The following is a 56,734-nucleotide window of genomic DNA, read 5'->3' on the forward strand; positions in this document are numbered from 1 at the left end:
CCGCACCGCCGCACCGCCGCACCGCCGCACCGCCGCACCGCCGCACCGCCGCACCGCCGCACCGCCGCACCGCCGGAGGATGCCGCAGCCCGAACACTGCCCGCGGGCGGCAAGGCGACTCCGGGTCTCGACCGGCACAGGGGGGCGCGTCCCCCTGCTGAGAGCAGAACGGATGTTGCGTATGACGACTGCGTCGAAGACGTCCAAGGCGTCGAAGAGGCGACGGCCGAGAACCGTACGGCGGCGGGCGAGCGCCGCCGCCCTCGCCGTGGCAGCCACCACGACCCTGACGGGCGCCGACTTACCGTCAGCGGGTGGTGCGCACGGCCTGCGCCTCCCGACCGTCTCCGCGGGGAGCGCCCGCTTCGAGATCCTCTCGCCCACGCTGATCCGCACCGAATACGCGGGGGACCGGAAGTTCACCGACGACCCGACGTTCAACGCCATCGGCCGCGAGGGGTTCGAGCCGACCGCGTACAGCGCCACGACGTCCGACGGCTGGCTCACCATCAGGACGAGCGCGATGAGCCTGCGCTACAAAGTCGACTCGGGCCCCTTCAGCGCCCAGAACTTCTCCCTGCGGTCTACGGCGGGCGACACTCCGGTGACCGCCGCTCCCTGGCAGCGGCTGACCTGCGGGCCCGGCGCGCTCTGCGAGGCGGAGAACCTGAGTCTCGACGGGCTTTCCGTCGCCGCCGACCACGCCGGCCACACCGGGAGCGGATTCGCCGCGGGATTCGAGGGCACGGGCAGTTCGGCATCCGCTGACATCGATGTCAAAGACGCCGGGACGTACCAGTTCGCCCTGCGCTACGCCAACTCCCTTGGCGGGGACGGCCAGACCCGTACCCGCACGCTGACGCTCACCGTGGACGGCGGCGCGCAGCAGACGGTGTCCCTGCCGGTCACGGCGAACTGGGACACCTGGAACGTCACTTCGGCGAGCGTCCGGCTCGGCGCGGGTCACCACACCGTCGCCCTGACCCGGACCGCCTCGGACTCCGGCGACGTCAACGTCGACAGCGTCGCCCTCGTCCGGCCCGGCGACGCCTACCCGCCCGTCTCCAGCACCGCGATCACGGACTGCGCGTACGGCGCGAGCTGCGAGGCGGAGGCCGGACGCATCGGGGGCACGGCGTTCGCCGCCACCGATCACAAGGGATACGCCGGCAACGGCTTCGTCGGTGACCTCCACCAGGGAACGAGTCTGACGACCCGGGTGACCGGCGTGCCCGCCGACGGCGTCTACACCCTCCGGGTGCGGTACGCCAACGGAGTCGGCGGCGACGGCCTCCACCAGCAGCGCACCGCCACCGTCTCCGCCGGGGGCACCACCGGCACCCTGTCGTTCCCCGCGACGACGAACTGGGACGACTGGCAGACGGCCTCACTGCCCGTCACCCTGACCGCGGGCACGAACGACGTCACCCTCGGCTGTCCCGACACGGCGAGCTGCCACATCAACGCGGACACCGTCTCGGCGGCCGCCCCCGGCACGGCCGCGCCCCCGCCCCACCTCGCGCTCGGCGGCTACCGCCGCGGCCTCGACGGGGTGACCGGCAACGAGAGCTCGGTCCCCACCACGCCCGGCCTGCTCAACCGGGACGGCTGGTACCTCCTCGACGACACGTCGTCAGCGGTGTACGACGCCACGGCCCACAGGGCGACCCCCCGCCCCGGCCACGGCGGCGCGCCCTACCAGGACGGCTACGTCTTCGGCTACGGGCACGACTACAAGCGCGGGCTGACCGATCTCGCCACTCTGACCGGCCCGCCCGCCCTGCTGCCGCAATGGGCCTACGGCGTCTGGTACTCGGAGTACATCGACCGTACGGCGGCGGACTACCAGAACACGATCCTCCCCGCGTTCCGTTCCGAAGGCGTCCCGCTGGACGTCCTGGTGACCGACACGGACTTCAAGGCCGTGAACACCTGGAGCGGCTGGGAGATGGACCCGGCGAAATTCCCCGACCCCCAGGGCTTCTTCGACTGGTCCGCCGCGCAGGGACTGCACAACACGCTCAACGTGCACCCCGGCATCCTCGCCTCTGACCCCCAGTTCGCCCAGGCGCAGGCCACGGCCAAGGGCAAGCTGACCAAGGGCGGTTGCGCGTCCGGGGCCTCCGTCGAGAACAACTGCTACACCTTCGACTTCGGCGACCCGGACCAGCTCAAGGCGTACATGGACCTGCACCGGACCATGGACCGACAGGGCAACGACTTCTGGTGGCTCGACTGGTGCTGCGACGCGTCGCAGTCGTCGCTGCGGGGCGTCACGCCCGACGCCTGGATCAACCAGCAGTACGCCACGGCCGGTTCCTCGAACCTCGGCGGCCGCGGATTCGTCCTCTCCCGCGCGTACGGCTCGTTGCAGGCGGCCGGGTACAGCGGCCAGCAGGGGCTGCCGACCGGGCCGTGGGCCGACAAGCGCAGCACCGTCCACTTCACCGGTGACACCTCCTCGACCTGGGGCGCGTTGAAGTACGAGGTCGGCTACAGCCCCGGGGAGTCCGCCGCGACCGGGATGGCCGCCATCACCCATGACATCGGCGGCCACAACGACACGACGGGGTTGGCCGGTTCGGAGAAGTACACCGAGGGCGGGCAGAGCCGCACCACACGCAAACTCCCCGACGACCTGTACGCCCGCTGGGTCCAGTTCGGCACGTTCCAGCCCGTCGACCGGCTGCACAGCAACCACAGCGACCGACTGCCCTGGCAGTACGGCCCCGCGGCGCGGCAGTCGGCCGACAAGTTCCTCAACCTCCGCGAGAACCTGGTGCCCTACACCTACACGCTCGCCGAGGAGGCGAACCGCACCGGCGTGCCCATCGTCCGCCCCACCTATCTGGAGTACCCGGACGACCCCCAGGCGTACGCCGTCGCCGGCAGCGAGTACTTCTACGGCTCCGACGTCCTGGTCGCCCCCGTGACCACGCCGGGAACCTCCGCCACCACCTCGGTCTGGCTCCCGCCCGGCCAGTGGACGAACTACTTCACCGGCGAGACCTACACCGGCGGGGGAACCCGGGACGTCACCACCGGCCTGGACTCGCTGCCGGTCTTCGTCAGGGCGGGCGGCATCCTGCCCACCCGCACGCACGACGTGTCCGGCAACGACCGCAACCCCTTGACCGACGTCACACTCACCGTCGCCGCCGGCTGGCCGGGCACGTTCCGTCTCTACGAGGACGACGGCATCACCCAGGGCAAGGGCCGGAGCGCCACGACGACGATCCGGTACCGGCAGAAGGGGCAGCGCCACACGGTGTCGATCGGGCCGGCGCGCGGTTCCTTCGCCGGTCAGGTGAAGACCCGCCGGTGGACGATCGCGCTCATGGGGACCCACGCACCCACCGAGGTCTCGGTGTCCGGAACACGCCTGTCCCCGCAGGCGTACCACTGGGACGACACCTCGAAGGTGCTGACCATCACGCTCCCGCGCCGCAGCGTGCGCGCCCCGGTCACCGTCACCTACGAGTAGGAAGGGACGGACAACCTCCTGGCGCGATCCGGGTCCGGTCGCGGAGCGGTACCCACCGCCCCGCGACCGGACCGACGCCCATGAGGACGAGCACACGGTCCACAGGGGAGACAGCAGCACATGCAGATGCCACCATCACCGCCCGTGCCGTCGCCGTCCGCGGGGACGCGGACCGACGGATCATCCGTCCGGATCGGTGCCCTCGTCCCCCTGAGCCGGCCCGGCTGGGCCGAGGCGGGCCGGCACCTGCTCGCCGGACTCGAACTGGCCGTTCGCGAGGTCGGCGACACCGGCGGGATCGCCGGAAGGCCGCTCGAACTGGTGGTGCGGGACACCGCGGCCGATCCGCGGAAGGCCGTGGCCGCCGTGGACGAACTGGCCCGGCTGGGCGTGGCCGCCCTGGTGGGGGAGTACCACAGCGTCGTCGCCCGCGCCGCCGCGGCCAGGGCCGACGCCCTCGGTGTGCCGTTCCTCTGCTCGTCGGCGGTTCTCGACACGCTCACCGAACAGCCGACGCGGTGGGTCGCGCGTGTCGCCCCGGCGCAGTCCCACGGCTGGAGGATCTACGCGGACTTCCTTCTGGGCGCGGGCCACAGCCGTGTCGCCGTGGCGGCCGATCCGAGTGCCTACTGGGCGTCCGGGGCCGCAGTCCTGAGGGATCACCTCGCCCCGCACGGCGGTTCCGTCGTCGAACTCGACATGCGCGCGCTGACCCCCGCCGCCGTGTGCGACGAACTCGTCGGCCGTCGCGCGACGGCACTCCTCCTCCTGGTCGGGCATCCGGAGCCCGCCGTGTCGATCGTCAGGTCGGTCCGCCGTGACCGGCGCCTCGCCGAGACGATGATCGGGGCCCCGGCCGGACAGCCGGAGTTCGGCGAATGGGCCGCGCTGCTGGGCGGCGAGGGCACCGCCGTCCCGTTCCTGCGCTACCTGCCGGAGCACCTGGGGCCGCTGGGCGCGCGTGTCGGGAAGGCCCTGCGCGAGCGGCTGGGCCGGGCACCCTCCTTCGTCGCCTTCGAGGGCTACGACACCGTCACCGTCCTCGCCGACGTCCTGCGCTCCGGAGCCGGGGACCGGGCGGGTGTCGCCGCGTGCTGGCCGCGCGTCGACGTCGAGGGCACCCGCGGACGGATCAGGTTCTCCCGGGTGCCGGGCACCGGTGTCTGGCAGTGGGCCTGGGCGCCGGTCCAGGTCGTCGACCGGGATCCGGCGGACCCCGAACGCTTTCGGATCCTTCACTCCGGGTGAGAGGTCCCGGATCCGCGGGTGAGCGGGCCCGGGGGCCCGCCGCACCGGCACGACCGCGCCCACCGCGAGCCGGTGCACCCACGTCCCGCGCGAAGCGGACCCGGCCGTCCCCACCCGCCCCGCGACACCGTCGTCCACCCCCTCGCACCGCTCGGGGCCGCGCTGCCGCACGCCGTCCCCCGACCGGACAGGGGCATCCCCACCAGGCCGTACGATCGGCTCGTACCCACCCCCCGAGGAGTTCCGTCCGGTGACCGCAGCCGTTCCGCCGCCCCGCCCCGCCACCGGTCTGATCTCGGTACGGCACCTCACCCGTGTCGAAGACGGTGAGCGGCTGAACGCGTTGCTCTGGCGGGCGGGCGCAGGGTGGCGGATGGTCAGCAGCGCGGTCCTCGGCGGGGGCATCGCGGAACGTGCCTGGGTCCTGAACGCCCAGGTCTCGCACGGCTATCGACGCACCGACCCGGGCGAACACCTCGCCGAACTGGCCCGTACCGCCGGCGCGCGGGGGCCGGGGGTCGGGCTGATGACGGCCGCCGACGTCACCCGGTACGCCGCCGCCCACGACACGGGCGTCGAGGCGGTCGTCACGGCCGGACTGGGGGTACGAGGATGGGCCGCGGCCCCGGCCGAGTCCGTGCCCCGCCCCGTCGTGCCGGGCACGATCAACATCGTCGCCGCGCTTCCGGTGGCACTCGGTGACGCGGCGCTGGTGAACGCGGTCGGCACGGTCACGGAGGCCAAGGTGCAGGCTCTCCTGGAGACCGGGCACGACTGCTCCGGCACGCCTACCGACGCCGTGTGCATCGCCGCGCGCGTCCCGCGTCCCGGGGAAGAGGTGCAGGCCTTCGCCGGGCCCCGCTCCCTGTGGGGTGCCCGCCTCGCCAGGGCCGTGCACGCGGCCGTGCGGGCGGCCGCCGCCGCTTGATCCGGGCCCACGGCGAAAACACGCCACGACAAGTCCCCGGGACTGCAACCATTCGGTCCCCGGACGTGTCTCCACCAGTGAAACAGTGTCCCCTTCAACAGAAAACTCCGGGGGCGTCATGCACCAGCACCCATCCCGCGCAGCCCTGGTCGCCGGCCTCGTTCTCACCGCCGTCGGCGCCACGATCCCCGCATCCGCGGTCACCCAGCCGAAGGCGGCCGCCACACCTACGTCGCCCGCACGTGTCGTCAACGCCCGGTGGGCCGGGCACTGCACCTATGACAGGCTCGTCATCGACGTCCAGGGCGGCACCCCGTCCGTCGGCGTCAGCCGGGTCGGCACACTCCGCTACGACCCCTCCGGGAGGAAGGTCCCGCTCGCGGGCAACTACTTCCTGTCCATCAGGCTGTCTCCCGCGGTCGCCCACAACAACGCGGGCTCGTCGGTCTACAGGGGCCCCCGACTGGCGAACATCCCGCTGTACAAGCTGAAGGGCCTGGCCCTGACCGGGGACTTCGAAGGGGTCGTCACCTTCGGAACCGCGTTCCGGACCAAACCCACGTGGAAGGTCACCAAGCTGCACAGCCCCGAGCGCGTGGTCGTGGACTTCAGCCACGTCAACCGCTGCGGGTGACGCGGGACGGTCACCCCTGAGCACGGCCGAGGCGCCCGGCGGCGTCACACGGGTCGCCACGCCCTTCACCGCCGCGTGGACGCCTCGGCTCCGCTCACCGCGGAAGCCTTCGCGCGTGTCGCCGAAGGCCGTGGTCACCGAGGGGCGCGGGCGTTCCCCGGCCGGGCCACGCGATGTCGTCGACGGCGAGGAACGTTTCGCCGGCCACGGACGCGGGGGTCGTCCCGGCGAAGGCCATGACGTCCCGGTGCAGGTGGGACTGGTCGGCGTAGCCGGTGTCGGCCGCGACCCGGGCCGCGCCCTCACCCGTGACCAGACGGTGGGCCGCGTGGTCGAAGCGGACCAGCCGCACGGCGCGCTTGGGCGGCAGGCCGAGCTGAGACCGGAACCGGGACCACAGCCGCTTACGGCTCCACCCGACCTCGGCCGCGAGCCCCTCGACCCGGATCAGACCACGGTCGGCGACGATCCGGTGCCAGGCCCAGGCCACCTCGGGGTCCACCGGCGGTCCCTCCCCGTGCCGACGGGCGAGCAGCGCGTCCGCCAACGCGAAGCGCTCCTGCCACGACGGGACCTCGCCGAGTCGCTCGCGGATCCGTGACGCCTCCCGGCCCCACAGACCGTCCAGCGGTACGACGGCGCCGTCGAGGTCGGCGGGGGAGGCGCCCAGGATCGCACGGGCGACCACCGGGGACAGGCGCACCTGCACGCACTCGACGTTCTCCCCCCGCGCCCGGACCGCACCCGCGGAGCCGAACCCGGGCCCGGCGACGACGCTTCCCCGCTGCTGCCCCGAGGCACAGTCGACGACGGGCGAACCGGCGCCGAACTCCAGGAGCACCGTCACGGCCGGGTGCGGGACCACCCGGAGCGTGTCCAGGCAGGGGACGCGGAACCCGGCCATGGTGACACCGGCCACCCGGCTGGGCCGCCGCGGGCACTCGACGCCCCACACGGCCGCACCGTGCACGAAGGTCCGCATCGTCCGATGCTACGCGAGCCGGCCACGGGGGAACATTCGTCCAATCCACCGGCGCGTACCGGCGGAGACAGTGGGGCCATGACTGTTTCCGACGGCGGTCCGCACGCGAACGGCGGCCGGCCCACCGAGAGTTCGATCCTGTCGCTGGACGACGGCGACATCCACGTGTGCCAGGACGGCCCCCGCGACGCCCCCGCGCTCCTGCTCATCCACGGGTCCGCGTCCTCCACCCGCTCGTGGGACCCGATGGTTCCGCTGCTGACCGGGCCCCACCACGTCATCCGGATCGACCTGCCCGGACACGGCCGGTCGGCCGCACCGGCCGACCGCGGCTACGCGATCCCGGACCAGGCGCGCCGGGTCGGCACGGCACTCGACCGGCTCGGTGTCGAGCACGTCGTGATCGCCGGTCACTCCAGCGGCGGCGCGGTCGCCACCGCCGTCGCCGAACAGCGGCCCGGCCTGGTGACCGCGCTCGCGCTCGTCAATACCGGCCCCGGCCTGGACGCCTTCATCGCACAGGAGTCCGCCGCGATCGGCGCCTCCCCGTGGCCGCCAACCGACGAGCAGCTCCGGCGGTTCGCGAGCACGGCCTTCAGCCGCGCGGGCTACCAGGTGCCGGAAGAACTCCTGGACGACGTACGCCGCATGACCCACCGCACGCTCACCGCGACGACGGGTGCCACCCGCTCCTACCTGGAACAGCGGCCCCTGCCGGACCGGTTGAGGGTCCTGGGCAAGCCCCTGCTGGTGATCTTCGGTGAGGACGACCGCAGATGGCGGTCCTCGTCCGCCTCCGACTACCGCGTCGTTCCGGGCGCGAGGGTCGAACTGCTGCCGGGTCTCGGTCACTCGCCCCTGCTCGAGGATCCGCAGAGGACCGCCGTCCCCCTGCTGGCCTTCACCACGATCCACGCCGTGCGGGCCGGCCGATGAAGGAGAAGGACACCATGCGGATCCTGATCTCCGGCGCGAGCGTCGCCGGTCCCGTGCTGGCCTACTGGCTCACCAGGCACGGCTTCTCCGTCACCGTCGTCGAGCGCGCGCCGGCCCTGCGCAGGACGGGCGGCCACGCGGTCGACCTGTTCCGGCCCGCGATGGACATCTCGGAGAGGATGGGCGTGCTCCCGCGTGTCGAGGAGCGGGCCACCGGCACGAACCGGATGACCCTCCACAGGGAGGGCTCACGGCGCCCCGTCCGGGCGGACCTCTCCAAGATCTTCGGCGCCGCCTCCGCCCGGCACGCCGAGATCATGCGCGACGACCTGAGCGAGATCTACCACGACGCCACGCGCGACGACGTCGAGTACGTCTTCGGCGACTCGATCACCGAGATCTCGCCCGACGGCGAGGTGCGGTTCGAGAACGCCGCGCCACGCCGTTTCGACCTCGTCGTCGGAGCGGACGGACTGCACTCCAACGTGCGCCGCCTCGTCTTCGGCGAGGAGCCCCGCTCCGACACCTTCATCGGGGCGTACTTCGGGGTGCTGACCCTGCCGAACGTCCTCGGCCTGGACGGCGAACTCCTCATCCACGTCGGCGTCGGCCGCACCGCAGGCATGTACGGCGCGCGGCATCTCGGCGAAGCGCGGGCGTTGTTCCTGTTCCGCAGCGAACGCGAACTCGACTGCCACCACCGCGACGTGCCCCGGCAGAAGGAGCTGCTGCGCGGCGCGTTCGCCGGCATGCACGCCCACGTGGACCGCTGGCTGGACGAGCTCGACCGCACCCCGGCCTTCTACTTCGACTCGATCACCCAGCTCCGCATGGACACCTGGTCACGGGGGAGGGTGACGCTCGTCGGCGACGCGGGCTACAGCCCCGGCCCGGCCGTCGGCGGCAGCACCAGCCTGGCCGTCGTCGGCGCGTACGTCCTCGCCGGAGAGCTGGCACGGGCGGGCGGTGACCACGAGCGAGCCTTCCCCGCCTACGAACGCGTGATGGCGGAGCACGTGCGCGGCAGCCGAGCGGTCGCGCTGAGCGCGGCGAAGACCCTGATCCCCGCGTCCCCCCTCGGCGTGTGGGGACTGGCCCAGGGTGCCCGCCTGATCTCCGCCCTGCCCGTGGTCCCCGGCCGCGCCCTCGTCCGCCTCACCACCAGGAGCGCGCGCTTCCACGACTCCATGACCGTCCCCGACCATCCGCCGGTGCCCGTCGTGTCGGGAGGCAGGAGCGACCTCGGGGGCGGCCCGGGGGCGAAGTGAACCGCTCGCCGCCCCGCGTCCGGCCCGAGCGCTCCCCACGCGTGGAACGGGGCGGGCGGGCGACCGGGACATCCGGCCGCCCGCCCGCCCCGGGACATCCCGCGCGGGGTGGTGACCCCGTCCCTACGGGGCGATCTCGAACTGCGGCGGCCGAAGACCCGTGAGGCAGGACCTGTCCGGGGCCGTCGGCGAGTCGAAGAACGACGTGGTGATCGTCTGCGCGCAGGGCGACTCGGCGAACGCGACGTGGGCGACGTACGGGACGGTCACGGTGGTGGCGCGGCTCAGGGTGCGGGCCACGTAGGGGCCGTTGCTCGGCGCGGTCTGCGCGTCGAACCCGGCCGACATGACGAGCGTGGGGATGTCGCTGCGCGTCACGTCACGGACCGAGCGCGGCAACGCCGGGACGTTCCAGGCACGGCAGTCGGCGTGCAGGAAGGGCAGCTGCGGGGCGTTGGCCAGGACCGAGCGGGGGAACGAGGGGAACACCCGGCGCCCGCCGCGGATCACGTCCGCCTCGGACTCGTACGGGGTCCACTCGCCGCAGAAGACGCCGAACGCGAGTCCGTGGGCGATCCGCCCGATGGCCTGGGGGCTGAGTTTGCCCCCGGCCCACTGCTCGGCGACGCGCTGCGGGTTGCCGTGGGCGAGCTCATCGATGGACCGGGGCACGCCCGCCGCCACATGGGTGGCCGACGTCAGCCAGGTCACCAGGACCCCGCCGTCGATCGTGACCCGCACCGGCCCGGGTTGGCCGGGGACGGTCACGCTGGTGGTCACCGGGTGGGCCTCCAACTTGCGGACGAGGCCCTCGAAGGTCCTCGACAGATGCGGATAGCGCCGGTTGCAGTCGGGCTGCCGGGCGCACGCCGCGAACAGACCGTCGAAGCCCTCGCGCGCCGCCTTCCAGGTCACCGCGCCCCCGGCCAGCGACGGCGGCAGGACACCGTCGATGCCCACGGACCGGACGCCCTCCGGGTGCGTGCGCATGTAGGCGAGGGCCAGGTCGGTGCCGTACGAGATGCCGAAGACGTTCCAGCGCCTGATGCCGAGGGCCACGCGCAGGTCGGCGTAGTCGGCGGCGCTCTCCAGGGTGTTGTAGGCGCCGAGGTCTGCCGTGCGGCGCGTCAGGCTCTCGCGGCACGCCCGAGTCGCCTGCACGTGCAGCCGCCCGGTGGACGGGGCGTTGTAGACGAGCCCGAGGGAGTGGGCGTAGAACTCGTCGATGTTCGGGCAGGTCAGCACCGGGTCGGCCGTGTACGTCCCCCGCTGGGACATGAAGACGACGTCCCGGTCGCGGTTCAGCCCGCCGTCGATCGCCAACTGGGCCTCGGTGAGGGCGTCGTCGCCGGGCCCGCCCGCGAACCACACGATCGGGTCGGGCGCGTGCCGGCGGCCGGCCGCCGCCACGACGGCCACGGAGAGGGTGATCTTCCGGCCCTTCGGGCGGGAGCGGTCCTCGGGCACGGTCAGCGTGCCGCAGCGCGCCCCCTGAAGCGCGGGGATCGGGTCCGGGGTCCGTGGACAAGGGCCCGGTACGAACCGGGAGTGGCCGACGGAACGGGCCTGTGTGCCCGGTGGTGCGGAACCGTCCGGCACGGCATCTGCCGGAGTGGCGATGAGACCGGCGAGCAGCAGGCCGGCCGCGGCCCCGGCCAGCGCGGCGGGGAGCCGTCGCACGGTGCGCCGGTCACGGGGTGGGCGGAGGGACGTCATGGGGTCTCCAGTGCGGGAGTGATCGTGAACGGCTTCGGGGTCAGGCCCGCCACACAGCCGGTGTCGGGCGCGTTCGGCCGGGTGAGGAAGGAGGCCAGGACGCTCTGGGCGCAGGGCGACTGGGGCACCACCCAGTGGCCGATCCCGGGAATCCGTACGGTGGTCGAGCGGGACAGCGTGCGCGCCGCGTACGCGCCCCAGCGCGCCCCCGTCTTGGCGTCGAAGGTTCCCGAGAGCACGAGCGCCGGCACGTCGCTGACCGTCGTCACCCGCTGGACCGGGGTGCGGTCCGGGACGTTCCAGACGCGGCACACGTCGTGCTCGAACGGCAGCTGCGGTGCCTGGGCCAGCACCGAGTCGGGCCAGCCGGGGAAGGCGCGCCGCCCGGCCGCCAGCAGGTCGGACCGCGAAGAGCCCGGCACCCATTCGCTGCACGCCACCGACTGGGTGAGACCGTGCGCGAACGTGCCGATGTCGGGCGTGGCTCCGGCGGCGCGGGCCCGCGCGAAGCGCTCGGGATTCCCGTGGGTGAGTTCGTCGAGGGCCGCGGGGACGTCGACGGCCGGGACGGCGTTGGCGACGAGCAGGTTGACGAGCGCGCCGCCGTCGAGGACGACCTCGACCGGCGTCCCGCCCGACGGGGGCTGTGCCATCACCGTCAGCGGGTGCGCCTCGAGGCGGCGCACCTGCTGTGTCAGGGTGCGCGACAGGTCCGGGTAGCGGTTCCGGCACGCCGGCTGGGCCGCGCAGGCCGCGAAGACGGTGTTGATGCCCTCACGGGCGCTGTCCCAGGTCCAGGGCAGGCTGACGATCTGGGGAGGCACGACGGAGTCGATCGCGACCGAGCGGATCCCCTGGGGGTGACGGCGCAGATAGGTCAGGGCCAGGTCGGTGCCGTACGAGTACCCGTACACGTTCCACCGGCGGATGCCCAGCGTCCGGCGCAGATCGGCGAAGTCCGCGGCGTTCTCGGTCGTGTTGTAGGCGCTCAGCTCGACGCCGCCGGCCGTGAGGCGGTCCCGGCACTGCTCGGCGGCGCGGACGAGGAGCCGTCCGGTCGACGGCGCGTCGTAGCGCAGTCCGACGGCGTCCGCGTAGAAGCGGTCGATCTCCGGACAGGCCAGGTTCGGCCGCGTGTGCAGCGTTCCGCGCTGGCTCATGACGATCAGGTCGCGGTCCTTGTTCACGCCCGAGCCGATCAGGAACGGCATGTCGTCGATCGCGTCGCCGCCGGGGCCGCCGCTCATGAACACCACGGGGTCCGCCGCGGGTTTCGCCGAGACGGCCGGGACGATGACGACGGTCAGCCGGATCGTCCGCCCGCCGCGGTGGGCGCGGTCCTCGGGAACCTCCAGGAACCCGCACCGTTGTCCCGGCACCGGCTCGGGCGTCTCCGGACAGGGGCCGGGCACGAACCGCGCGGGTGCCACCGGCCGCGGCCCGCCCCCGGCGGCCGGCACGGCGTGGCCGGGTGCCGGGGCCAGGGCGCCGAGGAGGGCCACGCCCGTCGCGACGACGGCCGCCCCGGTCCGTGCGTCCCGGGAGCGCCGCCGGGCGGACGGACACGTCGTCCGCCGCGGTCCGGACCCGGGACGGCCGCGGTGGTCCTCACCGTCACGGCGGCCGCCGTCCCCGCCCCTGCCGTCGCCGCCCCTGCCGTTCCGGCCGTCGGCCCCGCTTCCGGCGCTCTCGCCGCCGTTCCCGCGAACGGACGGCGGACCGCCCGTTCCGATGCCCTGTTCCCTCATGCGATCCCGTTTCTCCGACGTTCCCGGCCACGCCGATGTCGCGACGCCTCCGGGAGACTCCGCCCGCCACCACCTGCCGCGGGCGGGCACCACCCGGGTCAGCCTGGGCGCGCGGCCGGACGTCCACCACTCATGGGCTCCACTCGGAGCAGTCCTCGACCGCGGGGCGCGTCCGCACGCGCACGGCCACGACGGGACCGCCGCCCGCCGTCTCCCGGTCCTTCTCGGTGACCCCGGCGGTGGCGGCGAGGGGCGCCGCGGCGGAGAGGCTGCCCCACAGGGCGGCCGGACCGTGGGGCGCGAGCGCGGTGATGACGGCGGGGGAGACCGCGAGACCGAGCCCCGTGGAGAGCCCGAAGCGGACGGCGTCCCAGGACGTGCGCGGGGGCGGGGAGGTGTGGGCCGCGATGCGGCGAGAACCGGCCGAGCGGCTGCGGGAGTCCGACTTCCCCTGGCGTTCCTCGCAGGCCGACTTCCTGCTCCCCGCCCGGCCCGGCCGACCCTCGCCGAGGAACTGGACGACGTGGACCGGATCGACGACGAGCCCTGTGTGACCGCCGCGCTCGTCACCCCCTGCGCCAGCAGCGGGGTCCGCCTCGGCACGCCCTCACCGCTCGCCGACGCGAGCACGCGCGAGCGGGCCCTGGACGTGGCACAGGCCCACGGCGTGCGGCAGGAAGCCTTCGCGGAACGCCTGCTCGCGGATCCGGCCGCGGTACGGCTCCGGCCGCTGCGCACCCTGGCCCGTGGTCCGCACACCACCCGCGAACTGGCCCACGCCCGGGAACTCACACCCCCCGAGGTCTCCCGTCACCTCGCCGTCCTGCGCCGCGCGGGCCTGCTGACCTCCCGACGCCAGGGGCGCCACGTCCGCCACCCCCTCGACCTGCCCGATCCGACGGCCCTGGGAGCCGACCTGCCGGCGGCCGTACCGCGCTGAGCGGCTTCGACGGGCCTGCGCGCGGACGCCGCCCGTCGTCACCCGGGCGATGTCCGGCTCCTCTTGGAGCACCTGACGGAAAGCCCGGTCGTAGCCAGATCCCCTCCCCGGCCGAGTCGGCAGTGCTGCGGGAGGTGATCGGGCCCGAGCCGTACGAGGCCGTACCGGCCGTCCGCCGCGCGGAGGCGGAGCTGTTCGCGATGTTCACCGACGCGGACGCCGTCGAGGCCGTCCGCCGATGGTATCGACTGGCTACTCCTCGGGCTCCCAGGCGATCAGCTGCTCGAAGACCTGCGGGTCGCCCTCGATCTTCAGGTCGCTCAGCGTGAGGCGGCCCCAGACGAAGAGGAGCAGCTGCTCGGCCGTACCCGTGGCCGAAGCGGAGGCGGGCGCGGCGTCGTCCGTGAGGGGTGCGGGCCAGGCGCCGGTGTCGTCCAGCGTGAGGAGCCAGGAGCGGCCCTCGGCGGCGTGGTAGTGGATGGTGGCGGCCTCGTGCGGCCAGGCCGCCGGGGTGGAGTTGCAGGTGTCGAGGAACTCGGCCATGCCGTCGATCGCGACGTCCGTCGGCATCGGCTGCACGGCGCCCGCGGCGAGCTGGGCGTCGTAGGTGTGCACCAGCACCTCGTGCACCCGGCGCCGGGCAACGCCCCGGGCATTCGCCGGCGACACGCCGGCGCTCCACCACGTCCAGCACCCGCGCTCCGGGCCTGCCTCGCGCAGCGCGCTCAGCAGCAGCTCGTTCGACTCGTCGTACCAGGCCAGCAGCGCCTCGAGTTCGCGCGGCACCTCCGCGGCGTCCTTGGCCGGCGGGGCCTCGGCCGGGCCCGCGGTGACGATCGCGGCCCACCAGCGCTGGCCCGTGCCCAGGTGGTGCACCAGATCGAACAACGTCCACTCGGGGCAGGACGGCACCGGCGTGTCAAGGCTGGGCGCGGCGGCAACCGCACTCCGGAACGCGGCCGACCGCTCGTCGATCAGTTGCAGCAGCGCGGAATATTCAAATCTCTCTGTCACGTCGCTTACCTATCACCCAAGCTCAGCCGACCGCACCCTGTTTTCCGGGCCGTCAGCTACGGGAGTTGGAGGACCTGATGGAAAGCCTGGCCGTAGCCGTAGCCGTAGCCGTAGCCGTAGCCCTTCCCGGCCGACTCGTTGAACGAGTCGACGGAGGGGTCCGGCTTCAGCGGATGCGGCCGCCCTCGGTGACCAGCCATTCGCCGGTCTCCCAGGCGGAGGGACCGTCGTCGATCCGGTGACAGAGATCGAACCGGATGTCGAGTCCGGGCCAGGGACCGGCGACGGGGACGACGCGGAAGACCTCTTCGAGTCCGGGCAACGTGAACCCGTCGGGCTCGGGGAACAACCGCTCCAGTTCGGTCCGGGTCAGGTCGGTCCAGAGCGCGAACTGCCACAGGGTCCGGGTCAGCCACGGGTCGTGGACCAGCTCGAACCGGGGCTCACGTCCGACGACGAACTCATCGATGTCCGCGTCGAGTTCGGCCGGCGTCGAGGGGAGGACGAACGGCCAGTCCTCGCCGGTGGGGTAGCGGTACATGGCCGAGGCCGAGGAGAACACGGTCCGGAGGCCGTGCCACTGCGCGGGTGACGTGACACAGGCGGGCACGTTGATCCCGGTGTGGTCGACGCGCCGGACGTGCCCGGCCATGCGGCGGGTCAGGTCCGCCATCGTGACCGAAGGCGGCGGGACCGCCGTGTCATGAGCGACGGCGGCCTCCGACACGCCGATGGAGTGACCGGTGTCGAGGGCGACTTCGGGCGCGTCCACGTCCGCGAGCTCGAACGCCGTCACGGGACGGGCGCCGACGGGCCGCGGTGGCGTGAGGGTCAGGCGCCCACCAGGCCGGCCGGCCGCTCCGGGCGGAGCGGTGAAGCAGGCGTACGCCACTTCGGAGAGCAGTGCGCGAAGCTCGTCCAAGAAGGTCCGCGACGCAGGATCGTCGGGCAGCAGGAACGTGATCTCGCAGAGGCGGTCCATCCCTTGATGCTCGCAGGGAATCCCGGCTTTCGGGCGGGAAGGGAACGCGGTCCTCGGGCAGGAGGTGCCGAGCGCGGGGTTCCCCGCGGCCTCGGGGCGAGAGGCGACCCGCCCGGTTCCGGCTCTCGGTCGGCGCCTTCGTGCCCGGACGCCGTCCGGCCCGATGACCGACTCGTCGGCAGGGTCGAGCGGGCCGGCGCGTCGTGGCCCCGGCTCGGCGACGCCGACGGGGTGCCCGGACGACCGCCCGACAGCGCCACGCGCCCGCGGCGTTCGAGGGGCTCACCGGGCGGATCGACGGTTCGGCTCAGTACCCGCTGATCCGGGCCACGAAGTATCCGGCGACGATCACCGAGCCCACGATGATGAAGCCGAGCCACAGGTACGGGTGTTCCCATATCCCGCCGTCGGGCTGCTCCTGATGCGCTTCGGCGATGGAACCCTCGACGGGCGGGGTCTCGCCTGGGGGTACGAGTGGATGTGTCATATGTCAACGGTCCGTCCGAACGGCGGGCGGCGCATCTTCGTACGTCTCGGTGTGTTCCGCTCCTGGACAGGACTGTCTCCGGGGCGGTGCGCGGCCCTTGTGCGGTGGCGGGTTCCCACGGTGGCCGCGGTCGAAACCGCGGAGGCCGGTGCGCGGCACCGCCGGCCGGGAGCGGGCTCACCGGGCGACGGTGCGCCCCGCGAGCCGGGACAGGACGGACCGAAGGGGCCGCGACGGGCCGCGGCGGGAAGGGCACGAGCCGGGAGCCGAGGGCCCCTTGCGCGAATCGTTGACATGACCCTGTCCTGTAGCTAGCTTCGCGAACAGTTCTCGTCCGCGCCCCCGGGTGCTCGCGGCCCAGGGGTGCCCCGTCCGCGCGTTCGCATCGCCAGGACCCCCATCTCGACGGTGCGACAACGTTGTCGACCCCGACCGCTGCCCAAGTGATGCGCCTCGCCGCGTAGACAACGTTGTCAATCTTCAGCTCCCGCTCCCGAGTAGAGGAGAAAGCCCGTGATGACACGATTGTCGAGACCCCCCGGAACCGCCGCGATCGGATTACTCGCGGCCACGGCGCTGGCCACGGCCGGGCTGTGCGCACCCGCGTGGGCGGTCGGGAAGGCCGCGTTCGTCGCGTCGCCGGCCACCGTGGTCAACCCGTTCATCGGCACGTCGAACGAGGCCAACGACTTCCCCGGGGCCGACGTTCCGTTCGGCATGGTGCAGTGGAGCCCCGACACGACGTCGCGGCCTCCCGGCGGCGGCTACGAGTACAACGACTCCTCCATCACCGGCTTCAGCCTCACCCACATCGCCGGACCGGGCTGCGGCGCGGCCGGCGACATACCCGTGCTGCCCACGGTCGGCGCCGTGAACACCGGTGCGACGGACGCGTTCTCCCACGCCAACGAGTCGGCGTCCGCCGGTTCGTACAAGGTCGCGCTCAACAACCAGGTGACCACCGAACTGACCACCACGACGCGCAGCGGCATGGCGCGCTTCACCTTCCCCTCGAGCACCCAGGCCAACCTGATCTTCAAACTGACCGGCAGTCAGAACGGCGCCACCTCGACGCAGTTCACCAAGGTCTCGAACACCGAGGTGAGCGGTCAGGTCACCAGCGGTCGCTTCTGCGGTGCGGGCAACACGTACACCGTGTACTTCGACATGGTCTTCGACCAGCCGTTCGCCTCGCAGGGCACCTCGGTCGCCAAGACGTCGGCCGCCGCCCCCGTGAAGCCCCGTACGGCCTCCAAGAACGCGGCCGAGAAGCCCAACAAGCCCGTGCTCCACGGCAAGACGCCCACAGCGGCGGCCCCCGGCAAGGCCAAGGGCGGCGCCTCTCCCGAAGCCGCCGCCTCGAACGGCTACGTCACCTTCAACACGACCTCGAACCCGGTGGTGCAGGCCAAGGTCGGCCTCTCCTACGTGTCGGTGGCCAACGCGACGGCCAACCGGGTCGCGGAGAACGCGGGCTGGGACTTCAACGCGACCCGCACCGCCGCGCAGGACGCCTGGAACAGCGCACTCGGCAAGATACAGATCGCCGGTGGCACGGCCGCGCAGCAACAGACCTTCTACACCGCGCTCTACCACTCGCTGCTGCACCCGAACGTCATCAGCGACACCAACGGCCAGTACTACGGCTTCGACGGCAGGACCCACACCGTGGACGCCGGGCACAAGGCGGCTTACGCCAACTACTCCGGCTGGGACATCTACCGTTCGCAGGCCCAGCTTGAAGCCCTGGTCGCCCCCCAGGTCGCCTCGGACACGGCCCAGTCGATGGTCGACGACTACGCCCAGACCGGGATCTTCCCCAAGTGGTCGGAGAACAACGGCGAGTCCTACGTCATGGTGGGCGACCCGGCGGCCGCCATCCTCGCCGACTACTACGCCTTCGGCGCCCGGGACTTCGACTCCAGGACCGCCCTCGCCGACCTGGTCAAGCAGGCCAGTACGGCCAACAACGACCGACCGGGCCTCAACTACCTGAACTCGCCCGGCTACATGCCGCACGACGGAAGCTACGGCTGCTGCAACTTCTACGGCCCCGTGGCCACCACGCTGGAGTACAACACCGCCGACTTCGCCCTCTCCGCGATGGCCGGGGCGCTCGGCGACACCGGCAACCAGAAGACGTACGCCAACCGTGCCCAGGGCTGGCGCAACGTGCTCAACCCGGCCTCCGGCTTCGTCGAGCCGCGCAACGCGAGCGGCTCCTGGACCGGCGGGTTCGATCCCACCAGCGGCACCGACATGGTCGAGGCGGACTCCTGGATCTACACCGGGATGGTCCCGTTCAACATCGGCGGCCTGGCGCGCGCCAAGGGCGGCAACACGGCGATGAGCCACTACCTGGACACCGTGCTGCGCAGCTACACGGGCGACAAGGGGTACGCGTGGGTCGGCAACGAACCCAGCATCGAACTGCCGTGGGAGTACGACTACATCGGGCAGCCCTACAAGACACAGGGCACCGTCCGGGCGATCCAGCAGCAGATCTGGGCGAACACCCCCGGCGGACTGGCCGACGGCAACGACGACCTCGGCGCGATGAGCGCGTGGTACGTGTGGTCCGCGCTCGGCATGTTCCCCGAGACCCCGGGCACCGCCGACCTCGCCCTCGGCTCCCCGGTGTTCACCCAGGCGGTGATCACGCTCCCGTCGGGCAACACACTGACGATCAACGGCAACGGCGCCGCCGACAACGCTCCCTACGTCCAGTCCGCGACGTGGAACGGCTCCGCCTGGAACAACGCGTACGCCCCCACGTCGGCGATCACGGCGGGCGGCACGCTGAGCTACACCCTGGGTACCAGTGCCAACACCTCCTGGGCGACGGCCGCGTCCGCCGCTCCGCCCTCCTACGCGGGTGACACCGCGGCCCCGGCCTCGCCCCGCATCGGCCCCGTCACCTCCGCGGTGGCGTCGAACCTGTGCGTCGACGACGCGAGTTCCTCCACCACCGACGGCAACCACGTCCAGCTCTGGACCTGCAACAGCACCTACGCCCAGGACTGGACCGTCGCCGGTGACGGAACGATCCGCACCCTCGGCAAATGCCTGGACGTCGACCACAGCGGAACCACCAACGGCACCCTGGTCCAGCTGTGGACGTGCAACGGCACCGGCGCCCAGCAGTGGACCGCGGGCTCCAACGGATCGCTGGTCAACCCCCAGTCCAAGCTGTGCCTGGACGACCCCAACTCCACGACGACGACCGGCACCCAGCTCCAGATCTACACCTGCAACGGAACGGCCGCCCAGAACTGGAAACTGCCGAGCTGAGCCACCGGCATCAGCATCAGCACCGGCACGGGCACCGGTCGTCCGGTATGCCTGAGCGGCCCGGTGCGCCGCCCCGTGTGTCCCGGCCCCGGCCGGGACACACGGGGCGTGCCATCGGCGGTGACGAAGCACATCTCCTGTGGCAAAGCGCATCTTCTGTGACGGACGGGTCGGACGGCCGCTTCGAGGAACCCGGTGACCGAGCGGATACCGACGTGAGAGAGGTGACCGCGAGGTCCATCGCGTCGCCGTTCGAGTGCAGGAGAGAGGCGGTCTGCACCCAGCGCTCCACCGTACCGGCTTCGACACCGGGCTCGAGGAACGAGTCGACGCGCACAGGCCAGGCGGTTCCGCCGGTGTAGGGGGTGCGCTCGCCCCAGGGCCGCGCGATCCTGTCCCCCTCGAACTGCATGACTGCCTCCGGAATTCTGCGTACGAGTCGTTCCGTCACAGGGGCGCCCCGTGCTCGTCACCGGAGCTGGTCAGGGCTTGAAAAGGACCTTCACGGCGCCGTCCTGCTTCTTCTGGAAAGTGGCGTAGGCGTCCGGTGCCCGGTCCAGCGGCAGGCGGTGGGTGGCGAAGGACTCGACACCGAGCGGGTCGCCGTCGGTCAGCAGGGGGAGGATGTCGTCCACCCACCGCCAGACGTTGGCCTGTCCCATGCGGAGCTGGATCTGCTTGTCGAACATGGTCAGCAGGGGGAGGGGGTCGGTCATTCCTCCGTAGACGCCGGAGAGCGAGATCGTGCCGCCGCGCCGCACGAGGTCGATGGCCAGGTGGAGGGCGCTGAGACGGTCCACCCCGGCCCGCAGCATCAGCTTGGCGGCGAGCGCGTCGGGCAGCAGCGTGGTCAGCTGCTGGCCGACCTTGGCCGTCGTGGCCCCGTGGGCCTCCATGCCGACCGCGTCGATGACGGAGTCGGGTCCGCGGCCGTCCGTGAGGTCCCGTACCGCCTCCACGATCCCGTCACCGCACTCCTCCAGGTCCAGGGTGTGCGCCCCGCGTGCCCTGACCCTCTCCAGCCGTTCGGGCACCAGGTCGATGCCGATGACCTGCCCGGCGCCCCGGTGGGCGGCGACGCGCGTGCACATGTCCCCGATCGGGCCCAGGCCCAGGACGGCGACCGTTCCGCCAGGGGGGACCGCCGCGTAGTCCACGGCCTGCCAGGCGGTCGGCAGGACGTCGGACAGGTACACGAACCGTTCGTCCGGAGGCCCCGGCGGAACGGCGATGGGGAGGGTGTTGCCGAACGGCACGCGCAGGTACTCGGCCTGCCCGCCGGGGACCTGTCCGTAGAGCTTGGTGTAGCCGAACAGGGAGGCGCCGCTGCCGTACTCCCGGACCTGGGTGGTCTCGCACTGGGACTGCAACCCCTGCCCGCACATGAAGCACGTCCCGCACGAGACGTTGAACGGGATGACGACCCGGTCGCCGGGCCGGACGTTCGTGACCTCGGAGCCCGTCTCCTGGACGACACCCATCGGTTCGTGGCCCAGGACGTCCCCCGCGTCGAGGAAGGGGCCCAGGACCTCGTACAGGTGGAGGTCGGAGCCGCACAGTCCCGTGGTCGTCACCTTGACGATCACATCGGTCGGTTCCCGGATGACGGGGTCGGGCACCGTGTCGATCCGTACGTCGCGTTTGCCGTGCCACGTCAACGCTTTCATGCGTCCTCGCTTCGTAGTCGGGAAACCGTGCCCTGCCGACCGCCGGGCCGGCCGAAACCGTCACTGCCCGAAGGTGCCGGTGACGACGGCCGGGGCCGCGCAAGGGCATACCGTCCGAGTACCCAGACCGCTCGGCTCATGCGGGTGGACGGAGGAACGCCTTCCGGCAGCCCGCGCTTCTCGGGATCCGCCTCACTCCTTCCCGCGGCGGCCGGCCGGCCACGACGCGACGGCGACGCCCGCCGCGGCCAGCAGGAGACCGCGGTTGTCCCGCACCACCTGCGCTCCCAGGAACATCTTCTGCCGCGTCGGCTGAGACACCTCGTCCTCCCGCGTCCGGCAGGCTCGAGCAGCCTTCGCCTTCAACGCGCCCGCCTTGACCGACGCTTGGTCCCTCAGCCTGCCGGCCTTCGACGCGGCCTGCCCGAAACGGCCCGGACCGGGGGCGGACCCGGTACCGCGCGGCTGTGTACCAGACACGGTGGTCACCGTCCGTTCTCTCGCGTTCCCGCGGACCGGATGCGGTCCGGTCGTCCACGGAGCACGCGAGTACCCGGACCGGGCGGGTTCAGCGGTGACTTTCGCTTTCTGGACAGCGGCGGGCCATCCCTTCGTTTTCGGCGCCACCATGCGCGCGCCGTCGGGGCATCGGGATGTCACGGGGAAACCGCTTCTGCAGAAAGAACACCCCATGCCAGAGCAGCAGGACCGGACCGGCCGCGTCGACGCGTTGGAGGAGGAGATCGCGCACCTGCGGCGCGCCGTCGTCTCGCACGCCGTCGTCGATCAGGCGATCGGCGTCGTCCTCGCCTACGGCGGCGTGCGGCCCGAGGCCGCCTGGGAGGTACTGCGGGAGATCTCCCAGCACACGAACACCAAACTGCGCACGGTGGCGGAGCAGATCGTGCGCTGGCCGAGCAGCCTGTGGCTGCCCGCGGAGATCCACCGCTGCCTGGACACCGCCCTGGAGAGCCGCCGTCCCGCTCCGCAGCGGTCCGTGCTGCACACCTCGGCCGTCCGCCTCTCGCGGCCGGCGCCGAGCCGGTCGGAATGACCGCGGTGCGGGCGCGGGCCCCCTCCGGGCCGGTTCGCGCCCTCAGTCGCGCAGGGTGTCGGAGGGATGGCGGCCGTAGGCCGCGCGGTACAGGGCGGCGAAACGGCCGGGATGGGCGAAGCCCCAGCGTGCGGCGACGCGCCCGACGGTGGTGTCGCCGGGCTGCGCGGCCCGCAGCTCGTGGTGCGCGTGTGCGAGCCGGGCCCGGCGCAGATGGGCGAGCGGAGTGGTGTCGAGATGGCGGCGGAAGGCGTACTGGAGGGCTCGGACGGTGACATGGGCGGCGGCCGCGATGTCGGCGACCGTCAGCGGCTCGGCGGCGTGGTCGTCGATGTGGGCGACGGCCCTTCGCAGGGTGGCGGAGTGGGCGTCGCCGCGGTCCTGCGCGGTCGGTTCGGTCCGCGCGGTGTTGGGGAAGGCCGCCAGTACGCTCGCGGCCAGCAGTTGACTGCCCGTCGAGGCGATCAGCGGCTCCTGGGCCACGGCCGGATCGGCGAGCACGTGGTCGCGCAGATGGACGATGGTCTGCGTCAGATGGCGCGCCGCGGAGGGGGAGTGGGGCCGGTGCCCCGTCAGCCGGACGGGCTCGCGCGACGGCCCTTCCCCGGCGGCGACCTGCTCCAGCAGCCCGGGGTCCAGCATGGTGATGTTGTAGCGGGCGGAGCAGATGCGCCCGGCGTACGGCAGGTCGTGGGGCGCGAAGAGCACCACGTCACCGGGGCCGAAGTCGTCCCGGACACCGTGGAAGGCGTGGTCCTGGATCGTGCCCTCGTGCACCACGCACAGGCAGATCCTTCCGAGCGGCGTCACCGCGTAGCTCATGTCGAAGTCGAGGTCGAGTTCGTCGACGCTGACGGCGGGGACGGCGTCACGGCGGATCCGGGCCCGGCCGGAACCGGGGGTGGAGCTGCTGATGCTCATCCGGGCGTAGGCGCGGCTGAGGAAGTCCTCGGTCACGCCGAGGTCGTCGCTGTCGAATTTCAGTGAGTCCATCTGATCACCGCCCTGGATCGGCCGATCGGCAGGCCCGGTCCACGGGGACGGATCCTCGCGGACCGGGCTTCGTCCTCGATGCTGTCCCCGTGCCCCCGAGGTGCGACAAGTACGCCACCTCTCGTACCCCTCCCGCCCGCGCGGGCCCGCGGCCGCCGTTCCTCCGGCGACCGGCGGGGCGCGGACGGAAAGCGGCGGGTCTTCCCGAGGACTTCTCGTGCGGCCGCCGGGGCGGCGGGCGAGAACGGGTCCGGGGCGGCGGAGTCACCGGGCGCCCGCGACCCGGAGGGCGGGGCCGTGCCCGGCGCGCGGACAGGTCCGGGGCCGGGGTCGGTCACCGGCGACGGAACGATGGCGGCGGCCCGGGCCACGGGGGCTGCGGCGTTCCGGGCCGCCGCACCTCCACCGTGGCGTCGAAGAGCGGTTCCCGCCACGCCGGTGCAGCATGTGGGTGAGGAACCCGAAGGCGGCCCGGGCCGGGTCTGCCCGTCGGTCCCCTCCGCGACGGATGGATCCTGCGGCCGGAGGCTGTCCGGCGGGCCGGAGCGGACGGCGTCGCCCGGTACGGCCGAGGCGGGCGAGTCGGAGACGAAAACGTCGACGACCGTGGAACGAACACCGTGCCGGCCACCGCCGGACGAGCGTCGGCACTCGTTGTGTCAGTACGCGATGTGGAGTGAAAGGAGAGGTAGAACGGTCAGGAAGAGGCCGACGTCCAGAGAAGAGGTCGTCATGCCCCACCAGCCCGTAGTCCCGTCGACACCCCGCACGGACCTCCCGTACGGCATGACGCTCACGGTCCGCCCGACGGGCGGCGCGGCCGAGGTCCTGTGCCTGTCCGGCACGCTCGACACCCTCGCCGCCGCCGTGTTCGGCCAGGAGCTGGAGACGCATGTCCGGCACGCCCACGGTGCGGGCCGGCGCCTGATCGTGGACCTGACGGATCTGCGGCTGGTCAGCGCGGCGGCCCTGCACGTCCTGGATCTCGCCACCCACCACCTGGCCGCCAGCCCGGTCCTCCTCGTCATCGGCGTGCCCCACGTCCGCGAGCTGCTCCTGCTCTCCCCTCCGGCCGGCCTGCGTGTCTTCCCCACCCTCGCCACCGCCCTGGCCTCCCTGTCGGCCCTCGACCGGCCCGCCACCGCCGTGCCCGCGGGGGACGGCGGCGTCCTCCCGGACAGGACCGGCACGGGCGAGGCGGATGCCCCGGCGGGGGAGCGGGAGGAACTGCGCCGGGAGGTTCTCGGGCTGCGGGCCAGGAACCGCACCGCCCCCCTCATCGGCACGGCGCAGGGAATCCTGCGGGAACGCTACGACCTGCCGGACGCCGACGCGGCCTTCGCGGCGCTGCGGGACGCTTCCCAGCACCTGAACGTGCCCCTGCGGATCCTCGCGTCCGCCGTCGTCACCGCTCCACGCCCCCGAGCGGACGGGCCGTGGTTCCCCGGCCGTCGGCACACGCCGATGCCCGTTCCGACGCTCCTGGGCGTTCACGATCCCGGGGCCGCCGACCGGCGCACCCTTCTCGGCAGTGCCGTCGACGCCGTGATGACCTACACCGGCGCGGACGCGGCCGAGATCCACCTCACCGACCCGGCCCTGGACAACGCGCTGGTACTCGAAGGCCACGCAGGCCTGGACGCCGCCTACTGCGACCAGGCCGCCCAGCTGACCGGCCCGCCCGCCCCCGCCGCACAGGCACGGGCACGGGGCGAGCCGGTCCTCGTCCTCGACATCGCACTCGACCCCGGCCTCGCCGCCTCGTCCGTGGGCCGGGCCGCCCTCGCGGCCGGAAGCCGCGCCCTCCACGCGGTCCCCGCGCTGACCGACGACGGCACCTGCATGGGTGTGATCACCGTCCACCACGAGCAGCCGGGCTCCTGGATGACCACCGCCCAGCACACCGCCCTGACCACACTCGCCGCCGATCTGGCCGCCTGGCGCTCCTGGTACCGGCGCACCGTCGTCCTCGACGCCCTCGAACACCTCCACACCCACGCCCGGACGTCGCAGCGCACGACGCCGGTCGCGGACAGCCGGCCGGACGAGGGGGCGGCGCTCCCCGCGCGGTCGCGGGCACCGGACGCGAGAAGACTCCGTCCACCCGAAGGGTGAGCGCGGGAGTTCATGTGAGTGATCCCCCTGCTTGTGGGGGTGCGTCTGTTCCGCCGGGCTCGTCAGGGGTGTTGTCCGGCGGTGCCGGGGCACGGCACCGGTCGGGCGCGTCGCGAGGGCGGCGCGCGGGTCCGCGGATTGTTCGGGAGCTGTCGTGGTGTTGTTCGTACCGGGGGAACGGGATCGTCTTACGGGTGAGGCGCCGACGGTGCGGGAGGCGTTCGAGCAGGCACCGGTGCCGTTGTGCGCCTGCTCCGGTCCGGAGCATCGCGTCGTGGCGGTGAACGCCGCCTACCGCGCCGCGGCCGTCCGTCAGGAACTGGTGGGTTCCACGGTGGACGAGCTGTATCCGGAGGCGCGGTTCCAGGAGATCCTCGCCGTCTTCGACCGGGTGTACGCCACCGGCGTGGCCGAGTCGAAGAAGGCCTGGCGGATGCAGCTGACGACCGATGAGGGGTTGCAGGAGTTCTTCTTCGACTTCACGGTCACCCCGTGGTTCGACACCGGCCGGGAGTCCGCCGGGTTCATCTGCTCGATCGACGAGGTCAGCGAGCAGGTGCGTGAGCGGCGCGAGGCGGAGGAGCGGGCGGCCGAGGCCGAGGCCCGTTACGCGCGGGCCCGTTCGACCCTGGCCGCGCTGCAGCAGGCGCTGCTGCCCGCGGATCTGCCGCTGCTGCCGGGTGTGGACCTGGACGCGCGGTACGTGCTGGCCGAGGTGGACACGGCGGCGGGCGGGGACTGGTACGACGCCGTGGTGCTGTCCGAGGGCCGGGTCGCCCTGGTGGCGGGGGACGTCGTCGGCCACGGGGTGAAGGCGTCGGCCGTCATGGGCCAGCTGCGCGCGGTCGTGCAGGAACGGCTGCGCGCGGGCTGCGGCCCGGCCGAGGCCATGAACGCGCTCGACCGGCACGCCCGCCACGTGCCGGGCGCGGAGGCGGCGACGTGCTGCATCGCCGTCCTCGTCCCCGCCACCGGGGCACTGACCTACGCCGGCGCGGGCCACCCCGCCCCGCTGATCATCGACGCCGACGGCACCGCCGAGTACCTGCCCGCCACCGGTCAGGGCCCGCTCGCCACCGGCGCCACCTACACCGACCACACCGGCCGGCTGCCGCCGGGCGCCACCTTGCTCCACTACAGCGACGGCATCGTCGAACGCCCCGGCACCACCCCCGAGTCCGGTCGCAAGGATCTGGCCCGCATCGCCTCGCTCGCCGCCCAGAACCTGCTGATGCCGCGCGACAGCCCCACCTCGACGTCCCGGCGCGTGGTCGAGCAGACCCTGGAGGTCCTGCTGCGCGAGAGCGGCCACAGCGACGACGTCACCGTGCTCGCCGCCCACCGCACCGCCGTACCGCGTGAGCTGGAGGTCGTCCTGCCGGCCGATCCGTCCGGTGCCCGGCAGGTCCAGGCGGAGCTGGGGCAGTGGCTGCTGGGGCTGAACTGCACGGAAGACGACGAGTCGCAGTTGCAGCACGCGGTGGTGGAACTGGTGACCAACGCGGCCGAACACGCCTACGTCCACGTCACCGGCGTGGCCGGCCTCACCGGTCCCGGCCGGGAGGAGAGCGCCGGCGGGCAGGCGCGGGACGTCACGGTCCGCGGGTATCTGGACACCGACGGATCGGTGGTGATCGAGGTCGCCGACCGGGGCCGCTGGCAGGACGTCCCGCATCAGGATCCCTTCCGCGGCCGGGGGCTCGCCATGGCCCGGACGTTCACCGACTCCCTCACCGTCGACCGGGCCGAGAGCGGCACCACCGTCCGCCTGCGCAAGCGGCTCAGCCACCCCGTCACCCTCACCGCGAGCCGGCCGGCCGCGGCCCGGCCCGCGGACCTGACCGTCACCGAAGATCTCGACGTCCCGGGCCTGCTGACCGTCACCGGCCGTCTGGACGCCGTCAGCGCCGAGCGCTTCACCGGCGACCTCACCACCCACACCCGTGGCGGCACCCGGCCGCTGACCGTCGACCTGTCCGGTGTGACCCACCTGGCCAGCGCCGGAGTGCGGGTCCTGCACCGCACGCATGACCTGCTCGTCCGCAACGACCGGACCCTCACCCTGTACGCGCCACCCGGATCGGTGGCCGACAACGTCCTGGACCTGGCCGGCCTGCCCCACACGACCAGGCCGCCGCACCGAACCGGCTGACCCGACCGGGCCCGGAAGCGGGCGGGCCGGCGACCACCCGCTTCAGGCGTGGGCGTGAACGTACTCCAGAGCGTCCAGAACCACTGTCCGCCGGTACCAGGAGCGCCAGCGCGCCAGCTCGTCCGCGAGGGTCCCCAGCGCGGCGCGCTGGACGTCGGTCGGCCAGGGTCCCGGCTGGGCACGGTGGACGGTGACGGTGCCCACGCATTCGCCGTCCTCGGAGAGGGCGGGGACCGCGTACAGGGCGCGGCTGCCCGAGGCCAGTACGGCGCGGCCCTCCTCGGAGGCGGCGAGTTCGGGGTCGGTCAGGACGTCCGCGACGAACACCGGCCGACCGAGCAGCCGGGCCCGTGCGCACACGGCCGGGGGACCGCTGACCTGTGCGACGTGGTCCCGGTAGGCGGCGTCGAGGCCCGAGTGGGACTCCAGGACGAGGGAGTTCTGCAGGGCGAGGTCGACCAGGTGCACCTCGGCGCTGTCCGCGTCGGTGACCGTGACCACCTCGTAGACGAGGGCGCGCAACAGCCGGCGCCGGTCGTACGCCCCTTGGTCCGGGGTGTCGAGCAGGCCCGAGGAAGGCGGGGGCGTGTGCAGACGGCCGGGGAACCACTCGGCCGAGCGCGCGGCCGGGGGAGGGGCGGTCACCAGGGCGGAGGCGAGGATCCGCAGCGGCACGTTGTGGTGCTGGGAGGCTTGGCGCAGCAGGTCGAAGGCGGCCTGGAAGCCGGCCAGCGCGTAGCGCTCGAGCACGATCCCCTGGGCCATCCCGATGAGGGCGCCGGTACGGGCCTTGGCGCGCAGTCCGAGGACTTCGTCCGACTGGTCCCCGGGCGTGTCCGCCGCCTCGTCGGGAGCGGGGAGCGCGGTGTCGGGCAGCGCGGTGTCGGGCAGTGTGGCCAGGGCGGCGTCGAGGGTGGGACAGACGCGCAGACCAGGGGCGGGCGCGATGGTGAAGATCTCCCGCGCGTGCGGAGCGGCGACGATCACCAGGACCGGGTCGTCGGACAGATGACGTGTGTGGGTGTCCAGGACCTGGATGCCCGCCGCGCTCAGCAGGCGCAGGCCCGTCAGATCGAGGATCAGGCGCCGGTGCGAGTGCGTCGTCCGAAGGCGGGTGGCCAGTTCGTGGCCGAGCGCGGTGGCGCCCTCGGTGTCGAGGATGCCGGAGAGGCACAGCACGTCCACGCCGTCCGGCACCCACTGCATCATGAGCGTCGTGTTCAGCTCTCGACGACCGGTGCGCGGGGCGACTGCTTCTTCCTGGGGCATGCGGCCAGTCCTCTCCGAGGCTTTCGGCCGCTCCTGACCGTTCTTCCACCTTCCCCCGTACGGGGAGGAAGGGCAAGGAGCGACACCGTCCCGGCCGGAAACGTTCCTCGCCGGGCTCGCCCTCGGATGTGACCGCCGTCCTGCGAGAGCGGGCGGAGCCCTGGTCGCGGGGGAGGCGTGACCAGGGCTCCGCCCCCGTCGGGCGGTCAGTCGGTGGAGAGTGCCTCGAGGAGGTCGCCGGCCTTGGGGTCGGGGAGCGGGCGGGCGCCCCCGGACGCAGCGAGCCCCGCCCCGCGACTGCCGGGGCGGGGCGGGGCTCGGCGTGTGGTCAGTGCGTGGTGAGCATGCCCGCGCGGAGCTTGGCGAGGATGCGGTTGAGGAGGCGGGAGACGTGCATCTGGGAGACGCCGAGGTGTTCGCCGATCTGCGCCTGGGTGAGTTCGTCGACGAAGCGCATGTGGATGATGCGGCGTTCGCGTTCGTCGAGGGAGGCGATCAGGGGGGCCAGGGCGTGGAAGTCCTCGACGAGTTCGAGCGAGCTGTCGTCGCTGCCGATGAAGTCGGCCAGCGCCGCCTCGCCCTCGTCACCGGAACCGATGGCGGCGTCGAGGGAGGCCGAGTTGTAGCCGTTGGAGGCCAGCCGTGCCTCGTTGACCTCCTCCTCGCTCAGGGACATCAGCTCGGAGAGTTCCTTGACGGTGGGCATACGGCCGAGCCGGCTGCGCAGTTCCTCGGTGGCCCTGGCGAGCTGGACGCGGGCTTCCTGGAGGCGGCGGGGCACGTGGACGGCCCAGGAGGTGTCGCGGAAGAACCGCTTGATCTCACCGGTGATGTAGGGGACGGCGAAGGAGGTGAACTCGACCTCGCGGGACAGCTCGAAACGGTCGATGGCCTTGATGAGCCCGATCGTGCCGACCTGGACGATGTCCTCCATCTCGCCCTGGCTGCGGCTGCGGAAGCGCGCGGCGGCGTAGCGGACGAGGGTGATGTTCATCTCGACGAGGGTGTTGCGCGCGTACTGGTACTCGGGCGTGCCCTCCTCCAGGACGGCGAGCCGGTCGAAGAACAGCCTGGACAGCTGCCGGGCGTCCTTGGGGGCGATCTGCGAGGGGTCGGCGATCTCCGGGAGCGGCGCCGTCCGTGCCTCGGTCGTCATCTCGGTCGTCGTCATCACAAGCCCCTCCCCGGGCAGTCCTCTCCTGTGCCGCCGGCTTTCGGAAGCCGACCAACCCGCGTCTACCCCGGGTCGCGGAACACATGCCAGTTTATTTCGCCGCTTCCGCGCGGGTGCCGCTCCGGGCCGTGAAGCGCGGGTCCGGAGGGCCGGGCCGAGCCGGGAGCGGCCGGTGAAACCGCCGACGACCGGGGGACGGGTGGATGGGGCAGGCCCCGCGACCCCCGGCCGGTGGGGTGCCGCGGGACCTGCCGGCCGGGACGGTGGGCCTGCCGGTCGGGACGGCGGGTCCGCCCGGTCGTCAGAGAGCGGGGTCGAAGCGGTCCCAGGCGCGGTGGCGGCCCAGCAGCTCGGTGATGCCCCGCAGCCCGTCCTCGGCGCTGTCGGCGGTGACGACGCCGGGGGTGCCGGGGGCGATGCCCGCGGCTTCCAGGGCCCGGGCCCCTCCGTTCCACGCCCCGATGGCCTTTCCGTGGCGGTGGGCCTCGGCGAGCAGGAGCACGACGCGCGGGTCGATGCCCGTGGCCCCCTCGCCGCTTTCGTCCGCCTTGGCGTCGCGCGCCGCGAAGGCGTCGGCACCCGGCGCGGGCGCCGACGTCACGAGGAGGGCGTCGAACTCGGTGGACCGGGCGGTGGCGAAGGTGCGCTGCACGGTGACGGGATCGCCGTCGTGGTCGAGCACGCCCCCGGCCGGGGCGATCACCAGGGGCACCATGTCGGCGTCCAGGGCGGCCCGCGCCACGGACCGGACGCCGGACAGGTCCTGACCGTCCGTGGTGATGACCCCGACGGTCCGACCGTCGAGCGGCCAGGTGCTGCCGAGCTGGGAGAGCGCGGGGCTCGGGGCGGGGTCGGCGAGCGTCACGGTCGGCGCGGGGGCCGGCAGGCCGAGCCCCGCGGCGACCTGCGCGCACAGCCCGCCGTCGATGTTCGCGAGCACCTTCAGCGCCCGCTCCTTGATCGCGGTCTCCCAGCACTTGCTCAGCTCGAAGGTGTAGGCGGCGACGATGTGTTCACGCTCGGTGGGCGTCATGCTCAGCCAGAACAGCCGGGGCTGGCTGTAGTGGTCGTCGAAGGAGGCCGCCGCTTCGCGGACCTTGGGGGCCGCGGGCACCCGCTCGGGGACCTCGACGTAGGCGCCGTTGTCCTCGCCGGCGAGGAAGGGGCAGCCGCCGTCCAGCGAGTTGGGCCGGTAGGGGGCCACGCCGCGGTGGACGGCGGTCTGGTGCATGCCGTCGCGCAGCATGTCGTTGACGGCGGCGTGCGGCCGGTTGATGGGCAACTGGCTGAAGTTGGGACCGCCGAGCCGGGTGATCTGGGTATCGAGGTAGGAGAACAGACGGCCCTGGAGCAGGGGGTCGTCGGTGACGTCGATGCCGGGCACGAGGTGGCCCACGTGGAAGGCGACCTGCTCCGTCTCGGCGAAGTAGTTCGACGGGTTGGCGTTCAGGGTGAGCAGGCCGACGGGCTGGACCGGGGCCAGCTCCTCCGGCACCATCTTGGTCGGGTCCAGCAGGTCGATGCCCTCGAAGAGCTGGTCCTCGGTGTCGGGGAAGGTCTGGACCCCGAGTTCCCACTGCGGGAAGGCGCCCGCCTCGATGGCGTCGGCCAGATCACGGCGATGGAAGTCGGGGTCGACGCCCGCGGTGATCTGGGCTTCCTCCCACGCCATGGAGTGAACACCCAGCTTCGGCTTCCAGTGCCACTTCACCAGCGTCGTCGCACCCTCGGCGTTCACCAGCCGGAACGTGTGGACGCCGAAGCCCTCCATCATCCGGTACGAGCGCGGGATGCCGCGGTCGGACATGTTCCACAGCGTGTGGTGCGTGGCCTCGGTGTGCAGGGTGACGAAGTCCCAGAAGGTGTCGTGGGCGCTCTGGGCCTGCGGGATCTCCCGGTCGGGGTGCGGCTTGGCCGCGTGGACGACGTCCGGGAACTTGATCGCGTCCTGGATGAAGAAGACCGGGATGTTGTTGCCGACCAGGTCGAAGACACCCTCGCCGGTGTAGAACTTCGTCGCGAAGCCGCGCGTGTCGCGGACCGTGTCGGCCGATCCGCGCGAGCCCAGCACGGTGGAGAAGCGCACGAAGACCGGCGTCTCCACGTCCTTGCCCAGGAAGGTGGCCTTGCTGATCCGGGTGGCGGTTCCGTACCCCTGGAAGACACCGTGGGCGGCGGCGCCCCGGGCGTGCACCACCCGCTCCGGGATGCGCTCGTGGTCGAAGTGGGTGATCTTCTCGCGCAGATGGTGGTCCTGCAACAGCACCGGACCGCGCGGCCCCGCCTTCAGCGAGTGGTCGGTGTCGTACGGCCGCGTCCCCTGCGCGGTGGTCAGGAACTCACCGCCCTGGGCGACCTCGTCCTGCGGGGTCGAGGTGGCCTGCCCGGTGGGGCTGTAGGTGTCGGGGCCGCGCTGGTCCGGCTTGGGCGGCAGCGGGCCGGTGGGCCGGGTCGGCTCGTCCACCGACGGCGGCACGGGAGCCGGCGCGCCGGGTATGTCGGTGCCGGAGCCGACGGCTTCCTGGACCTTCTCGACGACCTTGTCGGCGGTTGCCGCCACGGGGTTCTTCTTCTTGGCGCTCACGACGTTTCCGATCGATGGGGGAAGGGCGGACACGGCTTCGGTCCGTCACGGGGACGGGGCACTCGACGTGCGAGGAAGGCGGGTACCCGTTTCGGCGACCGCGACGCAGCGGCGGCCACCGCGCATGCGACAGGTGGGCGCGGGTACCCATTCGCGGCACGCCGGTCCGGGGCGGCCCCGAAGAACGCCGCCCTCCTGGGCGCGGGGCCCCGGAGCCGCCGCGCAGCGGCCCGACGGACCTCGACCCCGGAAAGGTGATCCATGTCCGACAACCCGGTCGACAAGCACCCCCGCCCCGACCTTCCGCAGCAGGACCAGGAACATCCCGGGTGGACGGGCCCCATGGACCCTCCGCCCGACCACGGCGAGGACTCCTACGAAGGATGCGGTCTGCTCCAGGACCGCAAGGCGCTGGTGACGGGCGGCGACTCCGGCATCGGGCGCGCGGTGGCGCTCTCCTACGCACGCGAGGGAGCGGACGTCCTGTTCACCCACCTCCCCGAGGAGACGGACGACGCGGCCGAGACCGCCCGGCTGGTCGAGGAGGCGGGACGCAAAGCCGTCGCCGTCGAGTGCGACATACGGGAGGAGGACCAGTGCCGCCGACTGGTGGAACGCGCGGTCGAGGAGTTCGGCCGCATCGACGTCCTCGTCAACAACGCGGCGTACCAGATGTCCCAGCCCGACGGCATCGGTGAGATCTCCACCGAGCAGTTCGACCGCGTCATGCGCACCAACCTGTACGGCATGTTCTGGCTGTGCAAGATGGCCCTGCCGTACATACCGGCGGGGGGCTCGATCATCAACACCACGTCCGTGCAGGCCTACAAGCCCAGTCCGCACCTGCTGGACTACGCGACGTCCAAGGGCGCGATCGTGACCTTCACCCAGGGGCTGGCGCAGATGGTGGCGGACGACGGCATCCGCGTCAACGCCGTGGCACCCGGGCCGGTGTGGACCCCGCTGATCCCGGCCACGATGCCGGACACCACCGAGTTCGGGAAGCAGGCCCCCCTCGGCCGGCCCGCCCAGCCGGCGGAGATGGCGCCCGCCTATGTGTTCCTGGCTTCCTCCCGGGCCGGTTTCATCACCGCGGAGATCCTCAACGCCACCGGAGGAACGCCTCTGCCCTGACGGCTGCGCGCTCCACGGGCCTCGACAGCCCCGGGGAAGGGTGAGCGTCCCGCCCGTCGCACCTCTGACCCGCGCCTCCGGTCCGTCGGCGGATCTTTACCATGGGGAAAGGAAGCTGATCTGGAGGCTGTGAAGAGTGTTCTCGGTGGAGGCCCGACCGACCATGCAGGCCATGGTGCTCTCGTTGCGGGGGGAGCTGGATTTCGACAGCACCGTCCAACTGGACGAAGCGGCCGACCGCCTCCTCTCGGAGGGGGAGGGGCAGCGGATGCTCGTCATCGTGGACTGCACGTCACTGCACTTCTGCGACTCCTCCGGGATCGGCTGCTTCGTCCGGATCTACCAGCGGCTGGCCGCCCGGAGCGGCGAACTGCGCATAGCGGCGGCTCCCGCCCCCGTGACGCGCGCGTTCACCCTGACCGGACTCGACCAGGTCATCGGCGTGTATGAAACGATGCAGGCTGCTCTTGCCTCCGGCAGTGGTGGGCACGGAACGGGCAGCGGGGCGGGCGTGCCCTCGGTGTCCTCGTCGGCTGAGGGGTGACAGGAGCGATGACACGCGTACCGGAGCAGTCGCCCCCGCCTGATCCCCCGGTGGCCCGCCCCGCCGCCGGGGGCGACGCGGAGCCGGACCTGTGGACCGTGTTCGGGCAGTCCAAGGCGGTGTTCGCCGCACTCGCCGGCCCCGCCCACCTGCTGGAGAGCGCGAACCCCGCCTTCGCCGCCGCGATCGGAGGCGAGGGGCGCCTCCGTATCGGCGCGCCGCTGGGACAGCTGATGCCGGAACTGGCGGAACAGGGATTCCTCGAGTTGCTGGACCAGGTCTACCGCAGCGGCAAGCGCCATGTCGGCCGCGACGGCCGTGTCCTGCTGGGCAGCGGCCCCCAGGCGCGCGAGGCGTTCTTCGACTTCACCTACGAGCCCCGGCTGGACGTCGGCGGCAACGTCACCGGCGTGTGGGTGTCCGGCGTGGAGACCACTCAGCTCAAGCAGGCGCAACGGCTGACGGCCGAGCACCGCGCCCTGCTGGAGCAGATCGCCCGACAGGCCCCACTGCACCAGGTGCTGGACGGCATGGCCCGCGTCATCGAGGAACTCTCCCCCGACGAGGTGCTGGTCTCGGTGCTCCTCGCCGACGCCGACGGCCGGCACCTGCGCCACGGTGCGGCGCCGAGCCTTCCCGACTTCTACAACCGGGCCATCGACGGCATCGCCACCGGCGAGGGCGTCGGCTCCTGCGGTACGGCAGCCCACCGCCGTCAGGCGGTCATCGTGACCGACATCGCCACCGACCCCTTCTGGGACGAGTTCCGGGACCTGGCGGAGCGTGCCCGCGTGGCGGCCTGCTGGTCCACCCCCATCCTGGCCCGGGACGGCTCGCTGCTGGGCACCTTCGCGATGTACCACCGCAGCCCGCGCACTCCGCAGGAGGCCGACCACGCGCTCGCCCGGGTCTTCGCAGACACGGCCGCCCTGGCCGTCGAACGTCACCAGGCCGAGCAGGCCCGCCTCGCCGCGGAGGCCAGGGCGCGGGCCGCCCGCGACGATCTGGCCTTCCTCCTGGAGACCAGCACCGCCCTGACCCGGAGCCTGGACCACCACCAGGTCCTGCGGCGGCTGGCGGACTCCTGCGTGCCGGGGCTGGCGCCGCTCTGCGCGATCGACGTCGTCGAGGCGGGCCGCGTACGCCGCGTCATGACGGCCGGACCCACCCCGCACGACCGGGAACTGCTCGCCTCCCACATCCCCGTCCACGACGCCGCCGACGACGCGGTGGCGCGGGTCCTGGAGAGCGGCCTGAGCGAGGTCGCCCGGCGCGTCCCCACCGGCCCCGGACCCTGGCTCGGCCTGGGCGTCACCGGTTACCTGTGCGTCCCGATGGCCGACCGCGGCCGTGTTTTCGGCACCCTCACGCTGCTCACCACCGGCGAGGACGCCTTCGACGGCCGTACCGTCGCCCTGGCCGAGGAGCTCGCCCGGCGCGCCGCCACGGCAGCCGTCAACGCCCGCCAGTACACCCAGCGCGTCGCGCTCGCCCGCGATCTGCAGGCCGGCCTGCTGCTGCCCGATGTCCCCGCCGTCCCCGGCGCGGACATCGCCACCCACTACCACCCCGCCGGTGAAGGCCTCGACATCGGCGGCGACTTCTACGACGTCTTCCCCCTCGCCGGCGGCCGCTGGGCGTTCATGGTCGGTGACGTGTGCGGCCGCGGAGCCATCGCCGCCACCACCACCGCCCTCGTCCGTCACACCGCCCGCGCCGTCGCCTCGCTGGTGCCCGGTCCCGAGGCCGTGGTCGAGGCCGTCAACCAAGCCCTCCTCAACCGTCCCGACAGCCACGGCACCGGCTTCGTCACCCTGATCCACGGTCACCTCACCCCTACCGAGAACGGACTCGACGTCACTTTCGTGCGCGCCGGACACACCCTCCCGCTCCACATCACGGCCGACGGCGCTCGCCCCGTGGACGTCGCGGGTTCCCTGCTCGGCATCACACCCAGCCTCCACCTGGAGCCCCACCACCTCACGCTGCGGCCGCACGAGAGCCTGCTGCTGTACACCGACGGCATCACCGAAGCCCGTGACGACAACGGCGATCTCCTGGGCGAGGAGCGTCTCGCCGAGGCCATGGAACTGGACCGGCCCACGGCGCACGACGTGATCAAGGCGGTGATCGGCGCCGTGCACGCCTTCACCGGCGGCCAGCACGGCGACGACGACCAGGCCGCCCTCGTGCTGACGGCGACTCCGCGCTGACGCGTCCCTCGTACGCGCCGGGGCCGGGAGGGCGGGCCCCGGCCCCGTGGACCGGGGGCGCTCCGTCACGGGAAGTCCGGCACACGCGAAGAGCGGGGCCGGCCGGAGTCGCTCCGGCCGGCCCCGCTCCCGGGTTCCGCTGGGGTCAGATGCCGCGGTGGCCCTGGTAGTAGGTGCCGATCTGCTCGTGGTAGCCCGCGTCTCCGACGTGCTTGTCCTTGTCGAACTCGGGGGAGTCCTTGATCTGGTCCTTCGTCAGGGCGACGTAGACCTTCCGCTCCTCCTGGTCGACCCGCTGCACGGTTCCGGCGGGCAGCAGGACGTGCTTGCCGAAGATCCACACGCCGGTGTCGACGACGAGGTAGGCGGAGTCGACGTCGTCCGAGTGCTTGTCGACCTTGCCGATGCTGCCGTCGGTCGCCTCGACCTTGTACCCGGTCAGATCGGTGCCCGCGATGTGGCCGGTGGTCGGCTGGTAGCCCCAGATGCTGTCACTCATGAGGAACTGCTCCCTTGTCGCGATCGATTGCCGTTCCACGGCCGAACCGTGGAATTATCCGGAACGTCATCGGATATCGGTGACTTTCTCTCGGAGAGCCGGGTGCCCGGCCTTCCTCGATTCCATGCATTCATTTCGTGAAGAATCTCCGGCGGCCGGGGACGCCGTGCTGGAGGCGGCGGTTCCCGACGTCACGCCGTCCCCGGCCCCGATCTCCGGGTACCCCGGAACGGGAGGACCACCGCTTTCGCCGCGCACCGCCGTGTGAGCCGGAAAACGGGTGGGTCCCGGCGCCGCGGCGCCGGGACCCACCCGTTGAAACTGCTGTTCAGGGACGTTCACCAGCGGTACCAGCGGCCACGTCGGCCGCCGTTCGCCGCGGGGCGGATCACGAAGCCGAGAGCCCATACGACCAGCACGACGACCGCGACCCACCACAGGGCCTTGAGCGCGAAACCGGCCCCGAAGAGGATCAGGGCGAGAAGAAGAACAAGAAGAACGGGAACCATGATTATCGACCTCCGGGACGTCGTGTGCCCTGCGGATCGGCCCGCACACCCGGCGATTCGAGCTCCTCGGGGAATCCGGGCCCGTGACAATTCACTGCGGGATTCTTCGATTCGAGGACGGAATCAGGGGAACGTGCGTGCCGCTCCCGCGCGCGGCGCAAAGGGTTCGGGAGGCCCGCCCGGCGGGACGGCGTTCGGCCGGGCGCCGAGGGGTAACCGTTCGGCCGGGCGCCGACGGGCAACTCGGTACACCAGCGAAACGAGAGAAGATGAGACGCCGTGACCAGGCGAACCGCAGAGAAACCCGTCCTCCGAGTGGCAGAGACCGGCTGGGCGAAAGCACGTCACCTACCCCGCAGGAGCGCGCGTACCTGCGTAGCCGCCGTCGCGGACGGGACCACCTCACCCGTCACGCACCCGAGTGCCGAGGGGAACATCGTCAGAGGCGACGACTGAACCCACCCCTCGGCCTCCGGCCTCCGGCGCACCGTGCCGGAGGCCGGAGGCGTGAACTCCGGAGCGCCCGCGCCCGTCCTACCGGCGGTGCGGGGGATTCCGTCGTGTGATGGAGCCGTTCAGCGCCGTGGCGAAGACGCACCAGCCCGCGTACGGCACGAGCACGCGGGCTGCCGTGGGGTCGACCCGGCGGACGCGGTGGACGAGTTCGGCGTTGCTCAGGTTCAGCAGGAGCGTGCCGTAGAGTCCCGCCTTCGGCTCGCGCAGGCCGAAGAACAGCCAGTTCCATCCCGCGTTGAGGGTGAGGTTGACGGCCAGGCCGGCGGCCAGGCGGGTGCGAGGGGGACCGCCGGGGGAAGCGTTCAGGGCGCGTCCGGCGGCGTAGGCGATCGTGGCGTAGAGCGGGGTCCACACGGCGCCGAAGACCCAGGGCGGCGGTTGCCACGGCGGTTTGCGCAGGGAGCGGTACCAGGCGCTGTCGGCGTCGACCGCCCGCGCCCCCAGCAGGGCGGTGGCCGTCACGGCGGCCGCGCAGGCGCCGTAGCGGAGCCGGACCTTCGGCGCTCGTTCCCTGCCCGAGTGTTCGCTGATCAGCCTCATGTCCCTGGAATTCCCCCGTATGGGCCTTTTATCGGTGGACTTGTCGGTGGACGCGGGAGGAGGCCGCCGATCGTCATCGACGGCCCTTGCGGTCGCGGTGGGCCAGCAGGCTCTGAAGGCGGGAGAGGGCGACGAGGCGGGGCCGGCGCAGGGCGGCCCGTGCGGCGTTGGCCCCGGGGGCGCCGTGGACCCCGCCGCCCGGGTGCGCCGAGGCGGAAGCGAGGTAGAGGCCGGGGACGGGTGTCTCCGGGCGGCCGCTGCCGGGCCCGGGCCGGAAGACCAGTTGCTGGTGCAGGGCGGTGGTCCCGCCGTTGATGGCACCGCCGTGGAGGTTGGCGTCCAGGTTTTCCAGCGTGGGCGGGGCGAGGACGCGCCGGGCGCGGACGAGGCCGCGGAAACCGGGGGCGTAGCGCTCGACCTGGGCTTCCACGCGGTCGGCGAAGGCTTCCTGCTCCCGGGCGTCCCACGAACCCGTCAGTTTGTCGTCCCCCGCGTCCCCCCGCACCTGTTGCGGTACGTGCGTATAGGCCCAGGCGGCCTCGGTGCCGGGGGCCGAGCGGCTGGGATCGGCGGTGGTCATCTGGCCGAAGAGACAGAAGGGTTCGTCGGGGACACGGCCCATGGCGATCTGTGAGGCGAAACGGGTGAGACCGTCGACGCCGTCGGCGAGGTGGACCGTTCCCGCCCGCGCGGCCTCGGGACAGGTCCAGGGCACCCGGCCGTCCAGGGCCCAGTCGACCTTGAAGGTGGCGAAGTCCCACTGGAAGCGCTCCAGATCGGCGAGCAGCCGTGGGGGGAGGTGCTCCTCGGCCACGAGGGAGCCGTACAGGGCGGGGGCGGAGACATCGGCCAGGACCGCCCTGCGGGCCGGGACCGCATCGCCGGCGGCCGTGCGGACGCCGACCGCGCGGCCGCCGCGGACGACGACCTCGGTGACCCGCTGTCCGCAGCGGAGGACCCCGCCGTTCCGTGCCAGGCGGCGGGTGAGGGCGGCGACGAGTGCTCCGGAGCCGCCGGCCGGGACGGGGAAGCCGTAGGTCTGGCCGAGCATGGACATGAGCCACCCGAAGCCGCCGCTGCCCGCGGCTTCCGGCGCGAGGTCGGCGTGCAGGGCGTTGCCCGCGAGCAGGAGCCGGCCGCCCTCGCCGCGGAACTCCTCCTCGCCCAGCCGCCGCACCGGCAGCACCATCGTCCTGGCCAGCCGCAGCCCGCCCGCCCCCCGCAGCCGCAGTGCCAGTCCGGCCCCGGCGCGGATCGGGGGGAAGGGAGTGAACAAGGCGTCGAGCATCACCTCCCGCACCCTCTCCCAGACGCGCCACAGCTCCTTCCACGCCGCCCCGTCGCCCGGGGCGAACGCCTCCAGACTCGTGGCGGTCTCCTCCAGTTCCCGGCTGAGGACCGCGCAGCGGCCGTCGAGCAGGGGATGGGCGAGGACCTTCGGGGCGTGGCTCCACGCCAGCCCCTCCTCCTCCAGCCGCAGGCCGGCCAGGACCGGGGAGGCCGCGGCCAAGGGGTAGAAGGCGCTGAAGAGGTCGCTGACGAAACCGGGGTCGACCCCCCGGTCGTGCCGGACCGCCCCGCCGGGCACGTCCTGGGCTTCCAGCACCTCCACGCTCCAGCCGGCGTCGGCCAGGAGGTTGGCCGCGACCAGTCCGTTGGGGCCCGCCCCGATCACTACGGCGTCCGGCATGGCATGCTCCCGGTTCGATGGGTGGCGCCGCGCCCGGTGGCGCGGCCGTCTGCGGGTCCCGGCGCCCGCTCAGGCGCTGCGCGGGTGTCCGACCGGGGTACGGGACGGCTCGTCGGTCTCCTCGCAGAGCCGGGCGAGACGACGGAGCATCGCGCGGTGCCGTATCTGCTGTGCCGCGTCCACGAGGCCGTTGTGCAGGGCGCCTCCCGGACCGCGCAAGGGGTGTTCGTCGAGGATGAGCAGCGTGTGCTCGCCCCAGGGCCGCAGTTCGATCGCGATCCTCGCGGTCCCCAGCGCCCCGCTGTCCGCCTCCAGTTCCAGCACGGTGTTCGGTTCGCTGCGACGCACGATGGTGCGGTTGCGCAGGGTGACCGGTCCGATCGCGATCTCGTAGCGGAGGGTCGCCCCCAGGTCCGGCCATCTCCCCTCGTCGGCTTCGGCGTGGGAGGTGCCGACGACCCACTCCTCGAAGCGTCCGGCGTCGGACAGGACATCCCAGACGGCCTCGGGGGGCTTCTGGATCAGACGATGCCGTACAGCCATGTGTGCCTCCGCCGTTCGAAGTGCCTCGTCCCTTGCGCGTTCCCAAACCGGGACGGAACACACACCCGTCCCACGGGCGGTGGGCGCCGTCGGCTCCCGGGGCGCCGTCAGTTCCCGGAGCGCCGTCGGCGGGGGAGCGGGGCATCCTGGATTCCGGACCCTGACCCGTTCCGCCGCGTGGAGGTGGCATGTCCCTCGAAGGTCCCCTGTCCGGCCGCACGGCGGTGGTGACAGGTGCGGCCCGGGGACTGGGCTCCGAGACGGCCCGGGCGCTGGCGCGGCGCGGTGCCCGGGTGGCCCTGCTGGGGCTGGAGGAGGAGGAACTGGCGAGGACGGCGGCCACGCTGCCCCACGACGCCGTCCGGTGGTGGGAGGTCGACGTGACCGACACCGACGCGATGGAGGAGACGGCCGCACGCGTGCGGTCCCGTCTCGGACCACCCTCGGTGGTGATCGCCAACGCGGGCGTCGCCGGGACCGGCCCGTTCCTGGACTCCGATCCGCGCGTGTGGCGGCGGGTCGTCGAGGTCAACGTGGTGGGCAGCGCCGTGACGGCGCGCGTCTACCTGCCCGACCTGCTCCGGACCCGGGGGTACTACCTCCAGGTGTCCTCCCTCGCGGCGCTCGGGCCCGCGCCCTTCATGAGCGCCTACTGCGCCTCGAAGGCGGGTGCCGAGTCCTTCGCGCAGGTACTGCGGGCCGAGGTGGCCCACCGGGGGGTGGGTGTGGGCATCGCCTGTCCGAGCTGGGCGGACACGGAGATGATCAGGGCGGGCGACGGGTTCACCGCCCTGCGCGCGCTGCGGTCTGCCCTGCCGTGGCCGGCCTCGCGGACCCATCCGGCGGCGCGGGTCGCGGAACGCCTGGTACGCGGGGTGGAACGCCGCTCCGCCGCCGTCTACGCCCAGCAGTGGGTGCGAGGAGCGCGGTTCGTACGTCCCTGGCTGCCGCCGCTGGTCGTCCTGCGCGCGCACCGCCTGATGCGGCGCCTCGAGGAGGACGGAGGCGTGGAGGACAGCGGGCTCCTGGGGGCGGGCGGGGAGGCGGCGGAGGAGGGGACCTCGTGACGCGGCTCGTCTTCGTGTGCCCCCGTTCCTGTCTCCGTGTTCCCCCGTTTCCGGTGCCGTTCCACGCGTGAGCACATCGGTGCCACGTGCGACACCGCTGGTGAGGGCCCCGAACCCGATCGGGGAGGCGGCCTTCGCCGACGCCCCGGCCACATTGCGGCGGGGCCGGGGGAACATCGCGTTTGCGGGTGTTGAGGTGGGGAAGCCGGGGGTTGGTGCTTTGGACCGAAGGCGCACGCCCCGCGAGGGATCTCCGTCTTTCCGGCCGCGGTTCCCTTCCGCAACCCGGGTGGCCCTCCGCGCGGCGATCCCTGACAGAAACCGTTCAGGCCGTGCCCGGTACCGCTTCCGGGCCGTCCTGGACCCGGCTTCAGGAGCGGATTCCCCCGATGCTCACCGAGACGACCACCGCAGGCCCCACGGACGACGACGGCGCCCTCGCCGTCCGGCCCGCCCCCTCACGCTCGCGCCGCACCCATGACGACGCCCCCGACGAGGCCGCCACGCTGTTCACACGGATGGCGGCCCTGCAGGAAGGCCCGGAACGCGACGCCGTGCGCGAGCGGTTGGTGGCCCTGTGGCTGCCCATGGCGCACCGGATCGCGAGCCGCTTCCGCGACCGCGGCGAGGACATCGAGGACCTGCGCCAGGTCGCGGCCCTCGGCCTGGTCAAGGCCGTCGACCGCTTCGAGCCCGGCCGGGGAGCCTTCGAGAGCTACGCGGTACCGACCATCACCGGCGAGGTGAAACGGCACTTCCGGGACCGGATGTGGGCCGTCCGGGTTCCCCGCCGGGTGCAGGAGCTGCGCAACCGGGTCCGTCTCGCCCGCCGTGACCTCACCCAGCGTCCGGGCAGCCCCGAACCCGGCCCGGCCGAACTCGCCGCCCACACCGGCCTCACCGAGGAAGAGGTCGCCGCGGGCCTGGAGGCGCTGGAGAGTTACAGCGCGCTCTCCCTGGACGCCGCCCTGGCCGACGACGACCACACCCTCGCCGACACCCTCGGTGCCGACGAGCACTCCTACGACGTCATCGTCGACCGCGAAGCGGCCAAGGAAGCGCTGTGCCGTCTCCCGGAACGAGAGCGGACCGTCCTGTACATGCGCTTCTTCCAGGACATGACCCAACGCCGCATAGCCGACCACTTCGGCTGCTCCCAGATGCACGTCTCCCGGATCATCACCCGCTGCTGCGCGCACGTCCGCCGTCAGGTGCTGCAGGACCGCGGGCGCCCGGTGGACCCCTCCGAGAACTGACGGACCCAGCTCGAAGGACGTGCCCATGGCCGACCCCTCGGACCTTCAGACGCTGCCAAGACGATCCGCACAAGGCCGAACGGCCTCGAGACCCAGGAGTTCGCACCGATGCTGATGCCCCTCCCCGCCACTTTGCGCCGACTCGTGAAGGAGTACGAGACGCTCCTCGCCGGGCAGGAGGACCCCTCCGGTCAGCGCTTGCGGGACCTCGCCTACACCCTGTGCGTGTCCACCGGCACCCGCGAGATCACCGACGCCCTTGCCGCCGCACGCTCTTGTCTGGCCGACCCGGCCACCAGGACCACCCTCACTTCCGCCACGGCCACCAGGTCCGGATCCGGCCGGGTGGCCACCGGGCCCGCCGTCCGCGACGCCGCCCCCCGTCCCGGGCGGCGGCCCACGACGCCGCCCCTCGCGAGCACGGGCCGGGGCGACGGAAGGTGAGGGCACGGGTGGACGGTCGGGTGACGAACACGCGACCGTCCACCCCCTCAGGGCTGTGTCCGGGGCCGGGCGACGGCGGGGAGCAGGGGCACGCCCGCCTGCGGAGCGACGGCCGCGGCCGTCCGGGCCTGCGGGCCGAGCCATTCGCACACCAGGATGGTGGCGTCGTCCTGCAGTTGCTGGTCGTGGTGCTGGAGCAGGGCGCGGATGAGGCGCCGGAGGGTCTCGGGCACGGGCAGGCCGTCGCTGTGGTGGCGGACGAGGAAGTCGATGAAGCGGGTCAGCCCGAACTCCCGGCCTCCGACGCGGGCTTCGGTGATGCCGTCGGTGTAGAGGACGAGCCGGTCGCCGGGCTCGAGCTGCTCACGGCAGAGAGTGGTGGGCAGATGCAGGTCGGTGCCCATGGGATGGGAGGGCGGGCAGTGCAGGAGGGTGGACCAGCGGCCGCCGCGGATCACGATGGGCGGATGGTGGCCGCGGTTGACCCAGGTCAGGAGGCCGGTGGTGGTGTCCAGATCGGCCAGGACGCCGGTCACGTAACGGCTGCCGCCGAACTGCTCCAGCAGGACCCGCTCGATCCGGTCACCGAGCTGGTCCAGGAGAGTGCCCTGCCGGCGGTGGTTGCGGCAGGCGGCCACGGCGAGGTTGGCGGTGAGCCCGGCGGAGGTGTCGTGTCCCATGGCGTCGAAGACCGAGAAATGGACGGTGTCGCCGGCCACGGCGTAGTCGTAGGCGTCTCCGCCGACCTCGTAGGCCGGTTCCAGGACCGCGCTGATGATGACCCGGTCGTCGGCGTAGGTGCGCGGCGGCATCAGCGTCCACTGCATCTCGGCCGCGACGTTCATCGTCTTGACACGGGTCAGACGGGCGTAGGAGTCGCTGGTGCCCCGGCCGCCGACGACCAGCATGGCCACCAGCGACGCCAGCGCCAGCATGCCCTGGTGGACACCGTCGTCGTCCTGGGCGCTGGTCACGCGCAGGACGCCGAGGCGCTCGGTGCCGTTCAGGAGCGGCACCCACCACGCGTGCGGCCCGTCCCGGTCGCCGACGGCGGCCACGACGTGCCCGTACTGGTAGGCACGGCCGGCGACCGTGCCCTCGACCGGGATCTCCGCCAAAGCCTCGCCGGTGTTCCGCGCGGCGTCCGGTCCCCTGCCGGTGAGCAGGCGCAGGACGTCGCGCTGCAGATCGCCGAGGTAGATCCGTACGTCGTCGAAGCCGGCCGCCGCGGCGTGTTCGGCCACCCGCGACGGCAACTGCTCGAAGGACATCACGTGGCTGGTGACCAGCAACTCCGTGAGCATCCGCAGCGTTTCACTGTCGCGCTGTGTCATCAGAGGCGTCCCTTCCGTCGCTTCCGTCCCTGCCGGGCGGGAGCCGTGGCGAGTCGTCCGTCCCGTCCGGGTACCCGCACCGCCTACGGCTCTCCCGTCACATCGCGGCACGGTTGCGGTGACGGACGGTCCCCGTCCGGCGCGGCCGGCACCGTGGGGCGGCCTCCCACCCCCGTCCGGCCGGAGCCGATGACATCGAGTCCTCCGTCCTGGGAACTGCTCTTCCATGGACCTGAACCACGACGAGGCGCCCGTCCTCGATGCGCTCCCCGCTACCACGACGCCGACGAACTGGGATTCACGCCTCCGGGGCACGGACAGGCGCGGGGCGCGGATCCGCGGGCCCGAGCGGTGCTGGGGGACGCCGTCTTCTTCGGTGACGTCCTCGCCAACGGCGGTCTGGACGACCGGCCGGCGCGCGGCGGCGTGCTGGAGCGGGCCGAACGCCTCATGGCCGACGCGGTCCACGCCGACCACACGTTCTTCTCCACCTGTGGCAGCTCCCTGTCGGTGAAGGCCGCCATGCTGGTGTGACCTGTCCCGGCAGCCGGCTCCTGGTGGGCCGCGACGCGCACAAGTCGGTGATCGCGGGACTCATTCTCTCCGGCGTGGAGCCGGTGTGGGTGGAACCCCGGTGGGACGCCTCGCTGCACATCGCCCATCCACCGTCGGCGGCCGCCTACGACAAGGCGTTCGCGGAACACCCCGACGCCGACGGCGCCCTGGTCACCAGCCCGACGCCGTACGGGGCGGCGGCCGATCTGGCCGGCATCGCCGACGTCTGTCACCGGCACGGCAAACCGCTCGTCGTGGACGAGGCGTGGGGGGGCGCACCTGCCCTTCCACGACGATCTGCCCTCGTGGGCGATGGACGCGGGCGCGGACATCTGCGTGACCAGCATCCACAAGATGGGCAGCGGGCTAGAGCAGGGCTCCGTCTTCCACTTGCAGGGCGATCTCGTCGACCCGGCGGAACTCGCGTCCAGGGCGGACCTCCTCGGCACGACCAGCCCCAACGTCCTGCTCTACGCCGGCATCGACGTCTGGCGTCGACAGGTGGTCCAGCACGGCCGCGAACTCCTGGACCGCACGCTGGAGTTGGCTCATCGCACCCGGACGGCCATCGAGGCGATCGGCGGCTTCCACGTCGACGACGCGGCCGACTTCTGCGGTCCTCGCCTCGCCGCTGATTTCGATCCCCTGCCGGTCGTGATGGACATCGGCGGACTGGGCACCACCGGCTAGCGCGCGGCGGACTGGCTGCGCGAGCACCACCACCTCGACACGCACCTTTTCGATCACCGCCGTATCAGCGCCCAGTTGACGCACGCCGACGACGAGGAGACCGCGGGCCGTCTCCTGACCGCCCTGCGCGATCTGGCCGACCACGCCGGCGCCCTGCGCGACGCACCGCGGGTCGTCGTTCCGGAGCCGGCGACGTGGTCACGTTCGGACCGCGACGGGCGAGTGCCTCCAGCTCCCCCAGGACGTCGGGGTCGAGCATCACGGGTGGCCCCCAGCGCCGGGAGGTGCCGAGGGCTCCGGCGGGCCGGGGAGGGGATTCAGGTCCTGCCGGAACCGCCACTGCCGAACGAACCACCGCCACCGGAGTCCCAGCGCGGACGCTCCTGCCGGTCGCTGCGTTTGCTCGCGGGGCCGCCGAGCTGGTGCGGGGTGAGGCGCTCGCTCTCGTCCGCGGCCCGGGGCACCTCGTTCGGTTCCCTGATCTGCGAGGTCTCGTGCGCGGGCCCCGACTCGGGAAGGGTGGGGTGCTCATGGGCCTTGGGCGGGCCCGGCTCGCGACGGCGCGTGCGGATTCCGAGCGATACCGCCCAGACCAGGGCTCCCGCGATGACGAGCCCGCCCAGGACGGCGCCGATCATGCCGACGGCGTTCGAGAGCGCGATGGTCCAGTATGTGTCGTCCATGGCGGCCGAGTACCCGTGCTCGCGCGGCGCAGACTCGGATCTTCCCGCCGTCCCGCGTGCTGTCCGCGCCCGGCGGGAGGCCCGGGGACGGTACGCGTCCCCGGGCCGGCGGCGACGGCGCCGGTGATCATGGGGAACGCGGACCGGTCGGCCGGGCCGGGTACGTCGTCCCGCTGTGGGTACCCGGCGCCCATGGTCACCGAAGCGCACACCGTACTGGCGTCCTCGTCCGCAGGAATCCTGTGGCCGGTGGTGGGCGTCTTCCTCGTCGTGGTCCTGCTCGCGGCGTTCCTCATGGGCCACCGGAACTCCGCCAAGCGCCGGAAATCCGCCCCCGATCCCGCGTCGCCGCAGATACAGCGGGCGCGCCGGGAGATGGAGGACCCCCCGCGCCAGGGGGAGGGCTGGAGCACTCCCGACGAGGACCCCGAGCAGGGGCATCCCCATCGATGACCGGATCGTCGCGGTGGCCCGGTGGCCGTGCCCCGCACGGCTCGCGCCTCTGACGGCCGTTCGGCTCGGATCCTCCCGGGTACCCGCCTCCACGCCCCCTCGTCCCGACCGGGAAGGAATCCATGAGTACGCACCGTGCTTCGACGCCCACCCGCTGGCGGCGCTGGCGTTCCCGGCCCGCGCTGCGCGTTCCCCTCGGGGCCGACGACGTGGAGAACGCCAGCCGCAGGTTCCTGCTGTACGGGGTCCTGCCCCTGTGGTTCGTCCCCGCCGTCGCGGACTGGGTGATGCACCGCCGCTCGGACATCGAGCACACCAGCGGGGTACGGGAGTCCGCGGTGCACGCCCTGATGATGACCGAGGCCGGCATCCCGGTCGTCGCGGGACTCACCGCCAAGATCAATCCGCTGGTCCTGTCGCTGATGGGGGGCGCGGCCGTGGCGCACGGTGCCACCGCGCTGTGGGACGTGTCGCTGGCCACCGGCGAACGCGAGGTGCGGCCCGTCGAACAGCACATCCACAGCTTCCTGGAAGTGCTGCCGATAACCGCCGCCGCCTTCACCGCATGCCTGCACTGGGACCAGGCCAGGAAGGTGTTCAGGAGCGGCGGACGGGCGGACGACTGGAAGCTCGTGCCCAAGGAACGCCCGCTGTCGGCCGGTTACTTGACGGCGATCGCCGCCGGCGTCGGCCTGTGCGTCGCGCTGCCCTACGCGGAGGAGATGGTGCGGTGTCTGCGTGCCCGCCGGGACGGCGACGAAGCCGCGGAGCGGGCGACCGGGCCGGCAGGAGAAGCGGGAGTGTGACGCGGCTCTCCCGGAAAGGGTGACAGGACGTCGTCGTCGGCGGCTGCGAACGTTGCCGGCATGACGATCACGGACGAGGACTGTCTCACCGAGACCCTGGAGTTCAACAAGCGTTTCGAGGCCGCCGCGACGAACCGGCCGTCGCGCGAAGGGAAGCCGGACGCCGCCCTGTTGGCCGCCCTGCGGCGCAACCGGCTCGGCGGCGACACACCACCGGTACGACTGCCGCACGGCCAGGACCGCGTCGTCGGAGACGGGGTGAGGGTACGAGTCTTCGTTCCGGACCGCGTCGACGGCGTGTACCTGCACATCCACGGAGGCGGCTGGGCCTTCGGGTCCGCGGACGGGCAGGACGAGAGACTGTGGTCGCTCGCCGGGCGGGCACGGCTGGCCGTGGTGAGCGTGGACTACCGGCTCGCGCCGGAACACCCGTTCCCCGCCGGGCCCGACGACTGCGAGGCGGCCGCCCGGTGGCTGGTGAGGCACGCCGCGGCCGAGTTCGGCACCGAACGGCTGCTGATCGGCGGCGAGTCGGCCGGTGCCCACCTCAGCCTGGTGACCCTGCTGCGCCTTCGCGACCGGCACGGCATCGTCGGCGCGTTCCGGGCGGCCCACCTGCTCTTCGGCCCCTACGACCTGTCGATGACGCCGAGCCAGCGGTCGTTCGGCACCAGGCGGCTGCTGAGCAACACCGAGACGCTGCGGCAGACCTACGAGCTGTTCACCCCGGGCATGGGGGCGGAACAGCGCCGCGATCCCGAGGTCTCACCGCTGTTCGCCGACCTCGGCGGTCTGCCGCCGGCCCGGATCGTCGTGGGCGGTGAGGACCCGCTGCTGGACGACTCGCTGTTCCTGGCCCGGCGATGGCGGGCGGCGGGCGCGCCCGCGCGACTCGGCGTGGTCGCCGGAGCCATGCACGGCTTCACGCTGTTCCCGCTGACCGTCACCGAGCGGGAACAGCGGCGCGGGTGGGACTTCCTGTCGGCCGCGGGACGGTAGTGTCGCCGGGATGAACCGCACCGCCCGGCTCTACGCACTGGTGGAGGAGTTGCGCGCCGCCGCGCCGCGACAGCGGACGGTCGCCTCGCTCGCCGCTCGGTTCGAGGTGAGTACGCGTACGGTGCAGCGCGACCTCCAGACGCTGATGGAGACCGGCGTCCCGGTACGCACCACGCCCGGCCGGGGCGGGGGCTGGACGATCGACTCCCGGGCGACCCTGCCTCCGATGCGCTTCACCGTCGAGGAGGCCTCGGCGCTGGCGGCCGCGCTCGCCGCGGCGGACGCCTCCACCCCGTACGCCGGTGCGGCCCGCACGGCGGCCCAGAAGATCGCGGCCACGATGACCGGTCCCGCGTCGGCGGAGGCGCGGAAGCTCGCCGCGCGGATCGTCTCCCTGCCCCCGCGGGCCGTCTCCGGCGTCCGTGCCGCGGTGGACCACGCCCTCACCACCGACACGGTCCTCCGGCTGTCCTACGTCGACGCGGCGGGACGTGAGAGCGACCGGCTGGTGGAACCGGCGGGACTGCTCACCGCCGACGGCCGGTGGTACCTCATCGCCTGGTGCCGCACGCGTCGGGCGGGCCGGGGGTTCCGGCTGGACCGCATCACGGCGGCGGCTCCCACCACCGAGCGGGCCCGGGCCCACGACCTGGCCGAACTGCTGCGCGGCTCGTCCGCGGCCGACGCCGTGCGGCCCGCGACGCTGGCGCCACTGGCACCTCCTCCGTGAAAGACCGGTACCACCTGCCCGGTGCCGTCTCCTCGTGACAGGACGACCGGTGGCGGTTTTCCGTGCGGGCATCGCCGTGGCCGTACAGTCGCCCGGTGTCCGAACGGAGCCGCCGGCCGTGGACCGCCTTCGGGCACGTCGGCGGATCGGCTCGCTTCCAGACCGCCGTGAGCACGATCTTGCCCGTATGTGTCCGCGGGCAGCGCGTTCATGGGCTGCCCGGGCATCGGCGAGCGTGTAGGTGCTGTCGATCGCGACACGGATCGTGCCCGCGTCGAGCAGTCGCCCCAGCTGCCCGAGCTGCGCGCCGCTCGAGCGGACCTGCCCGCTCGAGACCGTGACGCCCAGCCGCGTGTTCTCCTCCTCGTCGAAAACCCCGGGCATCACGGCGAACTGGGAGCCGCCGCGCTCGATCGTTCGCAGGAAGCGCCTGCTCTCGGGGCCGCCGACCGTGTCGACGACGAGGTCGACGTCGCGGAGAGCGGACGAGCCGACAGGGAGGGCGCCCCCCTGACCCCGACGGCCCCGCGCTGACGACGGACTCGGCCACGAACCCGCAGCGGGAAGCGGGAACCGGGAACCGGGTGCCCTCCGGCCTCGCGTTCCCGGGCGGAGCGGTGGACGAGGTCGCGTGCCTCGTGGACCCGCCGGTCACGGTCGACCGGGCGGCGACCGGGAGCCCTCCTGGGAGAGGGGCGCGCCTCGTCGGACAGGGCGGCTACCTCGGCAGGCGCAGCACCTGCCCGAGCTTCGCGACGCCGGTGACGTCGACCGGCAGACCTGCCAGACCCCGACGCGCGCCGGCCGTGACGGTGGAGGGACGGCCCAGGGCGTCGCCCATGTCGACGTCGATCCGGGGCGTGCCGTGACGGGCGAGCAGGTGGGCGGCCAGGCAGGCGGAACTGTTCACGTTGACGATGTCCTCGGTCACGCCGATCGAGGGGGCGAACATACGGGCCGCGACCCGGGCCGTGGTCGGCCCGGGGGAGTGGACGAAACAGCCCAGCAGGCCCAGACGGTCGCAGGCGGCGGCGAGCGGGCCGGGAGACGGGGACAGGGAGGCGAGGGCGGACCGGGTGGTGACGGGGACGAGCAGTCGCGGACGTCCCAGTGTGGCGACGCGGGCTCCCGGGCCCGCTGCCGCGGGGAGTCCCAGCAGGGGGAGGAGCAGCGCGAGTTCCTCCTGCGTGGGCTCGCGCAGGCGCACCGGACCCGTTCCGAAGGTGACGTCGAAGGACGTCGGGGCCCCGGGAACCGCGCGTCCCTCGACGGCCCGCCCGGACACCCGCAGGCCGGCCCGGTACTCCCCGTGGTCCGCACGCGCGGCGAGGAAGGCCAGGGCCGCCACGGTGCCGTGGCCGCACGCGGGCAGTTCGCCCTCCGTGGTGAAGAAGCGCGCCGGGGCCGCGGGCGGTTCGTCCCCGCCCCCGACGGGGCCGCGACCGTCCGAGAGGAAGACCGCGTGAGAGGTGCCGGCCAGGGCGGGCACGCGGCGGCGCTCCTCGTCGGTCAGCGGGCGGCCGGTCCCGGCCGCGGACGCCTCGTCCACGACCGCCGTCGGACTGCCGCCCCGGCCCTCGCGCAGGCACGCGTGCACGATCGTGACGGGCAGGCCGTCCCGGCCCGACGGCGACCGGGAGGAGGGGCGGCTCATCGGACGAGGGCAAGGAGCACGGCGGAGCGGAGCACCTCGTGCCCGCGGGCGGACAGCGTGCCGACGTGATCGGAGCCCGGCGGTTCCGGCGGGACTGTCCGCGGCATCGGCCCTCCCGTCCGGCTTGCTCCGGCGTCCGGCTCGTTCGGAAATGAGAAGCGTGAGGCCGGATGCTAGTGTTTCGAATAACGAAACGCAAGGAGGGTCATGCCGACACCTCGCCCAGGGGAACCGGTCCGCGGCTCGGCGACCGGCCGTCCGATCATGGCCGCCATGGACCTGTTCGGCCGTCGATGGGCCCTGCGCATCCTCTGGGAGCTGCGTGCCGGCCCGCTCGGTGCCCGCGCGCTGCTGGCGCGGTGCGAAGGCCTGTCGTCCAGCGTCCTCTACCAGCGCCTCCGCGAACTCACGGCGAGCGGGATCGTCGCCCGGTCAGCCGACGGCTACGGCCTCACCCGGACGGGAACGGCCCTCGGCCACGCGCTCCGCCCGCTCGACGAATGGGCGACCGCCTGGGCGCGGGAACAGGAACGGGCCGCCGGTCCCGCTCCGCGCCCCACCGGCCGGGACACCCCGCGGCCCTCCCCGTAGTCACGGGAATCCACTCCCTTCTCGGCGGCCCCGTGCACATCGGGGCCGCCGATGGGTACCCGGCCACGGTTCCCATCGGAAAACCGGTCCCGTGGGAGGGGCGATGACCGACTTCGGATATTTCCTGTCGTGCGAGGAGCACACTCCGGCGGAACTCGTCGAGCAGGCGCGCATGGCCGAGCAGGCCGGATTCCAGTCCCTGTGGATATCGGATCACTACCATCCGTGGAACGACGAGCAGGGCCAGAGCCCGTTCGTGTGGTCCGTCGTCGGCGCCCTGTCCCAGGCGGTCTCGCTGCCCGTCGAGACGGCGGTGACGTGCCCGCTCGTGCGTACGCACCCGGCCGTGATCGCCCAGGCGGCCGCGACCGCCGCGGTGCAGCTCGGCGGACGCTTCCGGCTGGGGGTGGGCACGGGAGAGGCCCTCAACGAGCACATCCTCGGCACGGTGTGGCCCGAGGCGCCGGTACGGCTGGAGATGCTGGAGGAGGCGCTCCAGATCATCCGGCAGCTGTTCACCGGCGAGCAGACCAGTCACCACGGCAGGCACTACACCGTGGAGAACGCCCGTCTGTACACGCTGCCCGACGAACCGGTGCCGATCGACGTCTCGGCGTTCGGACCGCAGGCCGCCGAGGTCGCCGCGCGCATCGGCGACGGGCTGATCACGATGATGCCGGACGAGTCCCTGGTGCAGCGGTTCCGGCGTGGCGGTGGCGGCACCGGACCTGTGCTCGGCGGGCTCAAGGTCTGCTGGGGTGTCGACGAGCGGGAGGCGGTCCGCACCGCGCACCGGCTGTGGGCCAACGAGCGGCTGCCGGGCGAACTCGCGCAAGTGCTGCCCGCGCCACGTCACTTCGAGCAGGCGTCACAGCTGGTCACGGAGGAGCAGGTGGCCCGGTCGGTGCCGTGCGGCGACGACCCGGACGCCCACGTCGAGGCGCTGGCCGCGTTCGTCGACGCCGGGTTCGACGGTGTGTACGTCAGTCAGATCGGCAAGGAACAGCAGGGCTTCTTCGACTTCTACCGCACCAAGGTCCTGCCGCGGCTGCGGAGCTGATCGCACGAGGTGGTGGACGTCGTGTCCGGCTCCGGAGAGACGGACGGCAGCGCGCTGATCGTCATCGACATGGTCAACACGTACGAGTACGAGGACGCCGAGCTGCTGACGCCCGCCGCCGAGCGGGTCGTACCGGTGCTGGCGCGGCTGATCGACCGGGCCCGGGACGCCGAGGTGCCGGTGATCTACGCGAACGACAACTTCGGTCTCTGGCGCTCTCATCACGGGGAACTCGTGGAAGCCGCCCTCTCCCGGCCGCACGCCGATCTGGTGGAACCGATCCGGCCGGCCGACGACTCCCTCTTCGTGGTGAAGACCAGGCACTCGATCTTCTACGACACGCCCCTGTCGTACCTGCTGCGGCAGCTCGGCGCCGGAACGCTCGTGCTGACCGGCCAGGTAACCGAGCAGTGCGTCCTGTACTCCGCCCTGGACGCGCACATCCGTCACTTCGAGATCACGGTGCCCAGGGACGCGGTCGCGTCCATCCACCCGCATCTGGAGGCCGCCGCGCTGGAGATGATGGAGTGCAACATGGGTGCCAGGATCGTCGAGGCGGAGGACGTCACCTTCCGAAGTGCCCCCGGCCCCGCACCCGGGGGGACTCGGGGCGGGGCCGGGGGCCCGCCGTGAGCGTACGGGCGGCCGACGGCGACGACCGTCACGTTCCTTCGCGCGGCCGCGCTCGCGACGGACGGGTGACGTGGTTCGCGCGCAGGGCGGACCGGCCGTCGCGCCAGGCGGTCAGCAGCCGCGTGGCCAGCCGGTCCTCCAGGTGGCCGGTGGCGCGGATCCCGAACACCACGTCCGTCTCCAGCCACGGCTCGTCCGCCAGCAGTCCGGCGACGACCTCGTGCCGCACGACCTGTTCGTGCACCGCGTCCGCCTCGACGTGCTCGGTGTAGAACCGGACGGCCGCCGGACCGGCGTTCAGCCGGCTCAGCGCCTGGGCCAGGCGGCGGGAGGCGGGGGAGGAGGTCACCTCGACGGTCGCGAAGTGGCCCACGAGCGCCCCGCGCAGGGAGCGGTGCAGGCCGAAGAGGGACATGAGGTTGACGGTGGCCAGCGCTTCGGCCGGAGCGGCGTCCAGGTAGCGGCCGTAGGAGGTGTCCAGGTCCAGGTCGTCCATCAGGTCGGCGAAGAGCCGTGCGTGGATCTCGTCCGCGCGGCCCGCGCCGAACTCGTCGAACTCCACCGCGACCATGGCCGCCTTGGCCCGCCCGCGCAGCCGGGGGATCACCCAGGCGTGCGGATCGGCCTCCTTGAGGTGGTAGAGCGAGCGCAACGCCGCGTACTCCCGGGCGTGTTCGAGGGTGCCGTGGTCGTGGAGGAAGTGGGACGGGCTGCCGTCCGCCTCTCCGACGGGTTCGAGCTGGAGCTCGTCGAGCGCGGCCCCCGCGGTGTCGGACGGGCCGACCGGCGCGTCCGCACGCAACGCGCGGAGGAAACGGTCCTCCAACGCGGCTCGCAGGGCGAGGAGCCGGGGCTCCCATTCGCGGTCGTCCGCCACACCGTCGAAGCCGCGGTAGTGGAGTTCGTAGAGGACGTACAGGGCGAGTTGGGGATCGTCGCCGTAGGCGTCGGCGGGAACCGGTGGGAAGGCCGTGTCCGGTCCGCGGAGCGCGGCGAGGAGCGCGGCCGAGAGCGGGCCGCGCGGTTCCGGCAGGCGCACGCCGGTCATGACGCCGCGTCCGGTTTCGTACGGCGGCGGTGGCTGGTGTCGCACCAGGGCGGGGTGCGGGTACGGCGGCAGGTGCAGACGGCCACCACGAACCGCCGCGAGACGGTCGACTCACCGTCCTCGCCGACGATTTCCACCGGTCCCTCCACGAGGATCGGGCCCTCGCGCTGGACGCGGACGCGGCGGGGACGTTCAGGCGTGTTCGGCACGGATCACCACCAGTTCCTCGTTCGTGCGGCCGTCCAGAAGCCCGCGCTCGCGCAGCCAGCCGAGCCGGGAGCGCAGTACGGGGCCGAAGGGCAGCCGGGCCCGTTCGGCGACCTCCGCGCGCAGACCGCCCGCGCGCAGCCGGGCCAGCGTCTCCTCGACGCCGCTCAGGTGCGAATGCACCATCAGCAGCCGCCCCGCCGGGCGCAGCACCGACGGGGCCGCCGCGCAGATCCGGTCGATCAGGAGGCGGCCGTCCGTACCGGCGTCCCACGCGCGGATGCGGCCCCGGGGCGGGCCGTCGCCGGGGGCGGGCACGTACGGGGGGTTGGTGACCACGAGGTCGAACCGACGGCCCGGTACGGCTGCCGTCAGGTCGCCGTGGCGCACCTTCACCCGTTGCCCGTTCAGCAGCCCGTTGCACCACGCGGCGGCCAGCGCGAGCCAGGAGATGTCCACCGCCGTCACCCGGGCGCCCAGGCGGCCCGCCTCCACCGCGAGCGCGCCGCTGCCGGTGCCGAGGTCCAGGACCTCGGTGCCGTCGGTGATCGGTTCCCGGCGCAACGCCCGCCCGAGCAGTCCCGTGTCCGTCTGCGGGCGGTAGACCCCCGGCGGGACCCAGCAGCGGAACCGGGCGGCGGCGACGGGGGCGAACCCGGTGGTCATGGCGGGCTCCTTTCCGGACGTGTTCGAGGGGGCGGTCGGGCCGACCGAGGGCCGACGACGGCACACGGGTACCCCTGAGCGTCAGACGTAACGGAGGCGCCCTGCCCACGGGGAGAACCCGCACAGGAAAAGGAGGATGATATTTCACCAATGGGGATGAAATATGCCTAAATCATTGATATTGCGGAACTTAGGAGTGATGGAGGAGTGAGGAGGCAGAAAGATGCGTCGTGAGACGGTGCAGAAGAAGCCCGACAAGAAGTCCGATTCCAGTCGTCGCACGCTTGAGGAGACGGACCGGCGTCTGCGTCCCGAGGTCCGAAAGGACATCGCGCGGACATGGTGGCCGGACGGGTAGCTCCCCGGGGGGCGGCACCGCCCTGTGAGCAGGCCGAGTACGTGGACCGGACCGTCGAGTGTGGCTGCGGAAGGAGGCTCGCCGCTGTGTCGACCGACCCGAGGAGGGTGACGTCCGTCCGTGCGGAGGAGCCGAGCCGCGCCGACGAGCCGGGTGCTGCCGAGAAGACGGGCGATGCCGACGAGCCGAGCGGTATCGAGCTTCTGGAAGAGGCGCTCGCGGTCGCCGTGCGTCGAACCGGCGCGTCGGGCGGGGGCATCTACCTGGTGGACGAGACCGGGCGGCTGCTGGGCCTGAAGGTGGCGTGCGGGCTGCCCGGCGATGTCGTCGCGCCCTGGCGGCAGGTGCCCGTGACGGCGTCCGCCCCGGTCGGTGACGCGTTCCGTGAGGACCGTGTGGTCTGGGTCGGCTCGCAGGAGGAGATGGCCCTCTCCTATCCGCAGACCGCGGCGGCGCTGCCCTACCGGTTCACTTCCGCGGCGGCACCGATCACCGGCCGCAGCCGCTGGGGCGCGCTGTTCCTGATCTGGCCCGCCGGCCACTCCGGCCGGGCCTCGCCCAGGGAGAGGGGGAACCTCGCAGCCCTCGGTCGGCGCGTCGCCCGGGTGCTGGAAGAGGCCGGCAGGAAACTCGTGCTGCCCGACGA

General features: G+C 72.8%; 48 protein-coding genes and 4 pseudogenes (1 of these 52 cut by a window edge). 26 read left to right on the top strand and 26 right to left on the bottom strand.

Going from position 1 to position 56,734, the window contains the following annotated elements; translation table 11 throughout:
- Positions 1-181: 181 nt before the first annotated feature.
- From CW362_RS08420 to CW362_RS08435, 4 genes are all read left to right on the top strand, one after another.
- Complete coding sequence (locus tag CW362_RS08420) at positions 182-3,484, top strand: TIM-barrel domain-containing protein (RefSeq protein WP_103548742.1); 3,303 nt, start codon at positions 182-184, stop codon at positions 3,482-3,484.
- Positions 3,485-3,604: 120 nt separating this feature from the next.
- Positions 3,605-4,732, top strand: a complete 1,128-nt coding sequence (locus CW362_RS08425) for an ABC transporter substrate-binding protein (protein ID WP_206300894.1) — start codon at positions 3,605-3,607, stop codon at positions 4,730-4,732.
- A gap of 250 nt (positions 4,733-4,982) precedes the next feature.
- Complete coding sequence (locus tag CW362_RS08430; RefSeq protein WP_162683999.1) at positions 4,983-5,660, top strand: adenosylcobinamide amidohydrolase; 678 nt, start codon at positions 4,983-4,985, stop codon at positions 5,658-5,660.
- A gap of 118 nt (positions 5,661-5,778) precedes the next feature.
- Positions 5,779-6,294: an AMIN-like domain-containing (lipo)protein gene (locus CW362_RS08435; protein WP_103548743.1), complete on the top strand. Its 516-nt coding sequence runs from the start codon at positions 5,779-5,781 to the stop codon at positions 6,292-6,294.
- A 94-nt stretch (positions 6,295-6,388) separates the two neighbouring features.
- Here the strand turns inward: CW362_RS08435 and CW362_RS08440 are convergent, their stop codons facing one another.
- The gene (locus CW362_RS08440) at positions 6,389-7,276 is read right to left on the bottom strand and encodes an AraC family transcriptional regulator (RefSeq protein WP_103548744.1); all 888 of its coding nucleotides are present in this window, start codon (positions 7,274-7,276) and stop codon (positions 6,389-6,391) included.
- A gap of 78 nt (positions 7,277-7,354) precedes the next feature.
- Between CW362_RS08440 and CW362_RS08445 the strand changes: the two genes are divergently transcribed.
- Positions 7,355-8,212: an alpha/beta fold hydrolase gene (locus CW362_RS08445; RefSeq protein ID WP_103548745.1), complete on the top strand. Its 858-nt coding sequence runs from the start codon at positions 7,355-7,357 to the stop codon at positions 8,210-8,212.
- Positions 8,213-8,226: 14 nt separating this feature from the next.
- A complete protein-coding gene (locus CW362_RS08450) occupies positions 8,227-9,480 on the top strand; it encodes an FAD-dependent monooxygenase (RefSeq protein WP_103548830.1) in 1,254 nt (417 codons plus the stop codon).
- Positions 9,481-9,603: 123 nt separating this feature from the next.
- Here CW362_RS08450 and CW362_RS08455 read toward each other — a convergent pair whose 3' ends face one another.
- The 3 genes and pseudogenes from CW362_RS08455 to CW362_RS44365 form a co-directional block, all read right to left on the bottom strand.
- Complete coding sequence (locus CW362_RS08455) at positions 9,604-11,196, bottom strand: alpha/beta fold hydrolase (RefSeq protein ID WP_103548746.1); 1,593 nt, start codon at positions 11,194-11,196, stop codon at positions 9,604-9,606.
- Positions 11,193-12,443, bottom strand: a complete 1,251-nt coding sequence (locus CW362_RS08460) for an alpha/beta fold hydrolase (protein WP_240657725.1) — start codon at positions 12,441-12,443, stop codon at positions 11,193-11,195. Before CW362_RS08460 ends, CW362_RS08455 begins: the two co-directional genes overlap by 4 nt.
- A gap of 631 nt (positions 12,444-13,074) precedes the next feature.
- Positions 13,075-13,305, bottom strand: a pseudogene (locus CW362_RS44365) (MFS transporter); the annotation flags it as partial.
- A 28-nt stretch (positions 13,306-13,333) separates the two neighbouring features.
- On the opposite strand from CW362_RS44365, the pseudogene CW362_RS08470 reads away from it, so the two are divergent.
- Positions 13,334-13,884 (top strand): annotated as a pseudogene (locus CW362_RS08470) (ArsR/SmtB family transcription factor); the annotation flags it as partial.
- 252 nt (positions 13,885-14,136) lie between these two features.
- Here the strand turns inward: CW362_RS08470 and CW362_RS08475 are convergent.
- The 4 genes from CW362_RS08475 to CW362_RS08485 all read right to left on the bottom strand — a co-directional run bounded on the left by CW362_RS08475 (position 14,137) and on the right by CW362_RS08485 (position 16,367).
- The gene (locus tag CW362_RS08475) at positions 14,137-14,898 is read right to left on the bottom strand and encodes a maleylpyruvate isomerase family mycothiol-dependent enzyme (RefSeq protein WP_103548748.1); all 762 of its coding nucleotides are present in this window, start codon (positions 14,896-14,898) and stop codon (positions 14,137-14,139) included.
- 56 nt (positions 14,899-14,954) lie between these two features.
- Positions 14,955-15,098 carry a hypothetical protein gene (locus CW362_RS43210; RefSeq protein ID WP_162684000.1) on the bottom strand — a complete coding sequence of 48 codons (144 nt, stop codon included), beginning with the start codon at positions 15,096-15,098 and terminating at the stop codon, positions 14,955-14,957.
- Positions 15,065-15,880: a hypothetical protein gene (locus CW362_RS08480; protein WP_103548749.1), complete on the bottom strand. Its 816-nt coding sequence runs from the start codon at positions 15,878-15,880 to the stop codon at positions 15,065-15,067. Before CW362_RS08480 ends, CW362_RS43210 begins: the two co-directional genes overlap by 34 nt.
- 307 nt (positions 15,881-16,187) lie before the next feature.
- Entirely contained in the window at positions 16,188-16,367 is a 180-nt protein-coding gene (locus tag CW362_RS08485) for a DUF6480 family protein (RefSeq protein WP_103548750.1), read from the bottom strand.
- Between the two features lie 516 nt (positions 16,368-16,883).
- Here CW362_RS08485 and CW362_RS08490 point away from each other — a divergent pair.
- Positions 16,884-19,658 carry a lectin gene (locus tag CW362_RS08490; protein WP_103548751.1) on the top strand — a complete coding sequence of 925 codons (2,775 nt, stop codon included), beginning with the start codon at positions 16,884-16,886 and terminating at the stop codon, positions 19,656-19,658.
- Between the two features lie 482 nt (positions 19,659-20,140).
- Here CW362_RS08490 and CW362_RS08500 read toward each other — a convergent pair whose 3' ends face one another.
- Together CW362_RS08500 and CW362_RS45245 are read right to left on the bottom strand one after the other, a co-directional pair.
- Positions 20,141-21,325, bottom strand: a complete 1,185-nt coding sequence (locus CW362_RS08500) for a zinc-dependent alcohol dehydrogenase (protein ID WP_103548752.1) — start codon at positions 21,323-21,325, stop codon at positions 20,141-20,143.
- Between the two features lie 192 nt (positions 21,326-21,517).
- The gene (locus tag CW362_RS45245; RefSeq protein WP_276313652.1) at positions 21,518-21,646 is read right to left on the bottom strand and encodes a hypothetical protein; all 129 of its coding nucleotides are present in this window, start codon (positions 21,644-21,646) and stop codon (positions 21,518-21,520) included.
- Positions 21,647-22,016: 370 nt separating this feature from the next.
- Here CW362_RS45245 and CW362_RS08505 point away from each other — a divergent pair, with 370 nt between their 5' ends.
- Entirely contained in the window at positions 22,017-22,379 is a 363-nt protein-coding gene (locus CW362_RS08505) for an ANTAR domain-containing protein (protein WP_103548753.1), read from the top strand.
- A 42-nt stretch (positions 22,380-22,421) separates the two neighbouring features.
- Here CW362_RS08505 and CW362_RS08510 read toward each other — a convergent pair whose 3' ends face one another.
- The gene (locus tag CW362_RS08510; RefSeq protein WP_103548754.1) at positions 22,422-23,372 is read right to left on the bottom strand and encodes a helix-turn-helix transcriptional regulator; all 951 of its coding nucleotides are present in this window, start codon (positions 23,370-23,372) and stop codon (positions 22,422-22,424) included.
- A gap of 732 nt (positions 23,373-24,104) precedes the next feature.
- Here CW362_RS08510 and CW362_RS08515 point away from each other — a divergent pair.
- Positions 24,105-25,487 carry an ANTAR domain-containing protein gene (locus tag CW362_RS08515; RefSeq protein ID WP_162684001.1) on the top strand — a complete coding sequence of 461 codons (1,383 nt, stop codon included), beginning with the start codon at positions 24,105-24,107 and terminating at the stop codon, positions 25,485-25,487.
- Between the two features lie 208 nt (positions 25,488-25,695).
- Positions 25,696-27,639, top strand: a complete 1,944-nt coding sequence (locus CW362_RS08520; RefSeq protein WP_162684002.1) for a SpoIIE family protein phosphatase — start codon at positions 25,696-25,698, stop codon at positions 27,637-27,639.
- Between the two features lie 42 nt (positions 27,640-27,681).
- On the opposite strand, the gene CW362_RS08525 is transcribed toward CW362_RS08520, so the two are convergent.
- From CW362_RS08525 to CW362_RS08535, 3 genes are all read right to left on the bottom strand, one after another.
- Positions 27,682-28,908, bottom strand: a complete 1,227-nt coding sequence (locus CW362_RS08525) for a GAF domain-containing protein (protein ID WP_103548757.1) — start codon at positions 28,906-28,908, stop codon at positions 27,682-27,684.
- A 328-nt stretch (positions 28,909-29,236) separates the two neighbouring features.
- Positions 29,237-30,079 carry an RNA polymerase sigma factor SigF gene (locus CW362_RS08530; protein ID WP_103548758.1) on the bottom strand — a complete coding sequence of 281 codons (843 nt, stop codon included), beginning with the start codon at positions 30,077-30,079 and terminating at the stop codon, positions 29,237-29,239.
- 304 nt (positions 30,080-30,383) lie between these two features.
- Entirely contained in the window at positions 30,384-32,666 is a 2,283-nt protein-coding gene (locus CW362_RS08535; protein WP_103548759.1) for a catalase, read from the bottom strand.
- A 261-nt stretch (positions 32,667-32,927) separates the two neighbouring features.
- Here CW362_RS08535 and CW362_RS08540 point away from each other — a divergent pair, with 261 nt between their 5' ends.
- The 3 genes from CW362_RS08540 to CW362_RS08550 all read left to right on the top strand — a co-directional run bounded on the left by CW362_RS08540 (position 32,928) and on the right by CW362_RS08550 (position 36,557).
- Entirely contained in the window at positions 32,928-33,800 is an 873-nt protein-coding gene (locus CW362_RS08540; RefSeq protein ID WP_103548760.1) for an SDR family oxidoreductase, read from the top strand.
- A 145-nt stretch (positions 33,801-33,945) separates the two neighbouring features.
- Complete coding sequence (locus CW362_RS08545; RefSeq protein ID WP_162684003.1) at positions 33,946-34,344, top strand: STAS domain-containing protein; 399 nt, start codon at positions 33,946-33,948, stop codon at positions 34,342-34,344.
- An 8-nt stretch (positions 34,345-34,352) separates the two neighbouring features.
- The gene (locus CW362_RS08550) at positions 34,353-36,557 is read left to right on the top strand and encodes a GAF domain-containing SpoIIE family protein phosphatase (protein ID WP_103548762.1); all 2,205 of its coding nucleotides are present in this window, start codon (positions 34,353-34,355) and stop codon (positions 36,555-36,557) included.
- A gap of 145 nt (positions 36,558-36,702) precedes the next feature.
- Here the strand turns inward: CW362_RS08550 and CW362_RS08555 are convergent, their stop codons facing one another.
- The 5 genes from CW362_RS08555 to CW362_RS08575 form a co-directional block, all read right to left on the bottom strand.
- On the bottom strand, positions 36,703-37,056 hold the full coding sequence (locus CW362_RS08555; protein WP_103548763.1) for a PRC-barrel domain-containing protein: 354 nt from the start codon (positions 37,054-37,056) through the stop codon (positions 36,703-36,705).
- A gap of 338 nt (positions 37,057-37,394) precedes the next feature.
- The gene (locus tag CW362_RS08560; protein WP_103548764.1) at positions 37,395-37,565 is read right to left on the bottom strand and encodes a hydrophobic protein; all 171 of its coding nucleotides are present in this window, start codon (positions 37,563-37,565) and stop codon (positions 37,395-37,397) included.
- A 534-nt stretch (positions 37,566-38,099) separates the two neighbouring features.
- Positions 38,100-38,621: a TspO/MBR family protein gene (locus tag CW362_RS08565; protein WP_103548765.1), complete on the bottom strand. Its 522-nt coding sequence runs from the start codon at positions 38,619-38,621 to the stop codon at positions 38,100-38,102.
- Positions 38,622-38,694: 73 nt separating this feature from the next.
- Positions 38,695-40,311, bottom strand: coding sequence for a phytoene desaturase family protein (locus CW362_RS08570; RefSeq protein ID WP_206300895.1), 1,617 nt, complete (start codon positions 40,309-40,311; stop codon positions 38,695-38,697).
- A gap of 69 nt (positions 40,312-40,380) precedes the next feature.
- Positions 40,381-40,854, bottom strand: a complete 474-nt coding sequence (locus CW362_RS08575) for an SRPBCC family protein (RefSeq protein WP_103548766.1) — start codon at positions 40,852-40,854, stop codon at positions 40,381-40,383.
- A gap of 188 nt (positions 40,855-41,042) precedes the next feature.
- Here CW362_RS08575 and CW362_RS08580 point away from each other — a divergent pair, with 188 nt between their 5' ends.
- The 3 genes from CW362_RS08580 (at position 41,043) to CW362_RS08590 (ending at position 43,621) form a co-directional block, all read left to right on the top strand.
- Positions 41,043-41,921 (top strand): short-chain dehydrogenase/reductase, encoded by an 879-nt coding sequence (locus CW362_RS08580; protein WP_103548767.1) that lies wholly within the window; start codon positions 41,043-41,045, stop codon positions 41,919-41,921.
- Between the two features lie 389 nt (positions 41,922-42,310).
- Positions 42,311-43,177, top strand: coding sequence for a SigB/SigF/SigG family RNA polymerase sigma factor (locus tag CW362_RS08585; protein WP_103548768.1), 867 nt, complete (start codon positions 42,311-42,313; stop codon positions 43,175-43,177).
- A gap of 108 nt (positions 43,178-43,285) precedes the next feature.
- Positions 43,286-43,621 carry a DUF5133 domain-containing protein gene (locus CW362_RS08590; protein ID WP_103548769.1) on the top strand — a complete coding sequence of 112 codons (336 nt, stop codon included), beginning with the start codon at positions 43,286-43,288 and terminating at the stop codon, positions 43,619-43,621.
- Positions 43,622-43,668: 47 nt separating this feature from the next.
- Here the strand turns inward: CW362_RS08590 and CW362_RS08595 are convergent, their stop codons facing one another.
- Positions 43,669-44,955: a PP2C family protein-serine/threonine phosphatase gene (locus tag CW362_RS08595; protein ID WP_240657720.1), complete on the bottom strand. Its 1,287-nt coding sequence runs from the start codon at positions 44,953-44,955 to the stop codon at positions 43,669-43,671.
- Between the two features lie 226 nt (positions 44,956-45,181).
- Here CW362_RS08595 and CW362_RS08600 point away from each other — a divergent pair.
- Positions 45,182-46,392, top strand: a pseudogene (locus tag CW362_RS08600) (aminotransferase class I/II-fold pyridoxal phosphate-dependent enzyme); the annotation flags it as partial.
- Positions 46,393-46,517: 125 nt separating this feature from the next.
- Here CW362_RS08600 and CW362_RS08605 read toward each other — a convergent pair.
- Positions 46,518-46,883, bottom strand: coding sequence for a DUF6479 family protein (locus CW362_RS08605; protein WP_167455610.1), 366 nt, complete (start codon positions 46,881-46,883; stop codon positions 46,518-46,520).
- Positions 46,884-47,075: 192 nt separating this feature from the next.
- On the opposite strand from CW362_RS08605, the gene CW362_RS08610 reads away from it, so the two are divergent.
- From CW362_RS08610 to CW362_RS08625, 4 genes are all read left to right on the top strand, one after another.
- A complete protein-coding gene (locus CW362_RS08610) occupies positions 47,076-47,336 on the top strand; it encodes a DUF6479 family protein (RefSeq protein ID WP_162684004.1) in 261 nt (86 codons plus the stop codon).
- A gap of 122 nt (positions 47,337-47,458) precedes the next feature.
- Positions 47,459-48,142: a diguanylate cyclase gene (locus CW362_RS08615; protein ID WP_103548771.1), complete on the top strand. Its 684-nt coding sequence runs from the start codon at positions 47,459-47,461 to the stop codon at positions 48,140-48,142.
- A 60-nt stretch (positions 48,143-48,202) separates the two neighbouring features.
- Entirely contained in the window at positions 48,203-49,141 is a 939-nt protein-coding gene (locus tag CW362_RS08620) for an alpha/beta hydrolase (protein ID WP_103548772.1), read from the top strand.
- A 10-nt stretch (positions 49,142-49,151) separates the two neighbouring features.
- Positions 49,152-49,871: a helix-turn-helix transcriptional regulator gene (locus CW362_RS08625; protein WP_103548773.1), complete on the top strand. Its 720-nt coding sequence runs from the start codon at positions 49,152-49,154 to the stop codon at positions 49,869-49,871.
- 166 nt (positions 49,872-50,037) lie between these two features.
- On the opposite strand, the pseudogene CW362_RS45580 reads toward CW362_RS08625, so the two are convergent.
- Positions 50,038-50,351 (bottom strand): annotated as a pseudogene (locus CW362_RS45580) (zinc-binding dehydrogenase); the annotation flags it as partial.
- A 238-nt stretch (positions 50,352-50,589) separates the two neighbouring features.
- The gene (locus tag CW362_RS08635) at positions 50,590-51,525 is read right to left on the bottom strand and encodes a PhzF family phenazine biosynthesis protein (protein ID WP_103548774.1); all 936 of its coding nucleotides are present in this window, start codon (positions 51,523-51,525) and stop codon (positions 50,590-50,592) included.
- A gap of 264 nt (positions 51,526-51,789) precedes the next feature.
- Here CW362_RS08635 and CW362_RS08640 point away from each other — a divergent pair, with 264 nt between their 5' ends.
- The 3 genes from CW362_RS08640 to CW362_RS08650 all read left to right on the top strand — a co-directional run bounded on the left by CW362_RS08640 (position 51,790) and on the right by CW362_RS08650 (position 53,809).
- Positions 51,790-52,116 (top strand): winged helix-turn-helix transcriptional regulator, encoded by a 327-nt coding sequence (locus CW362_RS08640; RefSeq protein WP_103548775.1) that lies wholly within the window; start codon positions 51,790-51,792, stop codon positions 52,114-52,116.
- Between the two features lie 103 nt (positions 52,117-52,219).
- Positions 52,220-53,176 carry a TIGR03557 family F420-dependent LLM class oxidoreductase gene (locus CW362_RS08645; RefSeq protein ID WP_103548776.1) on the top strand — a complete coding sequence of 319 codons (957 nt, stop codon included), beginning with the start codon at positions 52,220-52,222 and terminating at the stop codon, positions 53,174-53,176.
- Between the two features lie 21 nt (positions 53,177-53,197).
- On the top strand, positions 53,198-53,809 hold the full coding sequence (locus CW362_RS08650) for a cysteine hydrolase family protein (protein WP_206300896.1): 612 nt from the start codon (positions 53,198-53,200) through the stop codon (positions 53,807-53,809).
- Positions 53,810-53,837: 28 nt separating this feature from the next.
- On the opposite strand, the gene CW362_RS08655 is transcribed toward CW362_RS08650, so the two are convergent.
- The 3 genes from CW362_RS08655 to CW362_RS08665 are packed head-to-tail and all read right to left on the bottom strand — an operon-like array spanning position 53,838 to position 55,730.
- Positions 53,838-54,857: an iron-containing redox enzyme family protein gene (locus tag CW362_RS08655; RefSeq protein WP_103548777.1), complete on the bottom strand. Its 1,020-nt coding sequence runs from the start codon at positions 54,855-54,857 to the stop codon at positions 53,838-53,840.
- Positions 54,854-55,066, bottom strand: coding sequence for a CDGSH iron-sulfur domain-containing protein (locus CW362_RS08660; protein WP_103548778.1), 213 nt, complete (start codon positions 55,064-55,066; stop codon positions 54,854-54,856). Before CW362_RS08660 ends, CW362_RS08655 begins: the two co-directional genes overlap by 4 nt.
- Positions 55,050-55,730: a HemK2/MTQ2 family protein methyltransferase gene (locus CW362_RS08665; protein WP_103548779.1), complete on the bottom strand. Its 681-nt coding sequence runs from the start codon at positions 55,728-55,730 to the stop codon at positions 55,050-55,052. The genes CW362_RS08660 and CW362_RS08665 overlap by 17 nt, the downstream gene beginning before the upstream one ends.
- Before the next feature lie 561 nt (positions 55,731-56,291).
- On the opposite strand from CW362_RS08665, the gene CW362_RS08670 reads away from it, so the two are divergent.
- A protein-coding gene (locus tag CW362_RS08670) for a SpoIIE family protein phosphatase (protein WP_240657726.1) crosses the window boundary here: on the top strand, positions 56,292-56,734 show its 5' portion. It continues 1,621 nt past the right edge of the window; only the first 443 of its 2,064 coding nucleotides appear in the window; it begins with the start codon at positions 56,292-56,294; its stop codon lies off the right edge, out of view.

It is taken from the genome of Streptomyces populi, from assembly GCF_002911015.1.
Taxonomy (GTDB): domain Bacteria; phylum Actinomycetota; class Actinomycetes; order Streptomycetales; family Streptomycetaceae; genus Streptomyces; species Streptomyces populi.

Coding starts and splice junctions, on each gene's coding strand:
- CW362_RS08525 (WP_103548757.1), bottom strand. CDS start 28,908: ATGCCCCAGGAAGAAGCAGTCGCCCCGCGCACCGGTCGTCGAGAGCTG.
- CW362_RS08595 (WP_240657720.1), bottom strand. CDS start 44,955: ATGACACAGCGCGACAGTGAAACGCTGCGGATGCTCACGGAGTTGCTG.
- CW362_RS43210 (WP_162684000.1), bottom strand. CDS start 15,098: ATGGCTGGTCACCGAGGGCGGCCGCATCCGCTGAAGCCGGACCCCTCC.
- CW362_RS08605 (WP_167455610.1), bottom strand. CDS start 46,883: ATGGACGACACATACTGGACCATCGCGCTCTCGAACGCCGTCGGCATG.
- CW362_RS08460 (WP_240657725.1), bottom strand. CDS start 12,443: ATGAGCGGCGGCCCCGGCGGCGACGCGATCGACGACATGCCGTTCCTG.
- CW362_RS08550 (WP_103548762.1), top strand. CDS start 34,353: ATGACACGCGTACCGGAGCAGTCGCCCCCGCCTGATCCCCCGGTGGCC.
- CW362_RS08560 (WP_103548764.1), bottom strand. CDS start 37,565: ATGGTTCCCGTTCTTCTTGTTCTTCTTCTCGCCCTGATCCTCTTCGGG.
- CW362_RS08485 (WP_103548750.1), bottom strand. CDS start 16,367: ATGACACATCCACTCGTACCCCCAGGCGAGACCCCGCCCGTCGAGGGT.
- CW362_RS08445 (WP_103548745.1), top strand. CDS start 7,355: ATGACTGTTTCCGACGGCGGTCCGCACGCGAACGGCGGCCGGCCCACC.
- CW362_RS08640 (WP_103548775.1), top strand. CDS start 51,790: ATGGCCGCCATGGACCTGTTCGGCCGTCGATGGGCCCTGCGCATCCTC.
- CW362_RS08505 (WP_103548753.1), top strand. CDS start 22,017: ATGCCAGAGCAGCAGGACCGGACCGGCCGCGTCGACGCGTTGGAGGAG.
- CW362_RS08575 (WP_103548766.1), bottom strand. CDS start 40,854: ATGGCTGTACGGCATCGTCTGATCCAGAAGCCCCCCGAGGCCGTCTGG.
- CW362_RS08435 (WP_103548743.1), top strand. CDS start 5,779: ATGCACCAGCACCCATCCCGCGCAGCCCTGGTCGCCGGCCTCGTTCTC.
- CW362_RS08655 (WP_103548777.1), bottom strand. CDS start 54,857: ATGACCGGCGTGCGCCTGCCGGAACCGCGCGGCCCGCTCTCGGCCGCG.
- CW362_RS08565 (WP_103548765.1), bottom strand. CDS start 38,621: ATGAGGCTGATCAGCGAACACTCGGGCAGGGAACGAGCGCCGAAGGTC.
- CW362_RS08490 (WP_103548751.1), top strand. CDS start 16,884: ATGACACGATTGTCGAGACCCCCCGGAACCGCCGCGATCGGATTACTC.
- CW362_RS08530 (WP_103548758.1), bottom strand. CDS start 30,079: ATGACGACGACCGAGATGACGACCGAGGCACGGACGGCGCCGCTCCCG.
- CW362_RS08625 (WP_103548773.1), top strand. CDS start 49,152: ATGAACCGCACCGCCCGGCTCTACGCACTGGTGGAGGAGTTGCGCGCC.
- CW362_RS08645 (WP_103548776.1), top strand. CDS start 52,220: ATGACCGACTTCGGATATTTCCTGTCGTGCGAGGAGCACACTCCGGCG.
- CW362_RS08440 (WP_103548744.1), bottom strand. CDS start 7,276: ATGCGGACCTTCGTGCACGGTGCGGCCGTGTGGGGCGTCGAGTGCCCG.
- CW362_RS08570 (WP_206300895.1), bottom strand. CDS start 40,311: ATGCCGGACGCCGTAGTGATCGGGGCGGGCCCCAACGGACTGGTCGCG.
- CW362_RS08620 (WP_103548772.1), top strand. CDS start 48,203: ATGACGATCACGGACGAGGACTGTCTCACCGAGACCCTGGAGTTCAAC.
- CW362_RS08480 (WP_103548749.1), bottom strand. CDS start 15,880: ATGGACCGCCTCTGCGAGATCACGTTCCTGCTGCCCGACGATCCTGCG.
- CW362_RS08635 (WP_103548774.1), bottom strand. CDS start 51,525: ATGAGCCGCCCCTCCTCCCGGTCGCCGTCGGGCCGGGACGGCCTGCCC.
- CW362_RS08580 (WP_103548767.1), top strand. CDS start 41,043: ATGTCCCTCGAAGGTCCCCTGTCCGGCCGCACGGCGGTGGTGACAGGT.
- CW362_RS08540 (WP_103548760.1), top strand. CDS start 32,928: ATGTCCGACAACCCGGTCGACAAGCACCCCCGCCCCGACCTTCCGCAG.
- CW362_RS08555 (WP_103548763.1), bottom strand. CDS start 37,056: ATGAGTGACAGCATCTGGGGCTACCAGCCGACCACCGGCCACATCGCG.
- CW362_RS08500 (WP_103548752.1), bottom strand. CDS start 21,325: ATGAAAGCGTTGACGTGGCACGGCAAACGCGACGTACGGATCGACACG.
- CW362_RS08590 (WP_103548769.1), top strand. CDS start 43,286: ATGCTGATGCCCCTCCCCGCCACTTTGCGCCGACTCGTGAAGGAGTAC.
- CW362_RS08665 (WP_103548779.1), bottom strand. CDS start 55,730: ATGACCACCGGGTTCGCCCCCGTCGCCGCCGCCCGGTTCCGCTGCTGG.
- CW362_RS08510 (WP_103548754.1), bottom strand. CDS start 23,372: ATGGACTCACTGAAATTCGACAGCGACGACCTCGGCGTGACCGAGGAC.
- CW362_RS08615 (WP_103548771.1), top strand. CDS start 47,459: ATGAGTACGCACCGTGCTTCGACGCCCACCCGCTGGCGGCGCTGGCGT.
- CW362_RS08455 (WP_103548746.1), bottom strand. CDS start 11,196: ATGACGTCCCTCCGCCCACCCCGTGACCGGCGCACCGTGCGACGGCTC.
- CW362_RS08420 (WP_103548742.1), top strand. CDS start 182: ATGACGACTGCGTCGAAGACGTCCAAGGCGTCGAAGAGGCGACGGCCG.
- CW362_RS08515 (WP_162684001.1), top strand. CDS start 24,105: ATGCCCCACCAGCCCGTAGTCCCGTCGACACCCCGCACGGACCTCCCG.
- CW362_RS08610 (WP_162684004.1), top strand. CDS start 47,076: ATGGTCACCGAAGCGCACACCGTACTGGCGTCCTCGTCCGCAGGAATC.
- CW362_RS08585 (WP_103548768.1), top strand. CDS start 42,311: ATGCTCACCGAGACGACCACCGCAGGCCCCACGGACGACGACGGCGCC.
- CW362_RS08425 (WP_206300894.1), top strand. CDS start 3,605: ATGCAGATGCCACCATCACCGCCCGTGCCGTCGCCGTCCGCGGGGACG.
- CW362_RS08450 (WP_103548830.1), top strand. CDS start 8,227: ATGCGGATCCTGATCTCCGGCGCGAGCGTCGCCGGTCCCGTGCTGGCC.